The following is a 44,850-nucleotide window of genomic DNA, read 5'->3' on the forward strand; positions in this document are numbered from 1 at the left end:
GCAGGATTTGAACACTTGCCTTCGTGCCCGACCGAAGAGGGAGGGCATTTCCGACAGGAAATAGAAGGCAATCCAAACAAACTTCCACAGCTCCTGCCCCCGCTACCTGAAATGCCTTTATGGAGATAATCGGAATTTCTTTCCTCTCGTACAACTCCTTACCCAATCAATATTTCAAAAACTCCCGTATCTCCTTCTCCTTTTCCAGAGCATCGCAGTAGCCGAGATTCAGAAGGATTGTTGTGTAGTTCGTATCAAACGACAGGTATGAAAGGAGTTCCCGCCCCGACTTCTCGCTAACCCCGATACCGCTTAAGAGATGTCTCATCATGAACGGGAACCTGTGAAATTGCTGGCTCGCCAGCTTACCAAGATCGCGGGACGGCCTTATGACAAGCAACGGAACCTCCCTGAGGTTGTCCGGGTGGCTGGCACGTGAAAACTGGTTCATTCTGCTGATCGTACGGTTTACGCGCTCCATTCTTTCTATATCAGAGTCCAGCGAATCGAGAAAAATGGAGTTCATCAAAAGCCCCGCTATATCGGCAAGCACAACCTTCTCCGTTTTCTCATCATTCTTGCTTTGCAGATAATCCTGCGTGCGCGGTTTTCTGCTCCCGATAGCGAATACCTTGTCGGCTCCTAGATGGATGGCCGAGCTGAGCGGAGAGATAAGCCTTATGCTTCCATCGCCGTAAAAATTGTCGTCGAGTTTCCGAGGGGGGAAGAAGAGCGGTATAGCGGTCGAGGCCATTATATGATCAACGGTCAAGCTGGTCCGCTTCGATATTCTTTGGCTCCTTTCCCAATCCTCGAACGGTAAATTGGAATCGAAAAATGTCATATTGGTGCCGGTGCGATAGTTCGTGGCGCTGATAGCCAATGCATCGATAACGCCGCGCTGAATATTCCTCTTTATTGTATGGAAATTTACCTCCCTCTCCAGCAGACTTCTCAGCGGCGCGGTATCCATCAGATAGTTCGCTTCGGATAGGCCAAGCCTCCCGCCAAGTACGAGATTCATGAGGAGCTTTACACCAAGAGATATGAGGGAGATGCCGTCCGAGCGAATGACCATATCTATTTTCAAGCCGCTCCAGAGCTTCCAAAGCCACTCCGAAGTCTTTCGGAAATCGTACGCGCCATACGCAAGCGCAGCTCCATTAACGGCCCCCGCGGAAACTCCGGTGATTATCTTAAATGGAATTTCCTTGCTGTCGGTCATTTCGGAAACCGCCTTTATTACGCCTGTCTGGTAAGCTGTGCGCGCTCCGCCACCGACAAGTACAAGCCCGGATTTACTCATTTGCTTCTCTCCGAAAAATGTCGTTAACGCTGACGAATTATACGATTTAAATTATAGCAGACGGGCACGGACGGGGCTTCAGGAAGAATTTAATTCATCGACTGACAACACAGGGAAGAGAGATGGCAATATCAGCGAATTTTATTTGCAGATTTTACGGATCATCAACGAAAAGGGACTTGAAAATAAAAATCCGCGCTCCAAAGGGAGCGCGGATATGAATGGAATGCTAAGACTACCTTGCGGCTCGCTGGTGACCGTAGTTGCGTCGCGGTCTGAAATTTCCGCGCTTCGCCGGTCGCCTGTTGAATTCGGCCTTTATCCTGGACGCTGCGGCCGCGGGTGAATGCCACGCGTGGCTTTCGTCCACAGGAAGGATAGATTTGGTTATCCGCTCAATGCTTCCGAGAAATCCACGCTCCTCGCTGTCGCAGAACGATATGGCGATGCCGGAAGCGCCGGCTCTCGCCGTTCGCCCTATCCGGTGAACGTAATTTTCCGGTTCGTTCGGCATTTCAAAATTTATAACGTGCGAGATGTCCTTAACGTCTATTCCGCGCGACGCCACGTCTGTGGCCACGAGAACACGAACCTGCCCGTTGCTGAATTTCCTAAGCGCCTGCATGCGAGCCGACTGCGACTTATTGCCGTGTATCGCCTCTGCTTTAACCATATTCCTGTTCAGCTTCTGAGCGATGTTGTTCGCCTTATGCTTTGTCCTTGTGAATATCAGCGCGCGGTTTATCGCCGCATCTTCCAGAATGGAAAAGAGGAGAGCCTCCTTGTCCTGACGATCCACAAAAAGAACCTTCTGCTCCACCTTCACCGCGGTAGAAGAGATCGGATTCACCTTAATGTGAATGGGATCCTTCAGGAGCCTCGCGGCCAGCTGTGAAGCTTCGCCCGGCATCGTGGCGGAGAAGAACATTGTCTGCCTGTTATCAGGTATCTTCGCGATTATCTTTTTGATGTCGTCGATAAATCCCATATCGAGCATCCGGTCCGCTTCATCAAGCGTGAAGACCTCCAGACAATCGAGGAATATGTGACGCTGATTCATCAGATCCAGAAGTCTTCCCGGCGTCGCCACAAGAACGTCCACGTTTCGCGAAAGCGCCCTTATCTGGGAGTACATAGGCACCCCGCCATAGACCGCCGCGCAGGTTATTTTCAAATATCTGCTGTAAGTCTTGAAACTTTCACATACCTGATTCGCCAGTTCCCTGGTCGGAGCGAGAATGAGGGCTCGAGGTGAGTTTCTTTTTCCTGAAATCTTTCCTGCTGAAAGACGTTGCAGTATTGGGAGGGAAAAAGCCGCCGTTTTACCTGTACCGGTTTGCGCGGCTCCCAGCAGGTCTTTCCCTGCCAAAAGATGCGGAATTGCTTCGGCCTGTATCGGTGTGGGAAATTCATATTTTTCCCCGCTCAATGCTCGGAGCAGTGGTTCGATAAGACCCAACTCCGCAAATGTTGTTTTATTCATGCTGAATATTTTCCTTAACTGTTTGAAATTATTTTGAAATATCCCCCCCGCTGGAAGCGGGGGGAACAGGTTCCTACCGTTATCGGTAGCCCCTTGAGGTATTCGGCTTCCTGTCTTCTGCCTGGCTCACCTTCATGTTGCGTCCCTTGTAATCCATTCCGTTGAGCTCCTTTATGGCGGCGTCAGCGGCTGAATTATCCATCTCAATGAACGCGAATCCGCGGGAACGGCCTGTGTCCCTGTCCGTGATAAGCTTGCAAGATTCCAGCTCGCCATGCTTCTCGAAAAGTTCGCGAAGGTCCGATTCCGTTGTTTCAAATGAAAGGTTGCCTGTAAAAATCTTCACTATATATGTACCATCCTAAAAAAAAAATTATTGACGTATATCCTTAAATGGATAAAACGTATCGCGTAGCCCAACTTTGGAAAGAAAATCTGAGGCGGGTTTATCTACTTCAGCATTTGCCAAAATGTGGCGTATTAATGTAACTGCTGAAGTGTAGCACCTTTTACCTGGTTTACATAACTTTTATTTTCAAAGGGGCATTTGCTCTCCTTACCGGCAAATGCGCCCGATAAGTGGAGTTAAATGCCCTGCGGATAAAAACATAAACCTCCGGTGCCGATATTTTTTTAAAAAAGAGGCTCCCATGAAAACCGGACCCTCATATTGGATGGAATTCGGAAAAAAGGGCAATAATCCACCGCACCTACCAAGGGCAGAAAAAATTCAAAAGCGAGAGTAATTTTTGAAGCGGTCGTAGTGCACTGAATTTATGCCACTTGCCAAAGGAAAGCTTAAGAAAGATCAAAACCGGTCGAAAAAACTAACAGGGTGAGGAGGAGTAGCTGCAAGAGAATTACGAAAAAACTTCCGCTCAAGCCTGATGAAAATAAAATCACTCCTAGAACGACACATATACTAATATATTACGGGAGTCAGTTTAAATTGGGGTTTCTGAATGGATAAAGCGAATACAAAAGAGGCGCTTAAAGGGATATCCTTTCTGCTTGGAATAAGCAGTGAATCTCTTATGGTGACGGTTTCCGATATCCTTCGGCAGGCCGGGTGCGTCAGCGTGGTGCCGACCGAATCCGGCGACAAAACCCTCACTACCTTAAAGCGCGGATTTCGCACCCGGGAATACTTCGTGGTTCTCGACATGGATCTTGTGAAGATAAGCGGGATGGAAGTAGCCCGCGAGATCAGGGGGGATGCCAACCTCGAGAACCTGCCGATACTGATACTCTCCTCCGACCTTACTCCTGAACAGATAAGCATGGCCGCCGAAATAGGGGTTAACGGATTCATCGTAAAGCCGTTTACCCCATCCGCGTTTGTAGAAAAGGCTTTGGCCATCATAGAAGCGCGCAAGAATCCGCCGGAACATATAAAGCTGATAATGCAGGGCGAAGAGCTCTTTAAAAGCCAGAAATACGAGGAGGCGCTTGCTCAATTCAATCTTTCAAAAAAGCTGAACAAAAGCGCGAGGATATTTGTAAATATTGGCGAAGTGCACGAAGTCAAAAAGGATTACAACCACGCCACAGAGAGCTACAAGGAAGCTGTGAAAATTAACCCAAAATACATCAAGGCTTACAATGCCGCCGCCAACATGTTCCTGAAACTTAAGAAATCATCCACGGCTCTCGCCTTCCTGAACAAAGCCGCGGAGATAAGCCCTAACAATCCTGACAGAATGATGCAGATAGCGAAACTCCATCTGGAAAATGGCGACACTGAAAAGGCGGATGCGGCCTTCCAGAAAGCGATAAAGCTCAACCCGCACAAGAGCATAGAGGTTAGCGAAACCCTCATTGCAAGCGAAAAGGCGGAAAAGGCCGAAGAGTATCTACGCAAATATCTGGAGCGGGATGAAAACCATATCGCCACCTACAACAAACTCGGGATCGCGCTCAGGCGACAGGGGAGATGGCAGAAGGCGGTCGAAGAATACCGGAAAGCGCTCGCCATTTACAAGGATGACGAAGGCCTCTACTTCAATATGGGCAAAGCGTTTCTCGAGGGGAAAAGCTACGACCGGGCAAGAGACTGTTTCTACAAGGCGCTTGAGCTCAAACCGCAATTTCCAGAAGCATTGGCCGAGCTTAAAAAACTATCCTGATACATCTTCCCTTTTTTTCCTTGCATATAACCCCGCGTCATGGAAAATCCAATCTGTGCGGTTATGGTTAATCACATATACTTAATACTTCGAACGCAGATGGAGCCGAGGGGAACCGCAACGAAAATACTTTTCAGCCAGTTCCTTCATCCGAGTGCGACGAGTTTTGGCACCGCCAAGCATAGGCTTATGCGATGGCAAAATCCCACAAGCCTACACCAAGGTGATTATCTTGTCAGGTAATGATACCTTTTGAATCAAGAAACTCATTTGGAACATCAAAATTTTTCCGGCCAGCAATTGCGAAGTAATAAAGAGGTTGGCCTTCAACAGACAATCTGTGCCGATATCGCTCTATGTGGTAAACATCAAGATATTTCGAAAATATCAATTCGCGGATCATTTTCGAAAACCCTGATTCATCACTGACATCAAAGAAAGACTCTTTTATATTGAATGCGACCCACCCTTCATCCTTGATAATGTTAAAGGCCTCAATGAATGCCTTGGTTGGAATATCTCCAAACCCCAAAGAGGCAACCGTTACCATGCAGTCACACTGCCATGAGGCGATTTCTTCTCTTTTTTCTTTATCCAGGCTGGTGAAATCTTCGACATAGTAGGCATCGTACACACCGGGCCTGTCACGCATAGTGGCATCATATGCTTCCGGGATAATATCCACCCCTACCAGGCGGGAAACACCATGTTTTTTCAGCTCCTCCCCCATCATGCCGTTACCTGCGCCGAGATCCAATACTCGCAACTCGGAGAAATTATCTTGAGATTGTTTTACGGCAGATTCAATAATGGTTGCTACCTTGGCAGGAGATGCGCACTTCAAGCGGTCATAAAATATCTGCTCGTACAGATCTTGTACTTGGTAAATTTCATCATAATCATGGAATTTGATTTTACGTCGTCCTCCAGAACCCTGAAGATAGAAATAGACTTCATTCTGGCCAAGACTGGATAATTCGGGTTTTGGAAACTGTATACTGTGTCTTTTTAGCATTGTACTCCTATTTTGTTTCAATGATATTTCACCCTTACGTTGGAGAGTGGCGATTCTCCAACTGAGTAATTTCTATAAACAGTAAACCTTAATCGCTCCCATAATGCAAATTCCGCATGTTCTCCCGGGAAAAGGTCAACTTATATCTCATTTACCGATTACTCCCTTTTTGCAAAGTCGAAGTATAATGAAAAACCATGAAATCCTTTTGGTGCGGCGGGGCAGAGTGAAACATACCTCCTTCAAAATTTTAATCCTGACGGTTGCGCTAGCTCTCACCATGGACATTATCGGAACCAACGGCGCGGAAGCGGTAAGAAGGTCGTCTGAAGTCGCAAAACTTATCCAGAAGGATTACGACAAAGAATCCCTTTTCGAGCGTTTCCAATTCAACGTGAAGGTGAGGGAGTTTGCTTTTGGCACACTCCATCTCAACATGCCGCGGATGCCGCGCTCGCGCCTGTCCGGGAAAAGGCTCCACCTGCAGAGGGACTGGTTCATCATGCGGATCAAGGCTGAAGAGATAGCAAAAAAGTATCCTGAGGTGAAAAACATTGTCTGGCACAACATCCCACCCCCGCCCCCGACAAGAAATGATGACTTAAAGAAACCTGATAGCAAAAAGGAAGAAAGCAGGGAAGACAAGAAGGACGAGGCCGGTCAGCCCGCGAAAAAATCATCCAAAAAAATGAGAAACAGAAATCTGACTAACATAAACATAATCTATGGCCTTAAGAACCTGAAGAACAACTATTGGGAGCCAAAGGTTATTCGCTCACAGCGAAATACCGGCTTTGAATTCGATTATGCCAAAAAGAGCTGGCCCGTCTCCGCACTTGCGGGAATATCTCAATCTTTCTCTGTAGGAAACATCGCTCTTATCGGTTCCGAAGTAGCCGTGCAGAACACCATGCTTGAATTCGATTTCGGAATTAAGAAATATATCCAGGTCACAGAAATATTCCTCCCCTACATCTCGCTGGGAGGGGCAAGCATGCAGATAACCGAAAAAGGGGTAGCAGGGACCACCACCGTTTCAAACACAAAGGATATCTTTTACGGATACTTCGTTGGTGGAGGGATTCTGTTCAATCCGAACGAAACCTTTAATATTGGGATCGATTTCAAATCGATGTACGGATCGAAGGAACGGATGGCGGATTACGAACAGGCAATTCTCTTCATCGGGTTCGGGTTTTAGCGTCGACACTTGGCCCATCCAATATACCCAGCCTGGACCAGCCATGCCTATCTGCAAGTAACAGCCCGACCCTTTAACCGCCCGGCAAGGAGTTGCTGAATTACGGATTGATGTAGGCGGAACCTGCGTTGCTAGTCGAGCCGGGATCTTCCTGAGGCGCACCGACCACCCTGTTAGTAGTTGTCGTACCGACCGACATACCGAACCTGTCTCCCGCCGCCGCATCATACGGAGTAACTTTCGTCACGACAGTAGGTGCCGTAGCAAGGAAAGTATAGGCCGCTCCAGCCTCGCCATTTTCCAGATACGAGCCGACAACAGCATTATTGCCGTTTATCGCAACCGAGTTCCCAAACGCCGCGCCGGTCACAGGGGTCGTGGCCTTCACTTCGGAAGTTCCGCCCGTCCATGAGTTGGTGCCGTTATTTGTAAGAAGGAATGCCGCTCCAGAAGTTGCCGAAGATGTGGTCCTATCTATCGCGCCGACAAGAGCATAGCTTGCGCTCAAGGCGACCGAATATCCGAACTTATCTCCTGCGGCGTAAACGACCATCACGTTGTTTCCGGTCGTCCATGTATTAACCACGGGATTTGCCTTATTGAATGGATGAACCGCTCCCGAATTCGCTCCCCATAGCGACTGGTACGGAGCGCCTACCATTGCGTTGTCGCCGTCTATCGCAACCGAAAATCCGAACTGAGCCCCGGCGGCGCTGACAAGCGGAAGCAACTGCGCCCTGTCGCCCCATGTATTGGAGCCGTCATCCATGAATACATATGCCGCGCCGGCATCTCCGACCGCGCCTGGATCCTCTTGCGGTGCACCGACTATCGCAAAGAGTCCGCTTATAGAAACCGATTTACCGAACAATCCGTTCGCGGAACCGCCGCCTGAAAGTATTTTTGTTCCCGCCGACCATGTGTTTGTAGCCGGAGTAATCAGCTTGTAAACATATGCAACGCCTTGACTGGAATTCTTTCCAGACGCGCCGACGATCGCATAGCTTCCGCTGATGGCAACCGACTTGCCGAAGTTATCCCCCGCCGCCGGATCGCTCGCCACTATCTTGGTCGCTCTCCCCCAGCTATTGTAGGTTGCATCTCTCTTGTATATATACGCCGCCCCCGCGTCCGCCCCACCGGCATCCTCGTAAGGCGCGCCGACTATCATGTAGTCACCGCTAATGGCGACCGCTTCGCCAAACCCGTCAGACGCCTGCGGGTCGGTAGCCGCTACCTTACCGATCGAAGTGAAGTTCCACGACGTAGCCGGAAGAGCGTTGCCCGCTGGATCGGTGATGGTCCCCGCAAGATCTACCGAATACTGCGCCTTTGCCGAAGGGAGCCATGCGTTCGGCGTGAAGGTCGCGACCGTATCACCACCGCTAAAACCTAAAGTTCCTGCGACTCCGCCAGAGACCGGGTCTGTGACTGTAAACGATGTGCCGTCTATCGTCGCGGTATCCATCGGCTCCGAGAATGTGGCGATAACTTTTGTATCAATGGCGACATTCGTCGCGCCGCTTGCCGGGCTCTTAATTGTTACGGACGGAGGGGTGGTATCGATATCTATTCCGTCACTGTTCCCCGACCACGCGCCGATATTGCCGGCAGTATCGACCGCGCGCACTTTAGCGAATAGAGTCTCTCCATCTGCACCGGTTATATCCTTGGTCAGAACATTGCCGACTGTGCCGCTGAACTTGGTACTCCCTCCAGGTATCGTACCTACTTGCAGTTCGTAGCTCGCCACGCCGCTACCACCTACATCAGCAGATGCCCCCCAGCTGAATGTCACGGTGGTGACCTGACTGTATACCCCAGCGTCGGTGGGGGTGCCCGGTGCTGTCGGCAGAGTTATGTCGATAGTAATGCCGTCGCTGTTCCCCGACCACGCGCCCGTCAATCCCGCGCCGTTCACCGCCTGAACACGGGCGTAAAGCGTATTCGTATCAACGCCGGTAACATTCTTCGTAAGGACATTGCCGACATTGCCGCTGAATATGTCGCTTCCCCCCGGAGCGGTCCCAACCTGAAGGTTGTAGCTCGCTATTCCGCTTCCGGCGTCTGTCGCCGCAGCCCAGTTGAACGTCACCGTAGCGCTCGTGCTCCATAGCCCAGCATCTGTCGGTATTCCCGGCGCTGACGAAGCCGATGTATCTATCGTTATCCCGTCGCTGTTCGCGGAGAAACTCCCCGCGGTTCCGGCGCCGTTTACCGCCTGAACTTTCGCGTATAGGGTATCGCCGTTGTTGCCGGTAATATTCTTTGAAAGAACATTTCCGACATCAGCGTTGAATACGTCGCTCCCGCCCGGCGTGGTGCCGACCTGGAGAACGTAACTGGCGACCCCGCTCTCGGCGTCCGCCGAGGCGACCCAGCTGAATGTAACCGTTGTGTTAGAAGTATATGTTCCTCCGTCTGTCGGGGTGCCGGGTGTGCTTGGCTGTGTGATATCTATCGTTATCCCGTCGCTGTTGCCTGAAAACGCTCCGCTAAGCCCCGCCCCGTTAACGGCCTGCACGCGCGCGTATAACGTTTGCGAATGCGAACCGGTAACAGTTTTCGTGAGTACGTTGCCGACGTCGCCGTTGAAGATGTCGCTTCCACCCTGAGATGTGCCTACTTGAAGATAATAGGATGTCACGCCGCTGTTTCCATCAACGGCAGGGGTCCAGTTGAATGTCACCGATGTCGAAGTGCTGTACACCCCAGCGTCTGACGGTATCCCCGGCGATGAAGGAGCAGTAGTGTCTATCGTTATGCCGTCGCTGTTCCCAGACCAGCTACCCACCGTACCCGCGCCGTTCTCCGCCTGAACCCGCGCGTAGAGGATGTCGCCGGTCACGCCGTTAATATCGTATGTGAGGACGTTGCCGATTGGACCGTTGAACTTGTTGCTCCCGCCGGGGGTCGTACCGACCTGGAGGTAGTAGTTTACGACCGTGCTTTCAGGGTCGGTTGCCGCCGTCCAGTTGAATGTCACTGTGGTAGAGCCGCTGTAAACGCCGATATCGGTAGGCGTTCCGGGGGTCGTCGGCGAAGTTGTATCTATAGTTATTCCGTTGCTGTTGCCGGACCATGCGCCTGTCGACCCGGCGCCGTTTACCGCCTGAACGCGGGCGTATAACGTATTACCGTTAGAGCCTGTCACGTTCTTTGTAAGTACGTTGCCGACATCCCCGCTGAAGATATCGCTACCCCCCGGCGATGTACCGACCTGCAGATTGTATGAAGTGACGCCGCTGTCGGCATCAGTAGCGCCTGTCCAGATGAAGGTCACCGTAGTTGACGTTGTGTAGACCCCGGCGTCCGTCGGAACTCCCGGCACGCCGGGCGGAGATGTATCTATCGTGATCCCGTCGCTGTTTCCCGACCATGGGCTTACGTCACCCGTACCGTTCACCGACTGTACGCGGGCGTAAAGGGTCTGCCCGTGTGAACCGGCAATATCCTTCGTGAGAACATTGCCGACATCGCCGCTGAATATGTTGCTCCCGCCCGGGGCGGTTCCTACCTGCAGGTTGTAGCTTGCTACGCCGCTCTGCATATCCGCACCCGCCGCCCATGTGAAGATCACCGTCGTCGACGATGTATACAGACCGTCATCAGTCGGGATCCCCGGAGCGGATGGGAGGGTCTGGTCTATAAGGAGTTCATCGAAAGTCGCATCCGTCCCCGCGTTGCCGACTCCGTCTGTGGCCGTGACCGCGACGTCATATGTATTATCCGTGAGCGCGGCAAGAGCATTAGCCGCAAGCGTCCAAGTGCCGTTGCCGTTGTTCACTGCAGTCTTCGTCTGCGCGTTTACGACCACAGAGATCGTCGCGCCGTTGTCGTCGACCGTTCCTGTAAGCTGTGGGCGGTTGTTGTTCGTAACGAGCGTATCGACCGTCACTACAGGTTTTGTGAGATCAACAAGAAGTTCATTTGTCGTCGCGTCGGTTGCCGAATTGCCCGCGACATCAAGAGCAGTGACCAATACCTCGTATGTTCCATCCGTAAGGTCGGAGTTCAGGCTTCCGGCGATAAGCGTCCATGAACCGTTCGCATTGTTCGTAGCGATCTTGGGGGCTTGCGCGCCAACCTTTACCGATATGGCCGCGGTAATGTCATCCACGTTCCCAGTCAATTCTGGATTCGCGCTCTTCGTGTTCAAACTGTTGACGGTAACCACCGGCGGGGTGAGGTCTATATCAAGTTCGTTCGTGGTAGCATCGTTCGCGAAGAGGCCGACCGTATCTGTGGCCTTCGCTTTAACGTCGTATACCCCTTCAGGAAGAACGGTAAGGCTGTTGTCCGCAAGTATCCATGTGCCGTCGCCGTTATTCACAGCGGTCTTGGCCTGTCCGTTTACGACGAGGGTGACGACCGTGTCCGGATCATTATCCGTCACCGTGCCTGAAAGCGGCGGCCTCTGATCATTCGTAGTGAGAGGATCGACAGTGACATCCGGCGCAGTCGTATCGACGATTATCGCCTTGCTTCCGCTGTCGGACCAGTTACCCAATTCATCCCGTTCCTGCACATAGAGGGTATATGTACCGTCCGCGAGCGGCGATGATGGGACGAGAGAAGTTGCTGTAGTTTCCGTTGTGTTTGCCGTCATGTCCGGGTTGTTCATCCTGTACCTGTAAGTGCCGACGCCGTCGCCGTCGCCGGGGGTCCAGCTCCATGTCGGCTGAGTATTGTCTGTCGGTGACGAGCCGGTGACGACAGGCGCGTTCGGCGGGGTGGTATCTACTATGATCGCGGCGAAGCCGGAATCGGACCAGTTGCCCGGTTCGTCCCGCTCCTGAACGTAAAGTGTGTGCGGACCATCCGTGAGTGCGGATGTTGGAGTGAATTCAAGAAAAGTGGTCTCTGTGGAAGCTACTGAAAGATCCTTGTCGTCAAGTTTATATCTGAATGTTCCGTTCCCCCCACCACCCGCAACCCAGCTCCATGTAGGGGTGGGATCTTTTGTCTTTGGCGGATTTTCGACAGATACTACAGGGGGGCTGGGGACCGGTCCATCCACCTTGATATCAAAATATCCGGATATCGACCAGTCGCCAAAGTCGTTCCTCTCCTGTACGTAAAGGGTGTAAACGCCGTTCGGAAATCCGGGGAGATCCGGCGTGTATGTCAGCTCGGTAGTTTCCATTGCGTCCACTATCGCGGTCTCATCATCTACCGCGTATCTAAAGGTTCCGTTCCCTCCGCCGTTACCGAACCATGTCCATACGGGGGTGCTGTCGAGGCTAGGTGTTGTCCCGGATACGGTAGGAGCGGCAGGCATCGCAATCGGCGTGGCGTTTACGACAGCCGACTCCTTGCTCTCGCCATACCTGCTTACAGCCGTCACGACATAGTAATACTTCGAACCCCCTTCTAGATCCTTGTGCGTATATGTAGGTTTTAAAATTCCGTTAATCTTTGTGCCGTTTGTCGAAGAAACTATTGGCCCAGCAGGAAGATCAAGGATAAATGTGTCTGTTGAGGTAGATGTCAGCGTGTCTGTGGATGTCAAGGTCGATGTGTCGGTAGAGGTAGGCGCTTCCTTCACCCAGTAGATATTGTAGGAGTCTGCCCTGAAGACTTCGTTCCAGGTAAGCGTAACTTCCACGATACCCGGTTCCGCCGCGGTGGCTACTACATTCTGCGGAATAGAAGGCTCATTGCCTGTCTGCTGAATGCCGCATGAGGCAAAGATGACCGCAAAAGCCGCCGCAAAAATAAATTTTACAGCCGGACGAAGAAACATTACAAACTCACTTCCAAACATAAAGAATTAAAAAAAATCGATTTACCTTCAAATCCCTGCACACTTCTGCATAAAAAATAGGGCAATGTTCATACCAATTATTTTAAACCCCGCCATATTTTTGGCGAAACATTACGATACGGAATGATATCTTTCAAAGCTATTGAATAATAATGATATATCTAAAATAGCACATCCCGGCCTTGATTTGTCTACATTTGTGGAAATATTTGTTTCAATTGATGATTTTGGCATAAATGTGCATATTATTATACCTAGTGCATCTAAAATACCCGGATTTCCAAATAGTTTGAACGGAAAACCTAATCGCATCCCAGTTCGGATTTTTGACACTATTGAGAAATGTAAGATCAAAGGTTTTGCATGTTGAGTAGTAAAAACGAATTTTGTAGGAATCTGCCATTTTTTGTCGGGTAAGGAGCGGCCGGAAGGGGGTCAATACTACCAGTTTGCCCTGTATGCAAGTTCCCGTTCCTTAGCCGTCTCTATCCAATCATTCCACTTAGCGCTGATCTCGTCATTTTGGATCCCGCTATGAAAGTGCAGTGAGAAAAAGAGATGTTTCTCATCGTTGTCGATACCTTTGGCGACAGTCTTTACCTCAATTTTGTTTATAGCATCATCCGGTTTGGCCCTGTCTGGGAAATATATAGAGACGGCATCCTGAATATCGGAGCTGTTACCGCCGTTTTGCATTTCATCCAGCGGAACAACATCCGCCTCCTCCTGCTCTCCCATGTCAACCCGCAGACCGCCGCTGGAAAGATTCTTCACAACGCCATACTTTTTCGTGCCGTCCGAAAGTTCCACCCGGATGTTCAGCGGCACCTCGCGCATCCCCCATCGAACTTCACTGCGCCTGTTTTGTGCACGGGAAATTTCCAATCCAGACCATTTGTTTCTCAAGATCGGATTCATCCTTTCACGAAGATCCTTGACCAGAAAGGGCTTGAGGAGATAGGCATTGGCCCCTTCGTATATCGCGTTTACAACGTCTTCCTTGTGCGCCTCGCCAGTGACCATAATGATCGGGACATCCCTGATGTACGGTTCTTCCGCCCTTCTTACCGTGCGCAAGACTTCGATCCCCGGAGTCTGCGGCATATTCCAGTCGAGAAGTACCAGATCCAGTTGCGTGTTCGGATCATCGGTCTGGCGAAAAATAACAGAAAGGGCGTCCGTTCCGTTTCGCGCCTTGAACACGTTATCGCGCTTTCTTTTAAAAGTGCAGATAGCGGAAAGCATATTTTCCATGGTTCTGATCATATTGGCCTGGTCGTCCACCAGAAGCACCTTGATCCTGTCCATATGCCTTAGAAATTCCAGATCGCTTATCATTTCCACTAATGACCTCGGAAAAAGTATCCATATCGATAACGAAGATTTCCTACTCAACGCAATTTTATACCCATTAGGGTCTAAAACGGAAATTATCATCGTATGCGGCCACAAGCCTGATTTTATTATGAAAATTTTACATGAAAATATTTAAAGGAAGAAATTAAATGAGGCGGGGCTGGCAACAAACTTTTATTCCCGTTTTACCGGGTACAGCCGTTCGGCCAATCAGATGATCTTTGAGTGCCGCCCCTGCCTCTACAAATAAGCTACACGATTATTGAAGTAAATACAGCCTACTAAAAATATTATTCTTAATGTAGAATTAGAGAAGTGTGAATGAATTCAACTCTCATCACAAACAGCAATCTCTCATTGTAATGATGGAGCCCGAAAGAGATGCTCGACTGGGTAAAAGTAGGAAAAGACGCAGTATCCCTGTTCGCAATCATTGATCCTATAGGTTCGGTAGCCATCTTCCTAAGCCTTACAGCCCAGATGACGGAACTTCAAAAAAAGCAAACCGCAACCATCACAGCCATAACAATGGGGATAGTGCTGATAGTTTCACTTCTGATAGGCGAAAAATTCCTCCAGCTGTTCGGGATAAGCATACCTGCATTCAAGGTGGGGGGCGGGATATTGATATTTTTGCTCGCAATTGCCATGCTGAACGCACAAATCCCCGGCATTAAAAGAACTAAAGAAGAACAGCAAGAAGCAGAAGAGGCAGAAGACGTAAGAACGATCGGTGTGGTGCCTATGGCTATTCCGCTCCTCGCTGGGCCGGGGGCAATTTCCAATGTCATTATCAATTCATACAAGATAACCAGCATGACAGGCTACCTTGTATATATCCTTACAATAATTTTAATCGCTCTCTTCACATGGCTTACATACCGCTGGGGGGTTTCAATTTCATCCCATCTTGGTCGCACAGGAATAAACATAGTCACAAGGCTGATGGGGCTACTTTTGGCGGCGATCTCTGTGGAAATTATCGCGAACGGTCTTAAAGGGCTCTTCCCGATACTTGCCTGAAAACCGCGCTTCCTTTCGCTCCGTAATGTTTTCACCGACAATTTATGCGGTGTATTCTTATGTTACATATATATCAATATAATTTGTTCGGCCACTACTGCTCTGAAAATTTGCAAATTTATGCTAAAATAGCGACTAACAGTTAATCAACGCAGGAGGAGCGCTGGAGAAACTTTTCACATTTTATATATTTCGCTATTTTCTCTAAACTTTTTTGCATTTTCAATTTCGGGAGTTAGGCGTTCTTTCCACTCAGGCTCTCGACTTTGACTGAGGTTTATAGATGCTGTTAAAGCTTGGCCTTCCCCGTGAAAGGATCAGATACCTGATCGTGATAATGACAATTATCACTTTCATAGTCACGGCCGTCTCTACCGGCCTTCTTTATACCGTTTCATTCGAACAGCAGACAACCCGCCTAACAGAAACTGCCCAGAGCCAGGCAAAGCTTATAGAAGCGATGTTCAAACATGACGAACAGCATGGGCACATCACACAGATCGAAACCGAGCTCCATATACTTGGCCAGATGCAAGAGGCTCACAAGAATTACCAGGGGTTCGGCAAGACAGGAGAATTTACATTTGCCAAACTCAAAAACGGAAAGATACATTTTCTGCTGACCCACAGACATTCAGGCAGCTTTGGCACAAATGAAGATCATCCCCCTTTTCCCATGACGGATAATTACGCCCAGCCGATGCAGATGGCGCTTAAAGGAAAATCGGGTTCAATGATAGGTCTTGATTATCGCGGCGAAAAAGTTCTGGCCGCGTACGAGCCTGTCGCTTGGGGAGATGAACAGGTTGGGATCGTCGCGAAAATCGATTTATCCGAAATACGAGCGCCATTCATAAAGACCGGGCTGATCACCGCATTAATCGCCATATTGGCGGTCTTTGCCGGGGCATATGTATTCAGGGAAATAAGCGACCCTTTAATACAGGAATTAAACGACAGCGAATTGCGCTACCGCCAACTGGTGGAATTGACCCCCGACGGATTTTTGATCCATTCAGACGGACGGGTGGTTTTCGCGAATAGCGCGGCAAAAAAAATGCTTGGAACCGACAATCCCGACAGAATAACGGAGACGCCAATAGTTAACTTCGTCTTGCCGGAATTTTGGGAAAACACAATAAACAGAATTTACAAAATGGCTGAGCAAAATAAACCGATAACCCTTATTGAAGAAACCTTCGTCCGAACCGATGGAACAATATTAGACGTTGAGGTGATATCGATGCCGATCCTGTACAAGAACAAACCTGCGCTACAAATGGTTTTACATGACATAACGATACGCAAACAGCATCAAAAGGCGATTCTCGACAGATCAAGAGAGATGCAGACCATTTTCGACGCAATACCAGACATATATTTCCGCTTTAAACCGGACGGGACGATCATCGATTTTCATGCCTCCAGCTATTTTAAAATTGACCTGAAAGCCGCCCCCTGCATCGGCGAGAAAGCGGAAACCGTTTTTCCTGAAGATATGTTCGCAAAGGTTGCTCCCGCGATCTCCGAAGTGGCACAGCAAAAAAGAGTAGCGAATATTGAGTTTAAAATGGCAAATCAAAACGGCTCCAGACACTTTGATTCCAGGCTCCTCCCTTTGCCGAATGGCGAAGTTATGTGCATGTTGCGCGATATAACCGACCGGAAAAAATCGGACATGGCTCTGCAACAGGTGGTTGTAGGAATTTCTTCCGCCAAATCAGGCGCGGAATTTTTCTCTTCACTTGTGTTAAACCTCGCGGGGACATTGAACATATCACATGCGCTGATAGGCAAAATTTGCGAAGACAATATGAATCGCGTGAAAACCATAGCAATATGCGCCGATGGAAAACTGGCGGAAAACTTTGAGTTCGATCTAGAAGGCACTCCTTGCCAAACCGTCATAAATCAAAGGTTATGCACCTATCCAAGCAACGTGACGCGCATGTTCCCGAAGGACAAGATCCTGATAGATATGGGGATCGAGTGTTATTCAGGCACACCCCTGTTTGGGTCGGATGGCCGTTCACTGGGAATACTGGTAATCCTTGACCGGAATCCGATGGTAAACAGGGTGATGACGGAATCGATGCTGGAAATTTTCGCAACACGGGTCGCGGCAGAATTGGAGAGATGCCAGTACGAAGAGGATATCCGCAAGGCGAAGGATGACGCGGTGAAAGCGACGGAACTCAAGGACAAATTTCTATCACTTGTTTCGCACGACCTGAAAACGCCGTTATCATCGATAAACGGCTCTATCCAGCTTTTAAAGCGCGAAAACACGACTTTAAGATCCGAAAATCTTGGGAAGTTTATCGCCCTCGCCGAAAGCGCGGGGAAGCAGATGGGAAACCTTATTGATGAGGTGCTTACTATTAGCAGGTTTAAAACGGGCAAACTTAAACTGAATTGCTCATTTTTCGATCCGTATTTCGCAGTGTACAAAGTTCAGGAGAACGTAAGGACGCTTGCCGAAGCAAAGAACATCATCCTTGAAAATAAAGTGATAAAAAACAAGCGGCTGTTCGCGGATTCTCAGTTATTAACGGAGATCCTTGCAAACCTCATGACAAACGCCATTAAATTCACAAATCCCGGCGGCACGGTAGCTCTCTCTTTCGACGAAGACAAAATGAACACTATCGTTATAGAGGACAACGGCATAGGCATCTCCGCCAAAAACCTGAAGAAGATATTTTCATTTGAAGAAAAAACAACAACTCTCGGCACATCCGGCGAGGTCGGTACGGGAATGGGACTTCCACTGTGCAAGGAGATGGTAGAGGCGCATGGCGGAAATTTGAAAGTTGAATCTGCCTTAAACAAAGGAACCAGATTTTATGTGAGCCTTCCTGTCGTAAAACCAAAAATTCTGTTCGTCGATGACGAGGATAATTTCAGGATCTTATTCAGACATCATCTGCAAAAGCTGGATCTGGAGTTCATCGAGGCGAGAAACGGCCTTGAAGCGCTGGAAATATTGAAAAGCAAAACTCCGCATTTGATAATTTCAGATCTATCGATGCCGGCAATGGACGGGTTCGCGCTTCTGGAAAATATCAAAAACAATCCCAGAACAAATACAATCCCCACCATAATCTTCACTTCCGATTCGAGCGTTGAAACAAGAAATCATGTCCTGCAGATGGGAGCTGACGATTTTCTGGAAAAGACCTCACCGCCAAACGAGTTCATCCCCCGTATTCGCAGGTATATCGGGTAATAAACAACCTGTCTCCATCGGCAATCTTTGCCCGCACATTTGTGCCGGCTTTCTTTTATAAATATCGATAACTCATATTTTCTCCCTGTTTTTCCCGAAATTCCCGATAAAAATTAAATCAAACCACTGCGGACGTCAAACGTGGAATGGTGATAAAATGAGGGTTGAATACTTCACGGGATGCGGGGAACAATGGAAAAAAGAAATACGGCAAAAGAGAGAATAATGTCGTTGGTGCTGACGATGTCGATTGTCTCGCTTCTGATAGCGTCGGCGGCTATCTCTATTCTGTACAACGTATCCTTTGAACAGCAGAAACTGCGACTTATAGAAACCATACAGAGCCAGGCCAGCCTGATAGAGGCGATAGCGCGTCACGACATGAAACATAAACATGATGCTTTTGAAGAATCTTTTGAAGACACAATCGGACAGCTCCGGGATGCGCATGAAAATTATGTCGGTTTCGGCAAGACCGGCGAATTTGTGCTTGCAACTATCGAAGACGACCATATTAAATTTCTTTTGAGCCATCGACATGCCACAGGACCAATTAAGGGGAGCCATTCCCCCCCTATGATACCGATGGGATCGGACGTGGCCATACCGATCCAAAAGGCGCTTTTGGGGGAGGAAGGTGCCATTGTGGATGTCGACTACAGAGGGGAGAAGGTTTTGGCCGCCTTCCAGCTAGTGAAACTGGGAGAAACAAGACTTGCAATAGTCGCAAAAATCGATCTGTCGGAAATACGCGCCCCTTTCATCGAGGCAGGAGTATACACAACGCTCTTCGCGGTATTAGTCGTCCTTATCGGAACAAACATATTTATAAGGATCGGCGCTCCGCTCATCCGCCAAATGGAAGAGAGCGAACTTCGCCTCTCCAAAATCACGAACTCTTCAAGCGACGCTATCATAATGATAAATTCCATGGGGAAGATACGCTTCTGGAACCCGGCGGCAGAAAAGATGTTCGGATTCACCTTTGACGACGTTTATGACAAAAACCTTGAAAAATTCATTATCCCCCCAAGATACAGGGAGAAACACCTGGAAGGCTTAAAGCCGTTTGCGCTTACCGGAAAAGGGAATGTAGTCGATAAAACTTTGGAGATATCGGCAATTGATAAATTCGGAAGGGAATTTCCGATAGAGCTTTCCATCGCCTCTATCAACCTTGAAAACAACTGGCACGCGGTGGGGACGATCAGCGATATTTCCGAGCGTGTGCGCGCGAAGGAAGAACTTCAGCGGGCGCATGACCTTCTCGAACATAGGGTCGTTGAAAGAACGCAGGAACTTACCCGCTCAAATGAAGAGCTGAAGGACTTCGCCTATATAGTTTCCCACGACCTGAAGGCGCCGCTAAGGGCCATCAGCTCCCTTGCGACATGGATAGCCGCCGATTACGAGGACAAGCTGGACGACGACGGAAAAGAGAATCTTCAGCTTCTCGTCAGCCGAACAAGAAGAATGAACGAACTGATCGAAGGAATTCTTCACTATTCGCGGCTGGGAAGAGTGAAACCCGAATTGATGGAAATAAATTGCCTAACACTGGTTCAGGAAACGATTGAATCGCTCAATTGCCCTGAAAACGTGACAATCACAATAGACGGGGAATTACCGAAAATTGTTTACGACAAGGCCCAGATACGTCAACTTTTTCAAAACCTTATCAGTAACGCAATTGCGCATATGGACAAGCCCGAAGGGAAGATAACTGTAGGATGCGAAGATTTCGATAAACTATGGAAATTCAGCGTTAAGGACAACGGAGTCGGGATCGATACTAGACATTTCGACCGCATTTTCAAGATTTTTCAGAGCCTCAAGCCCCGTGACGAAAAAGAGTCCACAGGAATAGGTTTGGCTCTAGTGAGAAAAATTGTAGAATTAAACGGAGGGCTCGTCTGGGTGGAATCAAGTGTAGGAGTTGGGAGCACTTTTTACTTTACCATTCCGAAGGGGATAAAAGTTACAAAAGCCGAATAGATCCGGTATTGAATAGCGGCTGATTCGGAAACATTAAAGGAGATTTATGTTTATGGACTCAAATATCTCGATTCTGCTCGTGGAAGACGATTCGGTCGATATAAAGACCGTAAAGCGCGCGTTCAAGGAAGCCAACGTGACCAACCATCTTGATGTTGCGGGAAATGGGGAAGAAGCACTTTCATTCCTTAGGAACAACAAAAATGCTGCCGCTCAAAACGGAAAAAGGCCCGGACTGATCTTCCTTGACCTCAACATGCCGGTCATGGGTGGGATCGAATTTCTTAAAATAATGAAAAACGATCCGGAACTGAAAAGAATACCTGTAATAGTGCTTACAACATCCAAGGAAGAGACCGAACGAGTAGATAGTTTCAATCTTGGCGTAGCCGGCTACATTATCAAGCCTGTCGATTTTTATAAATTTGTTGAAGCCGTAAGGGTGATAAACCTTTACTGGACCTTGAGTGAACTGCCATCATAGGGTAATCAGCTTATGCCAAAAACGAATGTGCGGGTACTCCTTGTCGATGATGACATAGTAGATAGAAAAGCGCTGACAAGATATGTAAAGGAAAATAAGCTTCCTTACGAAATCAAGCCTGCGTCTTCGCTGGCAGAATGCCGAGATATCCTTAACGAGCAAAAATTCGATATCATACTTCTCGATTACCAGCTTGGGGACGGCACAGGCATCGAGATAATGCCCCTGACAAACGGCACTCCCGTCGTCTTTGTTACCGGCGGAGGGGACGAATCTATCGCCGCGGAAGCGCTGAAGCTTGGAGCATACGGATACCTTATAAAGGACCCCGACCAGAAATACCTCGCCGTTCTAAGCGGAACTATCAATAACGTCGTAGACAGAAAAGCATCTGAAGAGGCGCTAAAGGATTCCGAAACCAAATTTCGCTCCGTTACCCGCTCCGCGAACGACGCGATCATCTCCTGCGACGACCAGGCAACTATAATTTCATGGGACGGCGGAGCGCAAAACATCTTTGGATATACCGATGAAGAGGCGGTGGGACAGCCCGTGACCATACTTATCCCCCAGTCATACCTGGAAAAACATACGCATGGATTCAAGAAATTCACTCATACTGGGAAGGAAACTATAATCGGAAGAACCGTTGAATATTCCGGATTGAGGAAAAACGGAAGCGAATTCCCCATCGAAATGTCTCTCTCAACATGGAGGGCAAAGGAAAAAACATTTTTCACCGCTATCATTCGCGACATTACCGAACGGTCCAAATTCATCAAGGAACTCAACTTCGCGAAGGAAAGAGCGGAAAACGCAACCCTCCTGAAAGATAAATTCCTGTCACTCGTCTCCCACGATCTCCGATCGCCACTGGGAACAATGCTCGGATTCCTCCGGCTCCTCCGTGCCGATTCGTCAACAACAGAGGACGAACAGAAAATAAACAGGCTTGCTAACGCAGTCGACATTGGCGAGAACATGCTCAAACTTATCGAAGAACTGCTCGATATCGGCAGGCTCAGAACCGGTATCGTAAAGCCGAAATTGAGGTTTTGTGATTTGGGCGTCCTTACATTAAAGGTTTTAACCATGTACGGATTCATGGCGAAGGAGAAGGGGATAAAAGTTGAAAACGAAGTGCCGATACATACAAGGATATACGCGGATGCCGATCTCATAATCCAGGTTCTTCAAAACCTGTTTTTTAACGCCATTAAATTCTGCAGGAAAGGGGATTCGATCGTTTTCAAATGTGAAACCGGCAAAAAAATCACACTATCAGTTATAGACACCGGGGTAGGGATTGAACCGGGCCGCCTGAAAAATCTTTTCAGTTATGAGATGCACACCTCCACAGTCGGCACAGCGGGTGAAACAGGCACCGGACTGGGACTTCCGTTATGCAGGGAGATAATGGAGACTCATGGTGGGACATTGGAAATAGAATCTGAAATAAACAAGGGGACCAGCTGTGCCATCACCCTGAACATCGTGAAGCCGCGCGTCCTCCTGGTCGACGACGACAGGGTTGTCAGAAAAGTCATCATCAGCTACCTGAAAGATTTCGATATCGACATCGTTGAAACAGACGGAGCAAAAAACGCTTTGGATATATTGGAAAAAGAAATCCCTCATCTTGTCATTATCGATATTCTTATGCCAGAAATGGACGGATTCCAGCTGACTCAGGCAATACGAAATGATCCAAAATACAAACTGCTGCCAATCATAATTCTTACTTCCGACACTAATATTGAAACCAGACAGAAGGCGTTCCAGCTCGGCGCCGACGATTTCGCGCAAAAGAACTCGGACAAGAACGACTTTATCGCCCGTGTCCGCAGATTCGTCGGCTGATCACTTCATACAGCCTTTCCGATGTTGAAATAACGCTCCGTTTTAAAGACTCTTTGCAGACGGCTGTTCCTGAAAGCGGTTATCGATTTCTCTATCTCGTCAATCATCATCGGCGAAGGCTTGAGCCTTGCCGCCATCTCAAATCCGCCGGAGAGTATCTTTTCTAGAAATCTCGCGGAACCAAGCGATACCGGGATGGTAAATTCCACCCCCTTGGCGCACTTCTCGCATGATAGCCCCCCGCCTTCAGGATTGAAAAACGGCTTGCTGTTCAGCTCGAACTTTTTTCCGCATGTTACGCAGCGGTCAAGAGTCGGCCTGTATCCGAGGGAACTTAGGAATCTTACGTCGAAAAAGCGCGTTATCCACTCGTAACCCCGGCCGTTTTCGTTCTCCCCTATCCATTTGAGGGTGCGAACTACGGTGTCAAATGCTGTCCTGTTCGGATCGCCCTCCTTGAGTCCGGCCTCCACCATCTCCACCAGATAACATGCGCGGGAAAATTTATCGAGATTTGAAATGAAATTCATGTTGTTGCCGGTAAGCTCGATACTGCTCAGGATGAAAAGCTGGCTATGCTCCTTGCCGAGATAGGAGAGTTTTACCGTCTGAAACGGTTCGAGTCGGCCCAGAAAGCGGCTCTTCATTTTTTTGGCCCCTTTTGCGATAACGCGAACCTTTCCGTGATTCCTGCAAAAAACAGAAACTATCCTGTCGCTTTCTCCATAGTCCCAGTTCCTGAGTACAAGCGCTTCATCGTTATAGCGTGGCATGGTCCTATTTTATTCCTTGCCAGGCCTCCCGGATACTCTTTCCGTCCTTTGTCCAGTCTTTTTTCGTTTTCACCTTCAGGTCGAGATAGAATTTCCTTTCAAGTTCCCTTTCGAGCTCTTCCCTTGCCGCCTTCCCTATCGCCCCAATCATCTCTCCACCTTTTCCGATAACTATCCCCTTCTGGGACTCCTTTTCTACCCAGATGACCGCATGGACAACGGAGAGGTTTTCGCTTCGCTCCTTAAAATCGACTATCTCCACCATGCAGGAGTATGGCACCTCCTGTCGAGTGAGCTTGAAAACATACTCCCGGATAACTTCACTCGCAATGAATCTTTCATTCTGCTCCATCACCATATCGTCGGGGTAAAGTTTCGGCCCCTCCGGCAATAGCGAGAGCAGATGATTTTCAAGTTCGGCCACCCCCTCGCCGGTTTTTGCCGAAATAGGGAAGACATTTTCCATACCCATCTTCGCGAAATCCTCTATTACAGGGAGAAGCGAGCCCTTGTCTGCCTTGTCGATCTTATTTATGGCGATAATGACAGGCTTCTTCTTCCCTTTCAGCTTCTCTATCCACTTCCTCTCGTATTCCGTTTCCCTGTGAAGAGGGTCGCTTAAAAACAGAAAGAGGTCGGCGTCGGCTATTCCACCTTCCGCCTCCTTAACCATCATCTGGTTGATTGTCTTCTTCGATTCGTGGAGACCCGGAGTATCGATAAAGATTATCTGGGAGTTCTCCTCCGTCTTTATGCCTACTATCCTGTTTCGGGTGGTCTGCGGTTTGGCAGTTACAATCGCTATCTTCTGGCCGCAAAGAAAATTCAAGAGGGTGGACTTGCCTGCATTGGGCATGCCCAAGATGCAACAATAACCGGTGTGAAATGGCTTTTCTATTTTACACTCACAAATTTTGTAACGCTCAGCTCGGCTTCGTACGGACCGTCCTTTGCGTGGCTTATTGTCCCTTCCAGGGTAATGACCTTTCCGATATAAGCTTCAAGCTCGGCGACTATTTCCCCCTTGATGTAATAACTGTTTTTCTGACCGCGACGAATCCGTACGGGTATCACCTGCAGTATGTCGTCCGTGTAACGCATCAGTCTCCCGGTAACCGTTACTTTAGTGCGATCCTCCACATCCCCTTTGGTCTGTATCTCCTTTGCCTTCAGGAGCACCGGCTCGGAAAGCTTTTTGACAGCCACCAGATTGTAATAGACAGCCTTCTTTGGGGGGATGGCATAATCCTTAACCTCATGCTTGTATTCAACATCAACATTGATTATTCCCTCATCGAGAGAAACATTTTTCAAATTGATGTCATAATTGTCAGTCGGCTTGGAAAGAACTACTATCACCATTTTCTTGTCGTAATTGATCTTCCGAAGATGCCTTTTCAGTTTGCTCAACCGCGAATGTGTTACCAGATTGTTTGCCTTGAATTTATTCGCGAAATATACGCCGCCCCTCTCCGACCTTATAACCGTAAGTGAAGGTGGCTCGGTAAGTGATGTTCCGAGGACGTTCGTCGGAAGAGAATCTATCAACTGGTCGGAAGTAGACAACTTTTCAGCTGACGCGCTTCCTGCCGCAAACGCAACAGCTAATGCTGAAAAAATAAAGAAATGGCTAATCGGCTTTTTCATAAGACTAGAAAGTCTATCATGCAATTCATATTTAACAAGCATTAACCGGCAAAATCTCCATGAATAGGCCTGTAATTCGCTTTATTCCCTGCTTTCCCCTGTGCCCTGAACCGTACACCATGTTTTTCATAGGCCGGATTTTACCAAAATCGCTTCGCCATGAAAACCGCTTCCCATGAAAATCGTATTGTCAGCAAACCAATAATGACCGACTGAACGGGTGGCAAGTGGTATATTAGCTTATGATAGTAACAGGGCAATCCAAAAATAACGCGTTTTTAAACATTCAACCGGAATAAAACATTGTGAAAAAAAAGAGTGCTATAAAACTGATCTTCATTGTAATTTTTATTTCCGCGATTATTTTTATTTTCAGGTATTTCAATCTGCATGAACACCTTACTCTTCAGAAACTTCATAATCTGGTCGATTCATTCGGTATTTTCGGACCGCTCGCTTTCGTCCTGTTGTACGCTGTCGCCTCTACCTTTGGCCTCCCCGGCACCATTTTCACCATCGCGGGTGGGATAATCTTCGGTAAATGGCTCGGCACTGCCTTGAACATTACCGGGGCAACGCTGGGGGCATGCGCGGCCTTTGCCATCGGACGTTTTGCCGCTCGCGATGTAATGGCTCAAAAATTCAGGGGACAAAAATGGTTCGATAAACTTGAAAAAGGGATAGCGGAAGACGGACTGAACTATATGCTGTTCGTCCGGCTCGTCCCGGTATTCCCCTACAACGGCCTCAACTACGGAGCGTCGCTAACCGGCATATCCTTCAAAAACTATTTAATAGGGACATTTTTCGGGATGATGCCAGCCTCGTTTATTTTCACCAACGCCGCCGCCGAAATAGGAGAATCAATAGAGGAGGGCTTCACGCTCACGGCGGGGATGATCACATCGCTTGTACTGCTCGGCATTCTTGCACTTGTTCCGATTGCCGTAAAGAAGTACAAGGTGTACAAAAAAAATCTCCCGGACTGAAAAGCAGTCAGGTCAAAATATATCCGGTCAACATTTTCCTTTTCGTGACTGACCTGGCTAGGACAAATTTCAGCAGTGTTCCAGACACTCCATTCCTGTCTGCCACTGTTTGACATATTTAATAGATTCTCTAAAGTACACTGACTCAACTAACTTTTGTCGACTTGAATACCGAGCGATAAGACACTTAAAATCGTAACGCTGCACCAAGAGCGAAGGTCTCATTTGTATCAGCGAAGGTAATACCTTCCATTTTTATCGTCCCAGGATAAATTGAATATCTCCCTTCCATAAAAAGATCCACCCTCGCTGAGTGGTTATAGCCAAACCTGGCTACCAGCTCTTTTATGATGTAGTCATTGAAAATACCGTCACCCAAAGAAGTTGAGTTTTCCTGCAGAACCTGGCGCGTCCAGTATGCACCCTGCAGTGTAATACTTGTCTTGTCGCTAAAAGAGTATATCCCTCCGAATAGCCACTTGGTTTCGTTTTTAATCTCACCCCCAGGGTTGGTGAAAGCGTCCATACTGTATACAAGCGCGGCATTGTCAGCCACTCTCCACTTTCCTTCAAATCCACCCTTTGCGGAAACTCCTTCTGTCGACGAACCGAGCATCACCGCTATTAACGCTAATTCATGCTTACCGTTCAGAAACAAGAACCTGTCTTTTAATCCGAAAGAATATATTTCAAAAGTATCGGTAATCCCGTAACGGATGTTAAATTTTGAATAGTCCGAGTAATACTCCCGCGGCGTGTAATTCCATGCGCCGCTTATCTCCACCACAGACTTCGGCAACGTAAGCGGCCTCTCTACCTCGTTGGTCGGATACTCGAAATCCAGCGCGAACGATATGGCCGGAAACATAACCAAAATGCACGCGTGAACGATCAGCCTTGTATACCACATACAGTTTGCCCCTTTATAAGTTGCGATTATCCGAATGGCACGACATGCAAGACAATGATGAACTGTAAATAAATAATAACCGAAGCTGAAGAGAGAGGAAACTATTTAAAATAGCAAGCCGGAAGAAGTCTCCCGGATATGTTGAGGCGGGACGTTACCCGTTTAGTATCTTCATCGCAGTCTCGACATCTTCCTTGCTGCCGATATAGAGCGGAACCCTCTGGTGAAGGTCGGTCGGTTTCATGTCGAGTATTCGGTTCTTCCCGTCGGTCGCCAGCCCACCGGCATTCTCCGCCACGAACGCCAGCGGGTTCGCCTCGTATAGGAGCCTCAGCTTCCCCGTGCTTTTCGACGGCTCCTTGAAATCTATCGGGTACATGAATATCCCGCCGTAGAGGAGGTTGCGGTGAAAATCGGACACAAGCGATCCTATGTACCTGCTTGAATAGGGGCGCCCGGTCTTCTTATCCTTATCCTTGAAATAGTTGATGACATCTTTTGTCTTTTCATCCCAGTAGGGGGTATTACCCTCGTTTACGCTGTAGATCTTCCCCTTCTGCGGCGTCTTTATATTCGGATGCGAAAGGATGAATTCTCCCACGTTTGGATCGAGCGTAAAGCCATGCACGCCGTTGCCGTTACCAGTAGTTATTACCAGCATCGTTGAAGAGCCGTATATCGTATATCCCCCCGCGACCATTTTATGCCCCGGCTGAAGGAAGTCCTCGGTATCGTAATCGGTGCCATCGGAGATCTTTTTATAGATGCCGAAGATCGTTCCGATACTTACATTAGCGTCGATGTTGGATGAACCATCCAGCGGGTCGTACACAAGGGCGTACTTCCCTTTCGGATACTGCTTCGGGATCTCGAGGATGTCGGCGTTTTCCTCCGACGCCATGCCGCAGAGGTAGCCTGTATGATCCATCGCCCTGAAGATTGTGTTGTTGGCAAACACATCAAGCTTCTGCTGTTCTTCATCCTGTATGTTATTGGTACCCGCCGCCCCAAGGACATTCAGGAGACCAGCCTTGTTTACTTCGTACGAGATGAGCTTCATGGCGACGATCAGCTCCATGAGCATCGACGAGAAATCGCCGGAAGCTGTAGGATGTTTCCTCTGCTCATCCATGATGAGCCTCGTTACGGTCGTACCGAGTTTTCTAAACTCATGGGCCATCAGATAGCCTGCTCCCCTCTCTCTCCGGTTCTTATTCTTACAGCTTCCTCGACAGGTATTACAAATATCTTTCCGTCGCCGATGGAACCTGTCCTCGCAGATTCGGATATCAGGTCTATAACCTTTTCCGCGATCGAATCGTCTAGCACTATCTCCAGCTTTATCTTCGGAATAAAATCGATGTGGTACTCCGCCCCTCGATATATCTCCTTGTGCCCTCGCTGACGCCCGAAACCCCTTACCTCGGTAATGGTCATGCCGGTTACGCCGATGTCGTTCAGCTTTTCCTTCACTTCATCCAGTTTATGGGGCTTTATAATCGCTTCAATTTTCTTCATAAAATCCGCAAACCTCCAACATTGTCCTCGGGATATGCCCCTGTCTTCTGCATAGCCGCTCAGGCGCCTATCGCTTCTTCACCCTGCAACAATCTTATTCTATCGTTGATTTTACCAGAGTGTATACAGCAATCCCATAGGCAAGAGCATTAAAAACAGCTATCAGCCAGTCGGTCGGACGAGAGGGGAGGCCGAATCCGTCAGGAATATACATGCCCGTAATATCCTGTAGCCCCTCCCCCTTTGGAAGGATAACGACGGAGCCTGCATAATAAAAAGAGCGTATAGCCGCCAATAATGCGGAGACCATTACCTACCCGACCATCAGGAACAGGACATCTCCGCTTTCGCTCAGCCGTTGAAACTCAGTTTCCAAAGCCCTCAGGGAAGGTAGTTATTGACCGGACAATATCAAAATTGAACCGCGACCGACATCATCAGGACATCGTCACCCTCCATATCATCCGTTTCGACGATAATCGCCTTCTTCGGCGAGCCTTCAACAAGTCGCGCAAAGGCTGGATTATTGTTCATCGTGTAAAGAACCGCAAAGGATGAATCCTTTCGGAAATCCCTTTTCCAGCCGATGACCACCCGCTCCCGGGCAACCTGACGGAGATCCTCCGCCGCCATCGTGTCAGGATCGTAATACTCGTACATTATCGTCATCAGCGTCCGCTCCGAAAGGCCGATGCAGAGTTCGGCAAAGGAAGAAACAGCCTTTGGAAAGTTCTCGGGGTTTAGCGTCACAGCCGACCCGTATTGAAATTCATCGACAAGACGGTTTAGATCGTCCTCGGCAACGGACAGATTATTGAAATAGCCATCATGGTGAGCCGCCTGGAGTTTTAGTGTGGCTATCGAATAACCGAACTCCATGTCGATCCCATAATGGTTGTTCCTCTCCTTTATCGGCGTCGTATATCGGTTGCCTGCGTATGCGCTTATGGCATAGCGCCATCGCACCCCGCCGGGAGAGTTCTGCACCATCGGATTGGGGTAGTTTGTAATATACAAGGTCTCGGGATAGATAGGCTCCCCGCTGCCGGAACCCCCCGCAAGCATCAATGCAACCGACTTCGCGCTGTTCGCGTCGGTCCCCGTGGTCCCCTCTCCGTTCACAACCGCCAGCGAAAGATCAATATGAGAAAATCTGGAATCGAGCCTTATGCCGTAATCCCACTCCCTTGTGCGCGTCATCGAGACCGGCCTGTTCCTCTCCTCCAGCGCGAACGTGTCGAAATGCCCAAACGGCACTTTCACCACGCCGAATTTTATCGCCGTATTCCGGGAGAGAAAGCGGTCAAACTCCATGTAGGTATCCTCTATGCTCCCTTCGCGCTTTTTCAATGCGTCATAGGCGCGGGAGTGGTCGTTAACCGTAGGCCGAAATTCGCCGCCAAACCTGGCGATAGTGTCTTCGCTAATCCTGTGGATATAATCGAGTTTCGCAGATGTATAAAAACTTGCCTCGGAGCCTGTCCATCCGATCCTGTGGTCCTGGAAAAAGGCAAAACCGATCACACCGTGTAAACCAGGCTCTCTCTCCTCAATCGCGAACGAAGCGGCAGGAAAGAGAAAACCGAATATAAATGCGCATGTTAAAAAACTTCTCATGGTTTACCTTCAATTATGTCGAACACCTCTTCCGCCCCTATCTCCTGCATACAGCGGAAATCGATGGGGCACTCACGTTTATAGCATGGGGCGCACTCAACGCTCTTGTTTATTATCCTTACGTTGCCGGAGAGCGGCGCCGTGCGAACCGGATCGGTGGAGCCGAAAAGCGCAAGCACCTTCGCCCCGACTGCCGCGGCAAGATGAAGCGGACCTGAATCGTTTGCCACTATCCATTCGCATGATCTCATCACGGCGGCCATCTCCCCTATCGTTGTCCTTCCGGTCAGGTCGATTATCGCGCCGTTTTCCGGAGAGACGGTCTTCGCGAACTCGACGAGCTCGGTCGCCTGTACCCTTTCCGCCTTTGTCCCGAAGAGAACAACAACCCTTTTCGTCCTGCTGCGTATCAGGCCGATCAGCTCCTTTAGCTTCTCCTCCGGCCAGCATTTTGCGGGGCCGAACCTGGCTCCTAGGGGAATACCGACCGCCCCATTCAAGTCCCCAAGGGAGGCGGCAAAGTCGCGCTCAACTTCATATAGAGGAAATTCTATCTCTTTTGAAAAGCCCGATTTGCCGAAAACCTTCAGAAGGTTCAGATAATAGTCGGTCATATGGAGCGTCTTGTCCGGCGGCATCCTGTGCGTAAGCAGGAGAGAGCGGAAATTTCCGCTATACCCGGCCCTGAGCGGCGCGCCTGTTCTATAGCCGTTCCAGGCGGAGCGGAACGAATTCGTAAAAAGGATGATCTTGCCGACACCGCTCAAGGAGAGCCCCCAGTGTATTCTCGCTTCGGATGTGCGGTTAAAAGTGACCACATCCCTTACGAAAGGAAACCGCCCGAAAATATCCTCAAGCCCCTCGCGGGCAAGGATCGTTATTGAACCGACTCCGTTGATCGATGGGTCCCCGAAAATACCGGCAAGAGCCTTTATCGCGGGGAGAGCCATGATAGCGTCGCCGAGCCAGTTCGGGGATCTTACAGCGACCTCTATTTTCACTTCATATTTTGCCATCTAGTTTCGCCTATATGACCGAGGAGAGGTCGGCTCCATACCCGGATTCGATGAAACGCTTTTCAAGAGCTTCGCACTCCTTCACTATCTTTTCCGTAGGTACTATCGACCACTTCCTGTGGAGCCAGAACCAGACGCCGGGGTGTTTTTTGATGAACTCGCTCTGGAGATCGGAAACGATTGTAGAAAGGTTAAAGACATCGACGCTCGTCTCTCCCGTAGGCTCATATGAAATGGCTGGTAAGAAACTGACTTTATGGGTGTTATCAAGCTGGGGGACGGAAAACATAGGGACTATAGCCGCGCCGGTGCGGAGGGATATCACCGCAGGCGCCTTTACTGTCGCCGACCAGCGGCCCAAAAACCGTATCCATACCTCGTTAAAGGAAGCTTTCTGATCGACAGTCACGGAGACGATCTTCCCTTCGCGTATACGAGCGAGCATCTCTCTTAATGCGCGCTCCTTTTTTATAACCTTCATGCCGGAGCCTGTCCGTATCGCATCCATCTTCCTGTCGAGGAAGAAATTGTCGACCTCCCTTATAACCCAGTGGACGGGATAGCCTTTCACGGCGAGCGCACCGTTTATCAGCTCAGCATTGTAGTAGTGCATCGTCGGGATGATAACCCCCTTCCCCTTGGCAAGAGCGGCATCGAGATGTTCAAGCCCTTCAAACGTGACGAACTCGTTTACATTTTCCTGGTTAAGCGCCCCTATCTTGCAGAACTCGGCGTAAACCCTTCCGAGATTCAGATATACATCTAGGCCGATCTTTTCAAACTCATCGTCGCTCTTTCCAGGGAACACGGGCCTAAGGTTTTCCCGCATGATCCCCCTTCTCCTTTTAGTAATGGGCCAGAGAAGAAGAGCTATGCTCTTCCATAGCGCATAACCAAAACTTCTCGGCGAGATCCTCGTGAACTCAAAAATGGCCCAGACCGGAATATATAGAAGCAATTCTATTACTATGTTCTTCTTTTTTTTCATTTTTCGCCGGCCAACCCGGCAAAATTCTCCAGTATCTTCAGACCTTCAGCCTGACTCTTTTCCGGGTGAAACTGGGTTGCGAAGATATTCCCCTTCTCGACGGCTGAAACGAAATTAAAACCGTAGTCGGTCGTCGCGATGGAGACATCCTCCTCAGGGTCGACGTAATATGAATGAACGAAATAGAAGTAGGTTCCGTCATGTATCCCTTCCAGAAGACGGCTGTCCCTGGATATATCGACGGAATTCCATCCCATGTGCGGGACCTTCATCTCGTCGGCTGGGAACTTGCGCACCTTCCCCTTTATGAGGCCGAGTCCCTTGCAGTTGCCGAACTCGACGCTCTCTTCAAAAAGGAGTTGAAGGCCGAGACATATTCCGAGAAACGGCTTTCCGCTTTCGATGAACGACTTTATCGGAGTGATGAGCCCGTATTTCTCAAGATTCTCCATGCAGACGGTGAAGGCGCCAACGCCTGGGAGCACGACGCCGGAGGCTGATTCGATTACGGAGATGTCGCGGGTAATTATCGCTTCGGCGCCTACCTTTTCAAAGCCTTTCTGAACGCTCCGAAGGTTTCCCATTTCATAATCAACAATGGCGATCATCAGCTTACGAATCCCTGGCTATAAATCTGTTATTAGAGACTGCCTTTTGTGGAAATTACACCCTTGGCCCTCGGTTCGCGGGAAGTCGCGATATCGAGAGCTTTTGCCAAAGCCTTGAAAACGGTTTCAGCCATATGGTGAAGGTTTGTTCCATACTCGACCTGTACATGGAGCGTCAGCCCTGCGTTGTTGCTGAACGCGTGGAGGAATTCCTCTATCAGCTCGGCGTCGAAATCGCCAATCTTACCCTTGAGCCCGTTCCCCTTGAACACCATGAACGGACGACCGGAAAAATCTACTGTCACCGACGAAAGCGCCTCATTGAGAGGTACGACCGCGTGGCCAAAACGCTTTATTTCGCGCTTTTCGCCTAGAGCCTTCGTGAACGCCTGGCCGAGAGTTATTCCGCAATCTTCCACCGTGTGGTGAAAGTCCACTTCGGTATCGCCGGTTGCCTTCAATTCGATATCGAAAAAACCGTGATGAGCAAGCTGGTTCAGCATATGATCGAAAAACGGTATCGTCGTGCTGATGTCGGCCTTGCCACTGCCGTCGATCTTGAGGCTTGCGGTTATATCCGTCTCCTTGGTTTTCCGCTCTATGCTGGCACTTCCCATAATTAAGATATGATATCTCTTTTTATCACTATAAAGAAGGTAAAATCCCCAAGCGAGTCTGAAACTTTTTTACAGGGGAAACTATTCTCTTCATCTCACCGCATTTGTCAGAGAAGGAATTCCACAGTATCGTTTGAGCCTTTTCCAGTAACCTTCATCGAAGGGAGACCCTCTTTACTCCACTTATCCAGGTTTGATCCCGACAGGCGAAGCGATATCATCCTGTCCCCCTCCAGCACGCGGCTCTTTCCCCCTTTTACAAAAATAATAATATGTGCGGACGGAGAGCGAGGAAGCATCGTTTCATCAATCCCCAAGTCCCTTAGCCCCTTTTCCCAGTAATCTGTCAAAGTATTTTTACCCGGTGCCTTTCGCGAGAGGTATGCATGCTCCCCTTTTTTCATATTTTCCATCTTGTCGAGAAGCGCCTTACTGCCGGCGAACATCTCGTTGTCATCCTTGAAACATTCACCTTTGAACCCTCCCCCCTGTTCAAAGACGGCGACATAACCCCCTTTAACGGTTTCAGGGCAGACGACATACTCCTCATTCCACCTGATTTTCGCCAGCGCGTCTCTTGTAGTGGTGTTATACCCCCCTTTGTATGTTGCATACCGTTTGAGCGGCGAACTCTCCAGCTCAATGGCGTTTTGTATTCTGGAGCCGTGGAGGAGTTCATCGGCTGGATGAAAAAGGAAAATGCCGGCCTGACCAGCCAGCGCGGAAAGATCTCCATACGAGAGATTTTTCAACTCATCGAGAAGCTCCATGCCTAGAGCCTCCTTCAATTTTATTTTGCGGCCTGATAGCCCCTTTTCCAAAAGACCGGGCCAGGCATCACGAGACTTGAGCGACTGCATGTATACCGGAAACGCGATTTCATGCCTCCCCGCATAAACGGCGTTTCGCGCCAGCTCCATCCGTAAGGCAAACCCGACCTTTCCGCATATGGGACAATCACCCGTTATCTCCCCTTCCAGCGTCTCTTTCGGCTGTACCTTGAAGATGGAGGATACATTTAAAAGGGAGATATAATGCTCCACTGCGGCACTGAAATTGCCGGTGTCATACGCGGTCTGAATCAGTCCTTCCAGCGCGTCTATTCTTACGGGATCTTTTCTGTTTGCCTCCAGATACGCTTTATAGGCCTTATCGTTGTCACCGGCCAGCTTATACCACCGCCCCATATCGAGGTTCGAGGTGAAAAGTGATTGGTTCAATTTTCTTCCAAACATCGCCCTGTCGATATATCTTGCGGGGAGGTCCCCTGCATTGATCCCTCTTCTATTTATCTCCTCCACAGCGGCATAGGGATGCAGAAGGAGCGCCCTCTCATGTAATTCATACCTTGCGTGCAAATCTTCTATCTTTTCAGCCTGCGCCAGGTACCACAGTGAAAGCTCCCTGTTCGATACAGTAACTGTGAATTCGGGTATAACCTCATCCTTTTTTGTCTGCGCACCGGAGATCTGTGCAATATACTTAATATCCCATTCGAGGTACCAGTTGTCGTTTACCTTTATCCAGTACTCTTCGTCCGGCAGTTCAAGGGTGGCACCATCACCGAGGGCGAACATCTGGATATCGGTTTTGGAAGATACCTTCGCGCGGCTCTTGTCATCCGAAAGTGAAATACTTTCTATGCGAAATGAAACATATCGGGGTATGTATTCCTTTTTAAATGGATCATCGCTTGCGACCTCCCCTTTTCCGCCGTGATCTGCGCCGTTTTTCTGAACACTTGCCACGCCGGCTCCGAGATGCGGCTGTGCGACAAAATCATTCAAGGATATCTTTGCTCGAATTTCGGGGGAGAACATACCGTATATCCCCTTCCAGTCGCTCTTCATTTTTGCTTCGTAAAGAGCTGTCTGCCGCGCGGTCAGCGTGAGAACGTTCTTCCTGTCATGTTTGCCGACCCTTGCCGTGCCAGACTCCGTTGGAGCAAGCAACATAATCGTTGACAGGAAAAAGATTATTGCGCCTTTCAAATATGCTTCCTCCAAATCTGGTAATAGGCTACCCGGCCCGCGTAGCTGTAATTATCTGCAATCCAATTTACGAAAAGCGGCGCATAGACATTGAGTTTACGCTCCTCGTTGTTGTCGATAGCGAGATCCACAAGGACTATGAGATTCGGTTTGTCCTCATCAAGCGCTTTCACAAGCTCCCTTTCCTCACTTTTATCTTTTAGCGTACCAGGAAGGAGCCAGTCATATCCCGACGGGTTGTCCCTGTCGGCAAGGTAATAGATCAGCGGATTCAAAGGAACCGAAAATATCTTGTCACCAGGTCTGGTTTCTGTGTCTATCCAGTCAACAAGAGCGTTTACAATGGCGACATCGTTTTTAGGCGCATAGATGCCGGCAGCCCGTCCCTTTTGCATTCTGGTCTCGTTTGACTGAACCGCCCCAATGGAACCAGCATAAAAACCGTTTGCGAGATTAAGATCGGCCATATACAGAAAGAAAACGACGACGATGCCAGATAGCGCAAAAGCCCTTCCATTTGCAGGTTTGATCCTGTCAACAAGGATATTGGCGACAATAGGCGCCGCTATGAAAAAGAGCGGCAGGCATCGAATGAGATTATCGAAGCCCGCGCGGCCTATTACTACCCCAAGCGCGGCAAACTGAAGATAGCCGAGGAGGAGATATCTTTCGCTCATTCGTGTGTTTTTCCGATATGAAACAATACCGAGATATACCAGGAATGCCGATGTGAATATCGGGAGATAGAAAAGGAGATTTTCAAGGAAGGCGAAAAGGCCGAATTCTCTCCCCTGATACCCTTCGAACAAAGATGGAAAAGAATTTCCCCAGATACCGACCTCTACTGACATCCGCTGAAAAAGGTATGAGCCGTATTTTACGGCAATCATGGTGAGTAACGCCGCGCCTGAGACAACCGTTATCCAAAATTCATTTTTCCCGTCTTCAAATCTTTTCCAAAGGACAAATGAATACGCGGGCAAAAGGATGAAAAAGACCTCAACCTTGAAAAGATATACAGAAATTAGCCCTGCTATGAGCCAGGGGTAATTACTTTTGGACTCCAGAAATTTAAGCAAGGCGAACGCATTCAGCAAAAACACGAAGCCGTAAAACCGCTGATAATAGACAGCCGGCGCTGAAACCGACAGGAGAACCGCCGCAACAAGAAATCCGCCGGAGATGAAACGCCTGGCGATATGGTACGTGAGGAAAGGCAACAATGCGGTAAGAAAAGCAAACGCGTACCGTACATTTATCATCTCCATTCCGAATAAACGGTATACGGCTTCGACAATTATGTATCTCCCCTCCGGATACCCCATAAAATCGGTCATCACTTTCTGGCCATTCATGTAGCGTATCGCCCCGTAATAAAGGGCGCCTTCGTCCCAAAGGTTAAGTCCGTACCTGCAAAAGGAGATGAAATAAATGGATGAAAAAAGAAAAACCAAAAGTCCGACAGCGCCCGGCCCAGATTTCAGCATCCGGCCCACCTCACTTTCAGTTGATAACGAGTTTCCCAGCCTCTTTGGCGGAATCTGAAGCCGGCGCAAGAGTTAATGCGGACTTGAACTCAGCGTTGGCCCCTTTTTTGTCACCCTTGCCGAGCAGAACCTTCCCTTTTAAAAGATGGAGGTCGGCAAGACCTTCTTTCTCGGTTTTCTGGATGATCGCGAATGCTTTTTCAATATGACCTAGCGAGGCTTCGAAATCTTTTTTCGCGTAGGCAAGTTTCCCAAGATAGTAGTAAAATCCCTTTTGATCCTTAGGTGAAATCACAAGGCCGTCCAGCAGTGTTGAAATTGCATAGTCCAGCTCCTTGTTCGCTTCCAGGCAGAGCTCGGCAATATCGACGCGTGCCACGGAAAATTCCGGATTCAATTCAATCGCCCTTCTAAAGGAGTGAATGGAATTCGGAAAATCCTTCTTCTTCTGGTAGAACTTTCCTATCCAGTAGTGAGTGAATGAGATTCCCGGATCGAGAGCGAGAGCATTATCGAGGTGTTTCTTCGCTTCGTCTATTTTCCCCGTCAACATGTACATCTGCCCGAGGCTCAGATGCACATAGGCGTATTTGTCATTCAGTTCCAGCGACTTCAAATAATATTTTTCTGCCTCTTCCCACCTGTTCTGTTCATCGGCCCATCTTCCGAGGTAGTTATAGGCGATGGCGGATTTTGGATTAATCGAAAGAGCCTTATCAAGAGCCTGCTTGGCCCGGGCGTATGCGCGGACATTGACATTGTTAATGCCAAGATTTTCCCACGCCCGTTCGGAACCGGATTCCAGTTCGACCCATTTCTCGGAATATCTTATGACGTCATCGCTCCTGTTCATCTCCGTACAGACCTGGATCAAGATTATTACGCTATCAACATAATCCGGTTTCAATTCGAGAGATTTTTCAAAATGCGACGAAGCTTCAGGAAGATTTCCCTGGTGGAAATTGACTACCCCCCTCCAATGTTCCCTTACATGCTCCAGCTCTTTTGGAAATTCAGATCCGGTCGCTTCGATAGCGGCAAAGGCCTCGGGATATCTCCCCGCAGTCCCTAGAATTTCCGCCTTCAGGAAATAGGCGCCCCAGTTTTGCGGGTATGCCTTAATGGCGTTATCAGTTTCATTTACCGCCTTATCGTAGCTCCCGGCAGTGAGGTATTCGTTGGCTATCTGCAAATAGATCTCTGAATCCGATTTTCTCTGTTCCTCGGAAGCCGTACATGAAGCAAGAAAAAGAATGAAAAAAAGGAATGCGGTTTTTGAAATATTCATATTAGGGTATGAATATACAAAAAACCCCCGGCTTTCACAAGCCGGGGGTTTTTATCTGTGATTTTCTATCAGCTAAACTTTAGGTCTTACCACCTGAAGTTAAAACCTGAATTGTTCGTCATGTTGAAAATTGATGTATAGCCAACGACCGAACCGGCGCCGGAAATCAATACAGAACCGCGCTCGGTACCGCCACTTGTTGTTGCGGCATCAAATACTGTACCTGCCAAGTTGCCGACAGTTGCTGTTGTGAAGTTCCACCCTTCATTGGACTGCAACACCCTTGTGGTTGAACCCATAGAAGTCTTATCCAGTTTGAAAAAGGTTACTGTTGCTGTTACAGCAGTTCCGCTTTGGTTAAGAGCGTTGATAACTGTGATCCAAGCTGTGGTGTTACCTGTACCACCACCATACCAGAAGCCTCTGTCAGCAGAAGCTGTTCCCGCAGTCATCATGACCGCAACAACGAGAGCAAAAAGTGTTTTTCTCATTTGAGAATCCTCCTCAAATCCTATTAAGTTAATAATTATCGAACTGTTTAAATTTCTTATCCCAGGGTAAAGGATACTATGGAACGTCGACCAGGTATTCACCAGTCTTCAAAAAGCACCTCCTTCCGCACAAATTTTATTATACTCAAAATATCCAACTTTTTTCATTTACCATCTTTTCGGTAGCTCTTTTCAAATACATGAGCGTTTTTATCGAAAAACGGTAATAACACCTCTTTTTTCGCTATTTTTTCACGTCCGGCCTGAAGGCCATCATGTCAAATAACAAATCGCAGTTTGAGATATCCATGGTTCTTTTATCGTCTAAAACAGCTGAAACTTTAGTTGACCTCGACAAATATTTCTTCACTCTTTTCACCTCAAATCTTTACTATTCATCCACAGTAGGTGCACATTTCGTTCCTAAATGTATGGAGCAGTAACGTATTTTGAGACACAAGGTGTATCTACTGAATAAACATATCGTTAGAGTTCAAGATCTATTTTGGGATGTAGTATCAGGAAAATGATTACCGCCCTTTCGCTGTATAATAAAGTATACACTAGGAATATTTTACCTACCAGTATAAACATGACTGGACACATGAACACCCGGCGAAATTATCCGTAAATCAGTACGCGCCAGTGTATACATTCGCCAAGTTGGCTTCATAATTACAACTTACTGGATAAGTGACGATTGGCTCTTGAAAAGAGCTATCGGCTGGTACATACTTACCGCTTGCAAAATGGTGGGCGTAGCTCAGTTGGTAGAGCTCTGGATTGTGGCTCCAGCGGTCGTGGGTTCAAGTCCCATCGCTCACCCCATAAAATGCACTTTCTTTCATGCGCCGGTAAAAGCGAGTTTGCATAAAAATAGCCGGTCGATTATACTTTCAAGGGATGATAACGTAATAAATAGTTTTTCAACGTAAAACAAATGAGGTAGTTAATGTCAGATCTTGATCCAAATTTAAGAGTTCTAATCGTTGACGATTTTGCTACTATGCGAAAAATTGAGCGGAACATACTTGGACAACTCGGAATAAAGAATGTCGATGAAGCCGATGATGGTTCGACTGCACTGCCAAAACTGCTGAACAATCCTTACGATGTAGTACTGCTTGACTGGAACATGCCCACCATGACCGGTCTTGAACTGCTACAGGCGATAAGGGCCGAGGACAACTTGAAAGATCTCCCTGTTTTGATGGTTACGGCTGAAGCGCTAAAAGATAATATTGTCGCCGCCGCTCAGGCAGGAGTAAATGACTACATCGTGAAGCCGTTCACTGCGGGAACCCTTGAAGAGAAACTGAAAAAGGTACTGAAGACATAACCGATTCTCAAGGTGAATTTTGATTCCTTCACCGGTTGAGGGAGAAATTTAGCCGCAGATATCAAGAAACCGTTACAGGGCAGAGAAATTCAGCTGTGCGGCTTACTCCATATCCTCAATCTCTTTTTTAAGAATTTTCGCCTCGACAAAATCATTTTTCAATTCCAGCGCCTTGTTAATATTGCCAAGCGCCTCATCTTTTCTACCCCATTCCTTGTAGGCACGGGACATATTGAAATAGAGCGCTTCGTCGGTAGAGTCTATCTCAAGTGCTTTTCGGTAGTTCCTGAGAGCCTCATCAAACATCTCGTTTTTCCTCAGCTCAATGCCGAGTTCGTTGAACAGGTCCAAGTTCTTTCTGTCAAAAAGATCGGTGCTCTCAGCCATTGCGTCGAAATGTTTTTTTGCTTCATCGGTCTCGCCCAACGCCATGTGCGCCTTGCCTTTACCCAGGTGAGCCTCAAGATTTTTATCGTCCTCCTTTAGAACTTTGCCGAACTCAAATGTTGCCGCATGGTATTCCTTCTTCTGGAGGTGTTCCTGAGCAACTTTTATCTGTTTGGAAACCTTTTCAGCCTTTTTCTGCTCTGCCGTTTTTTTCTTGAACTGACACTCATGCTTTGCGCAATCGCCGAATTTTTCCAGGAAATCGGCCTTATTTACTGTCAATGCCACAAACTTCGTATGCGTGCCGTCCGGCTTGAGGAAAAACAGCTCTACATCACCTTTGCTATTCTCCTTCGCGTAGTAATGCAATGCGTGAGATGAACTGGCGGCCGTGCCCGCTGAACCAAGCGTAAGCGGTTTTTGTTCGTAAAAGATCCCTTCGATCACCTTCGTCCCTCCAGTGATATAACTGGTAAATAAAGCCGTGCAAGATAACTGCTATGGCGCGAAACCACTTACAAAGTCTCTTCAGCACTTCCTGGCGCTGTCGGTTCTGCCGCCTCCGGCGCTACTCCAGTATTAGCAAGCGGTGTAGCGGCGGCCGGGCTGTTTTTTACCTTTGCTTCCCTGAACTTCTTAAGCTGTGACAGGAACCACGCATTACCAGGATTCAGTTTCATGGCGCGCAAAACATTTTCGATAGCCTTATCGTACTCCCCTTTTCGGAAATAGATTTCCGCAAGCGTGTCAATGTAGTCGGGAAGATTTGAATCATACTTCATAGAATCGATCGATCTTTTTTCAGCAATATCAAGATCCTTCATTTCCATCGCCAGCGCCCAGGCGAGGCGGTTGAGTGCCGGAGTAAAATCGGGATCCAATTCAAGGATCTTGTTGCAGTAATAAATGGACCTGCTCCATTCCCCCAGCTTGCTGTATGTCGTTGCAAGCCCGTGGTAGGCACGTATATTGTCAGGCTCCTGGGCAAGAGCAAGATTAAAGAACTCTATAGCTTTATCCGTTAAACCTTCGGTCAGGTGTTCATAGCCGGTATTGTTCATCTCTTCCACGTGTTTGCTGTCGAGCCTTCCAAGCCTTCTGAATTCTAGCGCCGCCTGCTTTTCATAGCCGAATTTGTAATAAAGATTTGCCAGGGCAAGACGGGCATCCTTGTTGTCTGAATCAATTCTCAGCAGATCCTTAAAAGTTTCAGAGGCCTCCCTGAGTTTTCCAACCTTTCTTTGCAACTGGCCGATTATCATCAAATCCTCGGATTTCGGTGGATCGGAAACGACCAATTCCTGATAGATCTCAAGAGCTTTTTCAAGCTGGTCATTTTCCTTATGCAGGGAAAAGAGTTTATGTGCCGCTTTCTTGTTATTGGGACTTGCGCTTACAATTATCTTCTGTATCTTTATCTGGCCTTTAATATTTCCGGAAGATTTATAGAAATCGGCTAGCTTCTCTGATATCTCCTTTTCATCAGGCTTTTTCTGCAGATATTCCTCATAGAACGGGACAGCCTCATTAAATCTCCCGGATCTGTCAAGGGAGATTGCGAGTTCCTTTTTGAGCTGAAAACCGCTTCCGATAAGGTCGTTTACACGCAAGAATAGCACTGCTGCCTTTTCATACTCTTCCGCTTCGTACCATGATTTGGCAAGAGATAGAAGCTTTTCTGAATCATCACCTACGCTGTACTGGTAGATCATCCTTGAAACAAAATTATCCCTGAATTCCTTCTTGGAATAATCCACGAACCAGAAACCTAATATGCCTAATGTAAAGATCAGGAACAGAACCGCGAGCGGGCCCTTGAAACTTTTTACAGAATACGCAACTCCGCTACTCTCCCATGGAGCGGTCTCTTCATATTCACCTTTTCTGTTGCCGTTCTCAATATAGAGCAGTGCGGGCTCTATCTCCTTTTTGCCGTTGCCTGAAACCTTTTTCATAGTTTTCGGGGGCTTGTCGGGCATCTGGCAATTACCTTTGAATACCGCGCCCTCTTCTGATTGGAAAACAGGCGTATCAATATTCCCGGTCAAATGGCTCTCGTTGAATATGGAGATCTTCTCCGCAGCCTTGACATCCCCTATCACCTCACCCATGTTGAAAAGAGTACCGGCAAAGACCTTCGCCTCAACCTTCCCTCTGTTCCCAACAATCAAGGTGTCATCGGTCCTTATCTCCCCCTGGAAGATTCCATCGAACCTGAGTGCGCCTTTGAATTTCAAGACGCCATTCATCTTTACTCCAGCGCCGAAATATGAATTCAGCTCTTCGTGCATAATCCCTCCACCTGTATACAGGCTATGAAAACAAGTATTTAGATAGAATATCCTTCAAAGTGGGTCAAGTCAAGCGTGACATATTCCGCAATGACATGGACTGAAACCTTCATTTACATTTTTCATTCGCGTGGTTCTATTCGTAACTCCAATATAAACGATATACCGCAGAATTAAAAAAATAGTTATCGCCTGACGTCCTTCAGAAAATATCCACCCAAGGGGAGTTTACCGCTTTTTTCCACTACGATTCTCTCGGAAGCGCTAAATAAGCCTATCAATGAAACGGCAAACAGAAGGATATAGGCGTATTTCCAGCTAAAAATTATCGTATCTCGAAACCTTGTCACCAACCCGGCAACACCGAGGGAAACCACCATAAAATAATAGGGGAGTATCGGATACGACATCCGGCAGAGAGCATAAAATGAGATCGCGACAAAAAATACAATACCGAATACGAAAATAGGCAACCACCTGAGAAATATGGTCTCACCCTCCCCCTTTTCCCTGAATATAAGCAAAAAGCCGTATAAAAATAACGGAAGGGTGACATACAGGGACCACTTTGCGTCCGGGATAAATGAATCAGCCATATTTGGAACGCGTCCGGTAACCCCGGCAGGGAAATTATTCAGAAAGAATCCATTGGAAAGTCCGTTCAGAAAAACACCTGCCTTGAACGGTATCAGTTTCAGCTCTTTGGCAGGATTTTCCATTATATATTTGAACCCGAGACGATACCCGTCCCTAATCATTGCGAGATGCCTTTCGTCCGTCGGGTCAAGACTGGCTACATAGCCGTCTTTCAGTTCGAGACTGTAACCCTCATATTCAACAACCGGCGAGTATGTCCCGTTGGCGTTTACATGGTGCCCCTCCAGGAAATTGAACGGGCCGTTTAGCGCCGTTGGAACAAAAACCGGCAGGGAGGCATTTTTATATGAGGCGTTCAATTCAGTCATAAAGGAATAATTCCTTGCCACCCAAGGGGCGACTATGAGCAAAAATCCTGCGATGGCCGTCAGCGCAACAACCCCCTTTTTCGCGGGACTCCACCCCCTGCGCAATAGACCGAAAAGAAAAAAGATGAATAGTACCAGTATATATTCAGAACGTGTGAGGCACGCAGAAGCGGACGCAATCCCGAATAAAAATGATATCGCCAGTTGATTTATCCTGACGAAGGTGGGCTCTTTCATTAATATCACGTACAGGGCCACTGCAATGCTTAAAGTAAAAAAGTACACATTCTCAATGTTCAGACCGCCGGAGATAAAGATCAGCGCGAATGATGCTGAGCATAGAATCGATGTGATAACGGCTACACCCCTGCCATAGAGTATCCGCGCGGTCAAGTATACGGCAGGAACAGACAACGCCCCCAGCATCGCGTACATTATTTTGATGCTGAAGTAGTCAAAACCGAAAATACGGATAAAAAATACCAGTGTCCATGCGGTGAACGGCGGGACAAAAGGTATGTTAGTCCCCTTACCTTCAAGGAAATTCCTAGCAAGGAACACGAAAAAATCGGCGTCCGAAAAGTGAAAGACCGATCCCGCCTCCTGCCTCATCCCAAGGTGCCTCGTCACGTCGTCAATAATCCACCCCGTCGACGATATGTGCATATACCTCATCACAAAGGAAAATATGGCAATGAGAATTATGAAGAGGGTTTCACTTCTTTCCCAAACGGTCCCGCTATTGTCTTCCGGCAAAGCGCCTCCGTATCCCGATAATGCCGTCTTTTGCATTCCACCCGCTGTGAAATATGGGTGCCAATGATCTATTCTTTCCGCCGGTTCTCAATACGTCGCCGCCTGCAATCTCTGCTTGAAAAGTTCGAGCGCTTCCTCGCCGTAAAGGCAGAAAACAACTTCCTTTATTCCGCTCCCCTGCTCAAGATAGGCAACGGTCGTCTTTATCATTATCTCCGCGCACCTGTTCAGCGGAAATCCGAATATCCCTGTGCTGATGGCGGGAAAGGCGATCGACCTTAGGCCGTTCTCGTCAGCGGCCTTCAGCGAATTGATCGTCGCGTTTCG

General features: G+C 48.3%; 35 protein-coding genes and 1 tRNA gene. 10 read left to right on the forward strand and 26 right to left on the reverse strand.

Going from position 1 to position 44,850, the window contains the following annotated elements:
• Positions 1 to 166 precede the first annotated feature (166 nt).
• The 3 genes from OEY64_09755 to OEY64_09765 form a co-directional block, all read right to left on the reverse strand.
• Positions 167 to 1,306: a patatin-like phospholipase family protein gene (locus OEY64_09755; protein MDH5543235.1), complete on the reverse strand. Its 1,140-nt coding sequence runs from the start codon at positions 1,304 to 1,306 to the stop codon at positions 167 to 169.
• 235 nt (positions 1,307 to 1,541) lie between these two features.
• Positions 1,542 to 2,789, reverse strand: coding sequence for a DEAD/DEAH box helicase (locus tag OEY64_09760; GenBank protein MDH5543236.1), 1,248 nt, complete (start codon positions 2,787 to 2,789; stop codon positions 1,542 to 1,544).
• 79 nt (positions 2,790 to 2,868) lie between these two features.
• Positions 2,869 to 3,138 carry an RNA-binding protein gene (locus OEY64_09765; GenBank protein MDH5543237.1) on the reverse strand — a complete coding sequence of 90 codons (270 nt, stop codon included), beginning with the start codon at positions 3,136 to 3,138 and terminating at the stop codon, positions 2,869 to 2,871.
• Positions 3,139 to 3,751: 613 nt separating this feature from the next.
• Between OEY64_09765 and OEY64_09770 the strand changes: the two genes are divergently transcribed.
• Positions 3,752 to 4,915 carry a tetratricopeptide repeat protein gene (locus OEY64_09770; GenBank protein ID MDH5543238.1) on the forward strand — a complete coding sequence of 388 codons (1,164 nt, stop codon included), beginning with the start codon at positions 3,752 to 3,754 and terminating at the stop codon, positions 4,913 to 4,915.
• Between the two features lie 235 nt (positions 4,916 to 5,150).
• Here OEY64_09770 and OEY64_09775 read toward each other — a convergent pair whose 3' ends face one another.
• Complete coding sequence (locus tag OEY64_09775) at positions 5,151 to 5,930, reverse strand: methyltransferase domain-containing protein (protein ID MDH5543239.1); 780 nt, start codon at positions 5,928 to 5,930, stop codon at positions 5,151 to 5,153.
• Positions 5,931 to 6,156: 226 nt separating this feature from the next.
• Here OEY64_09775 and OEY64_09780 point away from each other — a divergent pair, with 226 nt between their 5' ends.
• On the forward strand, positions 6,157 to 7,131 hold the full coding sequence (locus OEY64_09780; protein ID MDH5543240.1) for a hypothetical protein: 975 nt from the start codon (positions 6,157 to 6,159) through the stop codon (positions 7,129 to 7,131).
• Between the two features lie 100 nt (positions 7,132 to 7,231).
• Here the strand turns inward: OEY64_09780 and OEY64_09785 are convergent, their stop codons facing one another.
• Both OEY64_09785 and OEY64_09790 read right to left on the reverse strand, forming a co-directional pair.
• On the reverse strand, positions 7,232 to 12,877 hold the full coding sequence (locus tag OEY64_09785) for an Ig-like domain-containing protein (protein MDH5543241.1): 5,646 nt from the start codon (positions 12,875 to 12,877) through the stop codon (positions 7,232 to 7,234).
• A 462-nt stretch (positions 12,878 to 13,339) separates the two neighbouring features.
• Positions 13,340 to 14,236, reverse strand: a complete 897-nt coding sequence (locus OEY64_09790; protein MDH5543242.1) for a response regulator — start codon at positions 14,234 to 14,236, stop codon at positions 13,340 to 13,342.
• 399 nt (positions 14,237 to 14,635) lie between these two features.
• Between OEY64_09790 and OEY64_09795 the strand changes: the two genes are divergently transcribed.
• From OEY64_09795 to OEY64_09815, 5 genes are all read left to right on the forward strand, one after another.
• Positions 14,636 to 15,277 carry an NAAT family transporter gene (locus tag OEY64_09795; GenBank protein ID MDH5543243.1) on the forward strand — a complete coding sequence of 214 codons (642 nt, stop codon included), beginning with the start codon at positions 14,636 to 14,638 and terminating at the stop codon, positions 15,275 to 15,277.
• A 283-nt stretch (positions 15,278 to 15,560) separates the two neighbouring features.
• Positions 15,561 to 18,506 carry a response regulator gene (locus tag OEY64_09800; GenBank protein ID MDH5543244.1) on the forward strand — a complete coding sequence of 982 codons (2,946 nt, stop codon included), beginning with the start codon at positions 15,561 to 15,563 and terminating at the stop codon, positions 18,504 to 18,506.
• A gap of 192 nt (positions 18,507 to 18,698) precedes the next feature.
• On the forward strand, positions 18,699 to 20,501 hold the full coding sequence (locus OEY64_09805; protein ID MDH5543245.1) for a PAS domain S-box protein: 1,803 nt from the start codon (positions 18,699 to 18,701) through the stop codon (positions 20,499 to 20,501).
• 52 nt (positions 20,502 to 20,553) lie between these two features.
• The gene (locus OEY64_09810) at positions 20,554 to 20,985 is read left to right on the forward strand and encodes a response regulator (protein ID MDH5543246.1); all 432 of its coding nucleotides are present in this window, start codon (positions 20,554 to 20,556) and stop codon (positions 20,983 to 20,985) included.
• A 12-nt stretch (positions 20,986 to 20,997) separates the two neighbouring features.
• The gene (locus tag OEY64_09815; protein ID MDH5543247.1) at positions 20,998 to 22,845 is read left to right on the forward strand and encodes a response regulator; all 1,848 of its coding nucleotides are present in this window, start codon (positions 20,998 to 21,000) and stop codon (positions 22,843 to 22,845) included.
• Between the two features lie 5 nt (positions 22,846 to 22,850).
• Here the strand turns inward: OEY64_09815 and recO are convergent, their stop codons facing one another.
• Genes recO through OEY64_09830 form a run of 3 tightly spaced genes read right to left on the reverse strand, consistent with a single transcriptional unit; the run spans position 22,851 to position 25,265 of the window.
• Positions 22,851 to 23,618 carry a DNA repair protein RecO gene (gene recO, locus OEY64_09820; GenBank protein MDH5543248.1) on the reverse strand — a complete coding sequence of 256 codons (768 nt, stop codon included), beginning with the start codon at positions 23,616 to 23,618 and terminating at the stop codon, positions 22,851 to 22,853.
• 4 nt (positions 23,619 to 23,622) lie between these two features.
• A complete protein-coding gene (gene era, locus OEY64_09825; protein MDH5543249.1) occupies positions 23,623 to 24,516 on the reverse strand; it encodes a GTPase Era in 894 nt (297 codons plus the stop codon).
• Positions 24,513 to 25,265 (reverse strand): hypothetical protein, encoded by a 753-nt coding sequence (locus OEY64_09830; GenBank protein ID MDH5543250.1) that lies wholly within the window; start codon positions 25,263 to 25,265, stop codon positions 24,513 to 24,515. Before OEY64_09830 ends, era begins: the two co-directional genes overlap by 4 nt.
• A gap of 305 nt (positions 25,266 to 25,570) precedes the next feature.
• Between OEY64_09830 and OEY64_09835 the strand changes: the two genes are divergently transcribed.
• A complete protein-coding gene (locus tag OEY64_09835; GenBank protein MDH5543251.1) occupies positions 25,571 to 26,254 on the forward strand; it encodes a TVP38/TMEM64 family protein in 684 nt (227 codons plus the stop codon).
• A gap of 187 nt (positions 26,255 to 26,441) precedes the next feature.
• Here the strand turns inward: OEY64_09835 and OEY64_09840 are convergent, their stop codons facing one another.
• The 13 genes from OEY64_09840 to OEY64_09900 form a co-directional block, all read right to left on the reverse strand.
• Positions 26,442 to 27,122 carry a hypothetical protein gene (locus OEY64_09840; GenBank protein MDH5543252.1) on the reverse strand — a complete coding sequence of 227 codons (681 nt, stop codon included), beginning with the start codon at positions 27,120 to 27,122 and terminating at the stop codon, positions 26,442 to 26,444.
• Positions 27,123 to 27,318: 196 nt separating this feature from the next.
• Complete coding sequence (gene fbp, locus OEY64_09845; GenBank protein ID MDH5543253.1) at positions 27,319 to 28,344, reverse strand: class 1 fructose-bisphosphatase; 1,026 nt, start codon at positions 28,342 to 28,344, stop codon at positions 27,319 to 27,321.
• Entirely contained in the window at positions 28,344 to 28,682 is a 339-nt protein-coding gene (locus OEY64_09850) for a P-II family nitrogen regulator (GenBank protein ID MDH5543254.1), read from the reverse strand. Before OEY64_09850 ends, fbp begins: the two co-directional genes overlap by 1 nt.
• A gap of 94 nt (positions 28,683 to 28,776) precedes the next feature.
• The gene (locus tag OEY64_09855; GenBank protein MDH5543255.1) at positions 28,777 to 28,992 is read right to left on the reverse strand and encodes a hypothetical protein; all 216 of its coding nucleotides are present in this window, start codon (positions 28,990 to 28,992) and stop codon (positions 28,777 to 28,779) included.
• 101 nt (positions 28,993 to 29,093) lie between these two features.
• Complete coding sequence (locus OEY64_09860; GenBank protein MDH5543256.1) at positions 29,094 to 30,299, reverse strand: hypothetical protein; 1,206 nt, start codon at positions 30,297 to 30,299, stop codon at positions 29,094 to 29,096.
• Positions 30,296 to 31,315, reverse strand: a complete 1,020-nt coding sequence (gene waaF, locus OEY64_09865) for a lipopolysaccharide heptosyltransferase II (protein MDH5543257.1) — start codon at positions 31,313 to 31,315, stop codon at positions 30,296 to 30,298. Before waaF ends, OEY64_09860 begins: the two co-directional genes overlap by 4 nt.
• Positions 31,316 to 31,325: 10 nt before the next feature.
• Positions 31,326 to 32,303 (reverse strand): lysophospholipid acyltransferase family protein, encoded by a 978-nt coding sequence (locus OEY64_09870; GenBank protein ID MDH5543258.1) that lies wholly within the window; start codon positions 32,301 to 32,303, stop codon positions 31,326 to 31,328.
• Positions 32,300 to 32,911: an imidazole glycerol phosphate synthase subunit HisH gene (hisH, locus tag OEY64_09875; GenBank protein MDH5543259.1), complete on the reverse strand. Its 612-nt coding sequence runs from the start codon at positions 32,909 to 32,911 to the stop codon at positions 32,300 to 32,302. The genes OEY64_09870 and hisH overlap by 4 nt, the downstream gene beginning before the upstream one ends.
• Before the next feature lie 32 nt (positions 32,912 to 32,943).
• Positions 32,944 to 33,531: an imidazoleglycerol-phosphate dehydratase HisB gene (gene hisB / locus OEY64_09880; protein ID MDH5543260.1), complete on the reverse strand. Its 588-nt coding sequence runs from the start codon at positions 33,529 to 33,531 to the stop codon at positions 32,944 to 32,946.
• Between the two features lie 104 nt (positions 33,532 to 33,635).
• Positions 33,636 to 35,519 carry a hypothetical protein gene (locus OEY64_09885; GenBank protein ID MDH5543261.1) on the reverse strand — a complete coding sequence of 628 codons (1,884 nt, stop codon included), beginning with the start codon at positions 35,517 to 35,519 and terminating at the stop codon, positions 33,636 to 33,638.
• On the reverse strand, positions 35,516 to 37,006 hold the full coding sequence (locus tag OEY64_09890) for a hypothetical protein (GenBank protein ID MDH5543262.1): 1,491 nt from the start codon (positions 37,004 to 37,006) through the stop codon (positions 35,516 to 35,518). The genes OEY64_09885 and OEY64_09890 overlap by 4 nt, the downstream gene beginning before the upstream one ends.
• 16 nt (positions 37,007 to 37,022) lie before the next feature.
• On the reverse strand, positions 37,023 to 38,294 hold the full coding sequence (locus OEY64_09895; protein MDH5543263.1) for a tetratricopeptide repeat protein: 1,272 nt from the start codon (positions 38,292 to 38,294) through the stop codon (positions 37,023 to 37,025).
• 86 nt (positions 38,295 to 38,380) lie between these two features.
• Positions 38,381 to 38,785, reverse strand: a complete 405-nt coding sequence (locus OEY64_09900; GenBank protein ID MDH5543264.1) for a hypothetical protein — start codon at positions 38,783 to 38,785, stop codon at positions 38,381 to 38,383.
• Positions 38,786 to 39,537: 752 nt separating this feature from the next.
• Here OEY64_09900 and OEY64_09905 point away from each other — a divergent pair.
• Positions 39,538 to 39,613, forward strand: a tRNA-His gene (locus OEY64_09905).
• Positions 39,614 to 39,737: 124 nt separating this feature from the next.
• Positions 39,738 to 40,124, forward strand: coding sequence for a response regulator (locus OEY64_09910; GenBank protein ID MDH5543265.1), 387 nt, complete (start codon positions 39,738 to 39,740; stop codon positions 40,122 to 40,124).
• Between the two features lie 102 nt (positions 40,125 to 40,226).
• On the opposite strand, the gene OEY64_09915 is transcribed toward OEY64_09910, so the two are convergent.
• The 4 genes from OEY64_09915 to OEY64_09930 all read right to left on the reverse strand — a co-directional run.
• The gene (locus OEY64_09915) at positions 40,227 to 40,958 is read right to left on the reverse strand and encodes a tetratricopeptide repeat protein (GenBank protein MDH5543266.1); all 732 of its coding nucleotides are present in this window, start codon (positions 40,956 to 40,958) and stop codon (positions 40,227 to 40,229) included.
• A gap of 68 nt (positions 40,959 to 41,026) precedes the next feature.
• A complete protein-coding gene (locus OEY64_09920; GenBank protein ID MDH5543267.1) occupies positions 41,027 to 42,802 on the reverse strand; it encodes a tetratricopeptide repeat protein in 1,776 nt (591 codons plus the stop codon).
• Between the two features lie 185 nt (positions 42,803 to 42,987).
• Positions 42,988 to 44,559, reverse strand: a complete 1,572-nt coding sequence (locus OEY64_09925) for a glycosyltransferase family 39 protein (protein MDH5543268.1) — start codon at positions 44,557 to 44,559, stop codon at positions 42,988 to 42,990.
• A 51-nt stretch (positions 44,560 to 44,610) separates the two neighbouring features.
• On the reverse strand, positions 44,611 to 44,850 hold a 240-nt coding region (locus OEY64_09930; GenBank protein MDH5543269.1), incomplete at its 5' end, for a macro domain-containing protein.

It is taken from the genome of Nitrospinota bacterium (assembly GCA_029881495.1).
GTDB lineage: Bacteria > Nitrospinota_A > UBA7883 > JACRGQ01 > JACRGQ01 > JAOUMJ01.

Coding starts and splice junctions, on each gene's coding strand:
- OEY64_09860 (MDH5543256.1), bottom strand. CDS start 30,299: ATGAGAAGTTTTTTAACATGCGCATTTATATTCGGTTTTCTCTTTCCT.
- OEY64_09890 (MDH5543262.1), bottom strand. CDS start 37,006: ATGCTGAAATCTGGGCCGGGCGCTGTCGGACTTTTGGTTTTTCTTTTT.
- OEY64_09805 (MDH5543245.1), top strand. CDS start 18,699: ATGGAAAAAAGAAATACGGCAAAAGAGAGAATAATGTCGTTGGTGCTG.
- OEY64_09870 (MDH5543258.1), bottom strand. CDS start 32,303: ATGAAAAAAAAGAAGAACATAGTAATAGAATTGCTTCTATATATTCCG.
- OEY64_09850 (MDH5543254.1), bottom strand. CDS start 28,682: ATGAAGAAAATTGAAGCGATTATAAAGCCCCATAAACTGGATGAAGTG.
- hisH (MDH5543259.1), bottom strand. CDS start 32,911: ATGATCGCCATTGTTGATTATGAAATGGGAAACCTTCGGAGCGTTCAG.
- OEY64_09920 (MDH5543267.1), bottom strand. CDS start 42,802: ATGCACGAAGAGCTGAATTCATATTTCGGCGCTGGAGTAAAGATGAAT.
- OEY64_09910 (MDH5543265.1), top strand. CDS start 39,738: ATGTCAGATCTTGATCCAAATTTAAGAGTTCTAATCGTTGACGATTTT.
- OEY64_09800 (MDH5543244.1), top strand. CDS start 15,561: ATGCTGTTAAAGCTTGGCCTTCCCCGTGAAAGGATCAGATACCTGATC.
- OEY64_09775 (MDH5543239.1), bottom strand. CDS start 5,930: ATGCTAAAAAGACACAGTATACAGTTTCCAAAACCCGAATTATCCAGT.
- OEY64_09785 (MDH5543241.1), bottom strand. CDS start 12,877: ATGTTTCTTCGTCCGGCTGTAAAATTTATTTTTGCGGCGGCTTTTGCG.
- recO (MDH5543248.1), bottom strand. CDS start 23,618: ATGCCACGCTATAACGATGAAGCGCTTGTACTCAGGAACTGGGACTAT.
- OEY64_09830 (MDH5543250.1), bottom strand. CDS start 25,265: ATGAAAAAGCCGATTAGCCATTTCTTTATTTTTTCAGCATTAGCTGTT.
- OEY64_09810 (MDH5543246.1), top strand. CDS start 20,554: ATGGACTCAAATATCTCGATTCTGCTCGTGGAAGACGATTCGGTCGAT.
- waaF (MDH5543257.1), bottom strand. CDS start 31,315: ATGGCAAAATATGAAGTGAAAATAGAGGTCGCTGTAAGATCCCCGAAC.
- OEY64_09790 (MDH5543242.1), bottom strand. CDS start 14,236: ATGATAAGCGATCTGGAATTTCTAAGGCATATGGACAGGATCAAGGTG.
- OEY64_09855 (MDH5543255.1), bottom strand. CDS start 28,992: ATGGTCTCCGCATTATTGGCGGCTATACGCTCTTTTTATTATGCAGGC.
- OEY64_09840 (MDH5543252.1), bottom strand. CDS start 27,122: ATGTTTCCGGCCATATCGTTCGCGCTGGATTTCGAGTATCCGACCAAC.
- fbp (MDH5543253.1), bottom strand. CDS start 28,344: ATGGCCCATGAGTTTAGAAAACTCGGTACGACCGTAACGAGGCTCATC.
- OEY64_09770 (MDH5543238.1), top strand. CDS start 3,752: ATGGATAAAGCGAATACAAAAGAGGCGCTTAAAGGGATATCCTTTCTG.
- OEY64_09760 (MDH5543236.1), bottom strand. CDS start 2,789: ATGAATAAAACAACATTTGCGGAGTTGGGTCTTATCGAACCACTGCTC.
- OEY64_09815 (MDH5543247.1), top strand. CDS start 20,998: ATGCCAAAAACGAATGTGCGGGTACTCCTTGTCGATGATGACATAGTA.
- OEY64_09900 (MDH5543264.1), bottom strand. CDS start 38,785: ATGAGAAAAACACTTTTTGCTCTCGTTGTTGCGGTCATGATGACTGCG.
- OEY64_09755 (MDH5543235.1), bottom strand. CDS start 1,306: ATGAGTAAATCCGGGCTTGTACTTGTCGGTGGCGGAGCGCGCACAGCT.
- OEY64_09925 (MDH5543268.1), bottom strand. CDS start 44,559: ATGCAAAAGACGGCATTATCGGGATACGGAGGCGCTTTGCCGGAAGAC.
- OEY64_09795 (MDH5543243.1), top strand. CDS start 14,636: ATGCTCGACTGGGTAAAAGTAGGAAAAGACGCAGTATCCCTGTTCGCA.
- OEY64_09895 (MDH5543263.1), bottom strand. CDS start 38,294: ATGAATATTTCAAAAACCGCATTCCTTTTTTTCATTCTTTTTCTTGCT.